Source organism: Winogradskyella undariae, assembly GCF_013285155.1.
Taxonomy (GTDB): domain Bacteria; phylum Bacteroidota; class Bacteroidia; order Flavobacteriales; family Flavobacteriaceae; genus Winogradskyella; species Winogradskyella undariae.
In genome coordinates, this window is sequence record NZ_JABTEL010000004.1 from 173,015 (window position 1) to 230,685 (window position 57,671).

The window sequence follows — 57,671 nt, forward strand, 5'->3', positions numbered from 1 at the left end:
TGTTATGTAGCACTTTAGCTATAGCACTTGCAAAACAAGGAAATAAAATTGCTGTTTTAGATTTAAGAAAAGAGGCTGCGGACAAAGTAGCAGATGAAATTAATTCTAACGGCGGAACAGCTATTGGAGTTACTGCAAATGTTTTGGAGAAAGACACTTTAATAGCAGCCAAGAAAACTGTAAATGATGCTTTTGGAAAAGTTGATATCTTATTAAATGGAGCAGGTGGAAATCACCCTTTAGGAACAACTTCTAATCCCTTTTTAGAATTAGAAGATTTAGCAAATAAAACAGAAGGTTTTAAAACTTTCTTCGATTTAGATCCAAAAGGAATAGAGTTTACATTCAACCTTAATTTCTTAGGAACTTTAATTCCTACACAAGTATTTGCAACAGATATGGTAGGTAGAGAAGGTTGTTCTGTATTGAATATTTCTTCTATGAATGCGTTTACACCCTTAACAAAAATACCTGCTTATAGTGGTGCAAAAGCTGCAGTCTCTAACTTTACACAATGGCTAGCTGTTCACTTTTCTAAAGTAGGAATCCGTGTTAATGCATTAGCTCCTGGCTTTTTCTTAACCGACCAAAACAGAACATTACTAACAAATACAGACGGAAGTTTAACACAAAGAGGGCAACAAATTATTGACCAAACACCAATGGGTCGTTATGGAGAACCTGAAGATTTAATAGGTACAACATTATGGTTATGTGGTGAAGGTGCAAAGTTTGTAACAGGAGTTGTAGTGCCAATTGACGGTGGATTTTCAGCCTATAGTGGCGTTTAAAAAATAAAAAAATGATACAAAATTTAGAACAAACATGGCGTTGGTACGGACCAAATGACCCTGTTTCTTTATCTGACATAAAACAAGCAGGAGCAACAGGAATTGTTTCTGCATTACATCATATTCCAAATGGAGAAGTTTGGACGGTTGAAGAAATCAACAAAAGAAAAGAAGTTATAGAAAATATTGGACTTACATGGTCTGTTGTAGAATCCGTACCTATCCACGAAAACATTAAAACAAAGTCTGGGGATTATCAGTTATATATTGACAATTACAGACAAACCTTATTAAATTTAGGCGAATGTGGCATTGATACCGTTTGTTATAATTTTATGCCTGTTTTAGATTGGACACGTACCAATTTAGATTATGAAGTTTCTGATGGATCAACCGCATTACGTTTTGAAGCAGCAGCTTTTGCAGCTTTTGAATTGTATTTATTAAAAAGACCAGGGGCAGAACACCACTATTCTGATGTTCAAAAAGAAAAAGCAGCAACGTTTTTAAAAAATTCAACAGCTGAAGAACAAAAGACTTTAGTTAGAAATATTATAGCGGGTTTACCTGGTGCTGAAGAAGGTTATACTTTAGAAGAATTTAATGCCATTTTAGCCACTTATAAAAATGTTGGTCCGGAGGAATTAAAAGCAAATTTATTTTCATTTTTATCCGAAATTATTCCCGCAGCAGAACAAGCTGGAGTCTTAATGTGTATTCACCCAGATGATCCACCTTTTCCAATTTTAGGTTTACCAAGAGTGGTTTCAACAGAACAAGATATTGTTGATTTATACAAAGCGGTTCCTTCTCACAATAACGGACTAACATTCTGTACAGGTTCTTTCGGTGTAAGAGCTGATAATGATTTAGCAGGAATGGTAGAACGTCTTGGTGATCGTATTCATTTTATTCATTTACGGGCTACAAAAAGAGATGCTGAAGGTAATTTTCATGAAGCAGATCATTTAAATGGCGATGTAGATATGTATGCCGTGATGAAAGCTTTAATTAAAGAGCAACAAAAACGTATTGAAGCCGGACGAACAGATCTTAGAATGCCATTTAGACCCGATCATGGACACAAAATGTTAGATGATTTAAAAAAGAAAACAAACCCTGGTTATTCTGGTATTGGACGCTTACGTGGCTTGGCAGAATTACGTGGTTTAGAATTAGGTATTAGACGTTCATTATAACATAGATTTTTTTTCAAAATGACTAGTAAATCACCTTTTATAAAGGCTAATTTTTTACTGCAATCTGAAGTCGCAGAAACACTATATCATCAGTACGCTAAAGATTTACCGATTATAGATTATCACAATCATTTGTCACCACAAATCATTGCAGAAGATCTACCTATAAAAAATATTACAGAAGCTTGGTTAAATGGTGATCATTACAAATGGCGTGGTATGCGTGCTAATGGCATTGAGGAAACTTTTATTACAGGAAATAAAACAACGCAAAAAGAAAAATTTTTAAAATGGGCAGAAACGGTTCCTTATACATTAAGGAACCCGCTGTTTCATTGGACGCATTTAGAACTCAAACGCTATTTTAATATTGATGATCTTTTGCAACCGGCAACAGCAGAAGTAATTTATAATAAAGCAAACACTGTTTTAGAAAGCAAAACGCCTGCGCAATTATTAGAGCAAATGAACGTTGAAGTCATTTGCACTACTGATGACCCATCAGATAATTTGGAACATCATAAAATAATTGCAAAAAAAGGATTCTTCACTAAAGTTCTACCCACATTTAGATCCGATAACTTAATTTTAATTGAAGCAAGTAATTATGTCAATTATATTAAAAAACTAGCTTCTGAAGTTGAATTTTCAATTTCAAACTTATCAGAATTATTAAAGGCTATTCAACATAGAGTTGACTTTTTTAACACGTTAGGTTGCCGACTTTCAGATTATGGATTAGAGCAAATTTATGCTTTTGATTTTACAAAAACCGAAGCCGATGCTATCTTTCAAAAACGTCTATCAAATACCGCTATTTCAAAAGACAAAGCCAATGTATTTGCCTCTTGTATCTTATTTGAATTGTGCAAAATGTATCACACAAAAGGTTGGGTACAACAGTTTCATTTAGGTACATTAAGAAACAATAACACCACATTATTAGACCAAATAGGTTTAGACGCTGGCGGAGATTCTATTAGCGATGTTAGTCAAGCAAAAGCCATGTCTAAATTGTTTGATCAATTAGATACTGAAAATTCATTATCAAAAACCATCACTTATAATTTAAATCCTTCTCAAAACGAAGTTTTTGCCACCATGATGGGGAATTATAGCGAAGCAGGTATTCCTGGAAAAATGCAATGGGGTTCTGGCTGGTGGTATTTAGACCAAAAAGATGGTATAGAAAAACAGTTAAACACACTTTCTAATATGGGCTTATTAAGTCGGTTTATTGGTATGGTAACAGACAGTCGTAGTTTTTTATCCTTCCCGAGACATGAGTATTTTAGACGAATTCTATGTAATTTAATTGCAGAAGATGTCAATAACGGGCTTGTACCAAATGATATTGAATTTCTTGGAAAAATGATTCAAGATATTTGCTATCATAATGCGGTTAATTATTTCGATTTTGAAAATTAGATATTAAAACATTTCCTGATAGCCAACTCGCTTCTGAAAGAGAAGTACTTGAGTTATTACAAAAGTAAGCGCCGCAATCCTATCTAATTTATACCAGAATATCATGTATTTGGCATTCCTTATGTATTTAAAACAAACAACAATTTAATGTTTTAGAAAGAAGCCTTGGTGTTTAAATTATAATGCTTTCAGATTTTTATAACCACTTTTCCCATAAAAACGACGTTACATCATTGAACCATATATAAGAATCCTAAGTCACAAAAAAAATCCGCGTTTCACCTAATGGAGAAACGCGGATTATATAAAATAATTTATATTCTTAATTTGCAGTAATTGTAATTTTTAAAACTGCATTCACACTTGGGTAATCAAAGCCATCATTAACATTAGATAATAATTGAACCTGTCCTGTTTCATCCATTCCAGTATCTGCTGCTAATTGATTCGTCACTGTATTTGGACCAATAGCAGGCTGTTCGTTAACCTCTGTTCCAGCATCCCATAAGTAAACCTCATTTGTAACATCACCACTTAAAGGCGTTCCGTCTGCACTAAATAATTCAATTCCTGTATCTTGAGTTGCAAACAACACATCGTTTGTAGCCGCTAACATACTTGCAAATGATAAGCTATTTCCAGCTTCAGCTGTAAAGCTAAACGTGTAAGTGTTTCCTGGTAATAAAGGCCCAGGACCACTACCTCCATCTACAGTATTAAAAACAGCACCTGAAATTTGGCCTTCTAATCCACTTAGGTTATCTGCTAAAACAGCCGTATTTCCATCTTCAGCAATATGCTCTAATCCTAAATCGTAATCTGTAACTCCTGATGTGAATAATGGCATCGTATTTCCTTCGTGAACTACAAAGATTCCTGGAGATGACGGGTAAGTAACACCAGTGTTATCAGCAGTGTATTCACCAAGAGGTGTAGCATTTCCATCTTCAGAAATACCTTCTACACCTTGACCATAATCAGCTTCACCTTCTGTAAATAAAGGATTTGTATCACCATGAATCACATAAACACCAGGAGATAAAGGAGCAGCAGACATTCCTGCGCTTGTATTTAAACTTGCTGTTGCTAAGTCTTCTATAGAAACTGTAAACATTGTACCCTCTACATGCGTAATGCTTACTGAAATTATTTCGCTTACCTCTGGAAAATCAAACATAAAACCATTGGTTACGTCTGCAATTTTTAATACGTTACCGTTTTCTACTTCTCCGGTATCTGGACCAGATTGCATGCCTACCGTATTAGGACCTACTGCTGGTTCTTCGTTAACTTCTGTTCCGGCATCCCATAAATAAACTTGATCTGTAACATCTCCAGAAATAGGATCTCCATTATCATCGTACAATGCAATTCCATTACCGTCAGGAGCAAAAAATAAATCGTTGGTTGCAGCTAACATAGTTGCAAAAGATAATTTTTGACTTCTCCCAGCATTAACAGTAAACTCATAACGTTTTCCTGGAGTTGCTGGTCCAGGAGCAGCATCACCAACAGGAGTATTAAATATTCCAGAATCTATAAAACTATAGGCGCTACCAATATTTTCAATACTGACTGTAAAATTAGTAGTTTCGCTTGGATCTACTGTAGTGTTGTCGTCGTCATTATCGCAACTTGCAAAAAGTGTAATAACGGATAAAAGTGTAATAAATTTAAAATTCTTCATTTGTAAATATGTTAATGATTATATATCCACAAATATCTTCCAAGAGTATCACCAAATTATAACAACGATATAACCATAGTATAAATTATTATATAAAATTTATAACGATGCCGTTCTTTTAAGCACTGGCAGATTGAAATAAAACTGGGTTCCTTGGTTTAGAATGCTCTCTACTTTTATAGTTGAATTGTGAAGGTCCATTATCTTTTTAACAATAGCCAACCCTAGTCCACTACCTTTGGTGGCATCAGAATAAAACTTGCCTTTTCGGTAGCGTTCAAATATATAAGGTAACTCTTGAGACTCTATACCTCTTCCCGTATCGGACACCTTTACCATCACCTGATCATTTGCTGTGTAAAGCTCTAAGGTAACGACATCACCTTGCTCGCAATGTTTAATGGCATTGTCTATGATGTTCTGTAATGCTCTATCAATTAAAGCAATATCCGCGTATACAAAAGGAAGATCTTTAGAATACACCGTATTTATGCTTACCCCTTTATTTTTAGCAATAATGCGGTATTTATCGGCGATATCTTGAATAATTTCTGCCATTTGTAAGGCTTCTGGCTGCACGGCTTTTTGATTGGCTTCCAAAACACTTAATTCAAACAAATCGTTAACCAATTTCTTAAGACGTTCCGAGTTTTTAAGCACTATTTCCATGTAACGATTCTTTTCCTTTTCATCTAAAGCATCACCTTTAATCATAATAGTTTCTATAAAACCCTGAATAGAAGCAATAGGTGTTCTTAAGTCGTGTGAAATATTTGCGATAAGTTCTTTTCGTAAGTTGTCGACACTTTGTAAATCTTGAATATTACTTTGAATGGTATCAGCCATGTCGTTATAGGTATTAGCCAACAACCCCATTTCGCCATGCTGTACACCTGCTACACGGGCATCGTGATTACCATTTTTAAAAGACGTAAACGCCGCAATAATTTTATTGAAATTTCTTGTGATAATATAAATGGAAAGCAACGCCACCAATAATGCTGCAAATAGCGCATATAAGATATTACGCATGCTTAGTTTACGAATATAACTGGCCTCATGTTTTTTAATCAGCGAATCATAATCGTTACCACCTACTATAGTATAGATGTAGCCTACTTTTTCGTTATTATAAAGGTAGGGTGCTGCAGAAAATATTTTTTTAGTGCCCGGTAATTTTGGGTCATCTCCTTTAATAAATACTTCACCATCTTGGGCGATAAATTCTGTTATAGGTTTTAAATCGATGCGCTTTGCTTTCACCTCTTTGTTCATAGCTACATGTTTAAGGATATTTCCTTCTAAGTCTAACAAGTAAACTTCCGTCGCCGGGTTTGTAGCCATAACATGATGCATTAGACTACTCATTTTAGAACCGACTACCGAATCACCATCGTAAAGTCCTTGAATTTCTTCAACAATATATCCTGCTACATTTCTATTTAAGCCTTGTGTAATTTCGTCGTGATAATCTTCTGAAAGTTGGGTGGATGTTCTGGTAATTAAAAAGGCAAGTACTACAAATAATAGGGTGAGTACACCTGCAATTTTGTAAAATAAAGTGTTTTTTGTTTTCATAATGTCTTAGTATTCGGAAAATCGGTACCCAACTCCCCAAGTGGTAAGTATATATTCTGGGTTTCCAGGATCTTGTTCTATTTTTGCTCGTAAACGGTTAATATGAGAATTTACGGTATGTTCATAACCTTCAAATTCATACCCCCAAATACGATGCAACAATTGTGCACGACTATAGGTTTTACCCACATTATTGGCTAATAAACACAGTAATTCAAATTCTTTAGGTGTAAGATTAAGGCGTTCACCTTGTAATTCTACTTTTCTCATTTCCTGATTGACCACAAGATCTTTACGCGTTAATAGAGGCAAATTTTCTTCTTCTGATGTAGCTGTTTTAGTATCTAAGGTTTGGCGCCTAATTATAGCTTTTACACGAGCTTGCAATTCGCGAACACTAAACGGTTTTGTCATATAATCGTCTGCACCTGTTTCAAGGCCTAAAATCTTATCGATTTCATCACTCTTACTGGTAAGCATGAGTATTGGAGTATTAATATTAGAGGCTCTTAACTCCCTGCAAATGTCTAAGCCTTTTTTACCAGGTAACATTACATCTAAAATAATTAGATCGTAAGCATTTGTAGAAGCTTCTATAAAACCTTCGCTACCATTATAACAACTTTTTAAACTTGTTTGATCGTCTTCAAGGTTTATAGTAACCAATTCAGCTATATGAACGTCGTCTTCGACAACTAAAATTTGAACCATTTCAATATATTTTGTGGGCAATCTAATCTTAAAGTATCAAGAAAGTATCCCGATATTATGTTATTAAAAAAATAACATGTGCTTCGATTACAGGTTAATACTTAAAATAGACGAAAGAAGTTGAAGATGCTTTCAAATTAAAAAAAGTAAATCTCTTGAAAACCTAAGTAAAGATTGCTAATAAATAAAAATGGATCTTTTTATATCTAGTATCGGAGTTACTAGATTTTAACTATGCTAAAAAATAAACCCTTGAAAACAACTAGTGCTTACAAGGGTTTTTCTTTTGTGGTCCCACATGTATTAATATTTATAGAGCAATAAAGAGTATTATATACTCATATAGCACCATTGAGTCAAAATTATTAATCAAGAAAAGTATTATTTAGGGTTGTTTCCGTACAAAGGTTTGAGCATCACAAGAAGATTACCCTAACACACTACTCAACTTAAACATAGGCAAATACATTGCTATTAAAATAACCCCAACCAAAACGCCAACAATTAAAATAATAAATGGCTCTAAAACTGTGGATAGTAATTTAGATTTCTGCTGTACTTGAGTGTTATATTGTGTATTTAAACGCTCAAAAATAAACTCATTTTGATTGGTCTCTTCTGCCACTTTAACCATTGCTATCATTTTATCTTCAAATAATTGATGTTGACTCAAACTTTCACTTAAAGAATGCCCCTCCAAAATGTTTTGCTCAACGGCATTCAAAGCATTTTGTAAAGGATAAAAATCAATCATTTGCTTTACCAATTGAATACTATAAACCACAGGAACCTTAGATGCTGTTAACAAAGCAATAGCCTGTGTAAATTGAGATAAGTAAACAATTTTTATAAAATCACCTATAAACGGAATTTTTACAATTATTTTGTCTTTCAATTTTTTAAACCATTTTTTCTTATTGAAAAATGTTCTAAAAAAAATAACACCAATTATCAAGGTGAATATAAATAACCCATAGGATTTTATAAAATCAGAACAACTAATAATAAATTTTGTAATTGCTGGCAGTTCTACTTTTTGCTGTTCAAAAATATCTTGAAACATCGGTACAACATAATACAGCATAAAAGCCACTACTAAAACGGCTGTAGTTAAAATAATACTTGGATAGGTTAATGCACTTATTAGATTTCGTTTTTGTTCATTCTTTCTAGAAAAGAAAGCCCCTAACTGCTCTGCAACTTGCTGAAGAGTACCTGTCTCTTCTCCTATTTTTAGAGAGTAATACTCATATTGTGTAAACTGATTGTTTTTAATTACAGATTCTGATAAGCTTAAACCTGAAATAATATCACTTGAAATTTCTTTAAATAATTGCTTATTTACTTTCTTTTTTTGGGAATTCTCGATGAGCTCTAAAGCATCTCTTAACGTAATACCAGCCTTAATTAATACACCAAGCTCTATATAAAAATCTTCTTTTATTTTATTAGAAAAGGTACTACCGAAAATAGTAATCTCTTTTTGCAAAAAGGATGTTGAAGACACCTTCTTCTCTTCCAACTTCTTTTCAGTCTTTGTAATGTTATCTAGTTGAAATGCCATTAGTTCATATAATTTGAAGCATCATTCTCTTTGTAAATGAATAAAACTTGAGTTTGAGCATTTTTTGAAGTTACCAATTTTATAGCATCCATCTTACCATCTATTGCTGTTTCTCCATCTAAGAAAAACATCTTATTTTGCAATCGGATATTAAATGTATCTGTTTCTTTAATTATATTTTCATCGTAAAATTTATAGCTAACAGAATCTATAGGTGACGAGAATCTTAATTCATTTTCAAAACCACTATAACGAACTTTAGTATATCTATTAAAATCTAACCATAGTGCTGTTTCTAATCTATTTAATTCAGTAGTCTTATTGTAGTTTTGCTGAATAGCGAGCATATGCCTTTGTACTAAAGACAATACAGAAAAAGCAAGCCCAACTACAATACTGGTTAGAATAAGTACTATAATCATTTCGCTTAATGTAAAAGCTTTTAATCTTTTATTTGGTTTCAATTATTTCTTTATTAACTGTTTTTGATGTTTTACTATTAATAGCTTCAAATTCAATGATAGTATTATTATTTTCTTTATAACTATCTACTAGTATTTGCCAATCTTTAAAATCATCAGTATATGGAATTGTGAGTTTATCATTTTTATATAAGTACTGTAATTCTGAAAGTTCCGCATCAATAGCTCTTGTATTATTTTTTATAGAGTTAGAAAATAGATTATTTAAAATCATACTCGAAATCACAAATACAATGACTATCAGTATTGTAGCCACTAAAGTCTCCATTAATGTAGACGCTCTTATTTTTTCTAATACAACCATTTAACCTCTCCTTTTTTAGAATTATTAAATGAAAATCCTATGTATTGCTGAGGAAGTTTATCAACATTAATTGTACCATTATAAATATGACTTTGATAGATTGAACCCGATTGTTTAACTATAAAATTATTAGCAAAGACAGTTCCTAAAACCTGACCTCTTAATTCTAAATTTTGATTACAATATACCTCTCCAATAACAACAGTGTTTTCTTTCAATTCTAATTGCACATTATAATTATTGGTTTTGGGCATACCTAGATACAATACTATTCCGCTAATATTAGAATTGGTATTAATAACCAAATTTTTATTATTAAAGCCTGAAGACATAAGCTTTTCTTGTTCATTCATTTTCTCATTTAACACTAATGCCGATGGATAACTTAAGTCAACATTTTCACCTATTACTAAGGATTCTGAAGCAATAGCCTGGAAATTACCCTTAACATAATTCTCAACTTCAATCTCCGGCGCAATAAGTACAATATCGTTTAAAACAGAAGAGCTTTCAACCACTATTTTTGTTTTAGATTGCACAATAATATTTCCAATGAGTCTAACTCTGTTAAGCCTTATTTCAGAATTAGAGTAAACCATCTGTTCTGGTCTTAAAAATGAGTTTTTATAAGTTTTACCATCACTTAAAATTAAAAAATCTTCTTGCTCTATTTTTAAAATTTCATTTTCTATAGTGTTTATTTGAGTAATAGTCTCATTAAATAAGTTTGGCAGCTTAGACGAAGGCTTTGTCTGTCCATAAATAAGTTGAGAGCCATCATATGATTGCCCTGAAATATTTCCCGATTTTACACCTCGTTCAGGTAAATATGCTACACCTTTAATTTTTGTATTCCCAACCAATACTAATGGTCTATTATTATCTTGGGCAAACAAGGCAACTCTGTTGTCTTCTGGCTGCCTCCCCCCAATTAATACCGTCTTTTTTAAATTATAATTTTTAATTTCCGAAACAACAGTTATCTTCTCAAAAATCCCCCAAAACTCACGGTGTACTTTTAAACGCTTATAATCTTCATCTTTTAAATCAATATAAGTGGTGTCATTTAACGGAATATGGTTTTTTAACGAATAACTAATTCCTTTATTGCTGTTCTTAGAGGTTTCTATAATAAAATCGGTTTGTATACCAAACTGTTTATGTGCTTGCACCAAAAGAACAAAAGCAGTTAGTAGTAAAGCAATAATCACTGCAATAAAAAGTGTTATTTGTAATGCTCCTGCTTTTAGTTTTTCCCAAAACATTATTGACGTTTTATGGTTTTCGATATGTTGTTATACCTAACAACGATCGCGTTTGTATTTCCTCTAATCAGTTTTACACTATCTACAATTTGTCCGCGCTTTAGTAAATATTGATTTTTATTAATATTCACAACAAATACTTGGTCTGATAAATCTTGCTTTTTTATAACCCCTCCATACGTAACGTTAGGAAAATTTGATGTAACTTTTTTTTGTGTGTTAGCAGACGTCGATTTTCCTTTGTTATTAAAATTCAATGTCCCAAGGAAAGGATCTCTTTCAATATTTTTGATAGAAAACGTGTCTACTTTTACACTTATTTTTGGTAGAAAAGAAACATTTAAATCTTGCGGTGCTATTTCAGCCACATCAGGACTTAATCCATTGACAAATTTATAAGCAACTGTTCCCCAAATTACCAAAACCGCAACCAATAATATGTATATTTTTGTTTTATTCTTCAACCGTAAAATTTTGTGCTGTATATGTTGTTTCGTAATCAGAATTTTGTGCTTTTACACGCCACTCATAATCTTGAGCCTCTAAATTGGAAACCGAAAATACAGTAGTGCTTATTATTTCATTTTCAATAATTTCTATGGCACTAGCAAAGTCTGGAGTTGCAATTTGAATTGTATATTCTTCGGCGTTTAAAACCATATCCCAAGAAAAGTTAATAGTATCTGTTGTTAAAAATATAAGATTATCTGCAGGTGCTAATAAAATTACTTCTTCATTAGAAATATCTACAGCGTCACTTTCAGTAATACTAAAACTTTGTGTTGTATATGGGGTTTGATAATTAGAATTTTCGGCTCTAACTCTCCATTGATAACTTCCTGAATTTAATGCCTTCGTAAAATTTATTGCGGTTACTAAGGTATCTTCTTCAATAGCTGTTGTGTTTTCAAAATCTGGCGTTGCTATTTGTAACCTATAACTATCAGCTTCCTCTACGGCATTCCATGAAAAATTTACGGTAGTATTGGTTAATACAGAAGCCTCCGTTGGCGCTAAAATAGAAACTTCTTTATTTGAAATATCTTCTACGCCAATAATATCTTCACAGTTAAAAACAAAAAGTGGTAGAATAAAAATCCAAAAAATCTTTTTCATGCGTTTAAATTTATTTATTATATCGTAGTATATAGTCTGCCATTAATCAACACCTCTATGTGATTAAATTTCCCATATGCTACTTTCATTTTATTACAATTTAAAATAATCTATTTGTTTTTTAGCTTTTTTGGCTGATTTATATGTACTACGAGTGCATTTATCCGAACTTTCAACGATATCTATGATTTCTAATTGGTATTTATCATTTTGTTTCCAACAAAAATTAGAGCTTACATAAGCAAAAACAACACCATGGCTAAACAATACTGTTTTTTGCTCTTCATTATTAATATAAGTTTTTAAGGCGTAACTCTTTTTACCTGCCCTTTCTAAAAAAACTTCATCTGCATTTTCTATTGCTGTTAAATCACTTTCATTTAAAGCCATAGATACACTGGTAACTATATCTGCCGTATTATTTGTTTTTAAAAACTGAAACAGAGCTATATTTTCTTTAGCATTTAATGCATTTAAAACACTTACTCTATCTGCTATTTCTAACTTTATATATCGTGGCTTATTTACCATTGAATCCATATAATTAATACGCACCTTTTTTGTTTGTGATAATTTAGCTTTATTAAAAGCTTTAATGGATGCCTTGTTAAAATACTCAAAGTTTATTTGAACCTTAATAGGATTTTTATACTTAGGTATGGCTGTATGGTTATAATCTTGTTCTAATAAAAAACCTTTGTACTCACCAACAGTTCCTAGTTGTAAATTTTGTTTAATTGTTTTTTGAGATTCCTCACCTATGTATATTGTATGGCAACTATAAAATAAAAACAGAAGTAAAATAGGCGATATAAAAAGTAATTTTCGCATTAATTAATATGATTTATGTAAATATATAAATTCTCATTTTAAGTTTGTCGTCATATTATTTTTTATGACACACAAAAAGCGAAACTACCATTCATTAATCCCAGTACTTTATGCCAAAGGGTTACTGGGTAAGCAACAGCTTAATAAAATACCTAAACGCACCCTACAACATTGGAACAAAAACAAAGATAAAACTTATGATTTTGAATCTTGGGTAATGCCTTTTGAAGAACACATAGAAGGTATTAAAAAAACATACGAACGTAAGCAACTAAAAAAAGTAATACAGTTTATCATAAAAGTAAGTGATGGCTATCACCGTGTATTAACCAATGTTAATAAGAATAAAACCGTTTTAAAAGAAAATGCAGAATATATTATTGGTTCTATTGACGAAATTGTGTTTCAATCTCATATTAAAGTAAAACGTGCCTGTAAATTTTATGGTGTTTCTAGTGATTGGTATTATCGTGAAAAACGAAAAGCTAATTGCGCTCTTAATATATTTAATAACTGTTTTAAACAACACCCTAATCAGTTAACATTTAAAGAGACAAATGCTATAGAACAACTTGTTAAAGCCCCAAAACACTTTGGTAAAACAAAAGTCACATTGTATTACCATGCCTTACGACATAATTTAGTCTCATGCGGAAAATCTACCTTTAGCAAATACGCAAAGGCATTGGGATACCAAAAGCCTAAGAAACCAAAGATTCCACCAAAAAAAGGTATACGTGCTACTCGTATTTTTGAATGGTTACATGTTGATATTACCTTAGTACCAACACTAGATAATGGTATGCAAAAAGTAGCCTTTGTAAAAGATAATTTTTCTAAAGCTATTTTACATTATGCCTCTGTTTATGAAAAAGCAGATAGTAAATTTATCACCAAATTATTTAAAGAAACTTTTGATAAACATAATTTATACAGTTTAACTAAGCCAATAAACATTTTAACTGATGGCGGCTCTGAAAACAAAGGTGATTTCACCACTTGGGTACATCATTTTAATGCACCTCCTGTAGTTTCTAAAATTACAGCCAGGACTAAAGACTTTCCATTATCTAATTCTATGGCAGAGAGCACTCATAGTATATATAAAACTGAATTTTTAAAAGGACAGGTTTCTAAAACTAGAGAAAATCATCTAGAAAGTCTTAATCGTTTTGTTAAATATTATAATTACGAGAGACATCCTGCTGATTTATGTGGCTTACATCCTATGGAAGTTATAAATGGTAAAATACCTGATAAAGATTATTATAAAAATCAAATAGCAGAAGCCAAAATTAACCGAGTAATTACCAATAAAGTATTTAATAAGTGTGTTTTTACAAGATAATTATGTTAATAACCAAAAAACACATGCTTTTTAGTTTTTTAAACTATTATTTTTAAATCATAGTCTTAGGTACTTTCTATCTTAAATACAATTCTGCACTAACTATAAAAAATATATCTTAATATCATTTTATCACAACACGCAAACATTGGCGTAGTTTTGTTGTAGATTTTAATAGATGTTGCTCTGATAAATCTACTGTTACCAAAATTATAGACGCTTTTATTAGAGATACTAAAACTAAAAAAGCGTACGCATAAAAAAACCACCCGAAGGTGGTTTTAATTATTTATTTCCATTCTGGAACATAATCGTGATTTCTTGGTGGACTTTCTTTATTTAGAATATAACTTTTAACCTCCTTTATAATATCATTATGATAAATATAAACAGCTAACAATTCTCCTTCTTTCGAATAAAATTTCACTTCGCCATTTAACCTACCGTTTTTAAAAATCATTCTCTTGTCTACATTTCCATTATCGAAAAATAAATAACTATATCCTTCTAAAAAACCATCTTTGTAGTTGAGTATTTTTTTTACTTTTTTTGAGGAATTATAAAAAACCCAACTTCCTGTTTTATTCCCTTTTTCATCTTCATTTCCAACAATTGCCTCATCACCATTTTTATTAACGATTAAATCATTTTCTTGTGCAGTACAAGAAAAAAATATTAATAATACTAAAATATTTATAAAATTTAATTTCATAATCAATGTTTTATTAATTTTTAACAAATTCGTTTTTTAAGACTTCATTGGTAACAGATATTTCCCCATCCTCACCTGTTATAACTTTTAAATTAAAATTCAATTTAACATCCCCGAAATCAAAGACATAGTTAACAGAACCAGTACCATCTTCGCCTACTTTCAAAGAAGAATTATCAAAACCTTCCCCTTTAAATTCTATATTTAAATCTTCTCCAAAAGTTTCTTTTATAAAATCAACTTCTGCATCAATCCCTGCTTGATGAGCATCATTAAAATCTTGACGTGATGCCGTATCTTTATTTTTGTCAAATCCACCTTCAATATCATTTCTCTCCATAACAAAATGAAGTACATTATCTTTAAATGTATTAGCATTACCAGATAACATATCTCCCATATCTACTTTACCACTATTAAAAGCATCTATCATTACACTTTCAGATGCATCAACTAATTTTAGGGTTTGAACATTTTCTGATTTAATAGCCTTATTTAAATTTTCAGCAAAAGTTCCTTCGACCTTTTTTGGATTTCTAACATACAATTCTCCTGTAGTCTCTCTTATTCCAAACTGTGTTGTAGAATCTTTATTGATTTTCTCTAAAAAGGCTTTCTTATTTTCTGCGGAACCTTCAATGATAACATCTTGAGGTGCCATTCCATCTGGGTCAGTATACTTTACAGGATTATTTATTGAATAATTATAAGGACTAACTAAAGAATAAAACTCCGCTAAAGCATCAATTGAAAACCAACGCCCTAAAGAAGCATCATAATTTCGAGCTCCAAAATCTAACCATTCTAATCCAAGTTCATTCTGCTCTTCTTTACCATTAAAACCGTAAGGATGTTCAGTACCATTTATCACATTATTATACCCTTTGTGCTGTAAGCCAAAGGGATAATAATTTTTCTCTTCAATAATTTCAGAACTGTCCACAGAACCATTATTATCTGCATCCGAGTAGGACAGTCTAATGTTCCCTAAGTGGTCCTTGTATTGATATACATAATCATATCCACCATTGTTATTAGATTCAACATAGCCTTCAGGTTGACTAAAAAATTTTAGTAGGTTGGGTACTTGCTCATTGTCTTGCTCATAGATGTAATTGCCAGCATATTGGGTGGTTTTAGTTTTTCCCGTATTGTAGTTTTCAACTACTTTTTCTAACTTTACCCCTGTTGCATCATATTTATAATAAATTCCACCTCGCTCATCATCACCTTCAATATTTAATTTTGTTGGTAAGTTTAAATGATTATAAGCTATATCTATAATTCCTTTGTTCAAATCTTGGGTCATGTTGCCATTAATATCATAAAGGTAATCAATTTCTTCAGAATCGTTATCTTTAAAACCATCTTTTGTAGCAGAATCATATACTCCTATTAATTGATTACTCATAGGTGCATAATTATAAATAAGTTTATCGATGAGACCAATTGTACCATTAACCTCATCAAGTCCTGTACGACTAAGTTTCAATATGTTTCCATTTTTATCATAACTAACACTATTTAAACTATAATCCTCAATCTCAACTGGATATGACACCAAAGCATAATCACCTATATAATTTGCTTTTTTAATTCTGTTTAAGGCATCATAATAATATTCATAACTTCTCGTATTATTGTCGTTGGCAGTTTGCCAATAGGTTTCACTAATGTTTCCATTAAATAACGCTGTACCAGTAATAGGGTTATTATATCTCAATTCAAAATCAAACAAATCGTTATCAGAAAGATTATCCTTATTTATCGTTTTAAGCCATCCTCTAATATTGTAACCATAATTTATAATTTGTAAACCATTAGAACTCTCTGGCTCAGAAGTCGCTACAATACCACCCACATTTTTACTTACTAATTGCCCCAACTCATCATAGTGATTGTTAACTATAAGTTCTTCATGGTCTCCTATAATCTGCACCTGTGTTAATAATCTACCGGCATGGTCGTAGGTAAAATTATCTTTTACAATAACAGCTGCATTATTATCTTTTTTATGTATTGCAGTAGTCTCTATAACCTTACCCACAAAATCTAATTGAGTGGCAACTTTATCTATACTATTGAGGTATGCATTATAACTCTCCATATATATAGGTCTTGCTTTATCATCATAATAACTAACACTAGTTATCCACAAATCTGTATCTAACACACGAACCTTACTCCCTGTAGCTAAAGATTTTGTGCTTTGTACGACATTCTGATTATAAGTGTTTTGAAAACCTTCTAATTCGGTTGGAATATCAAAGTTATAATCGTCGTAATAATTAATAGTTAATATTTCTATTTTCTTGTTTAAAGGAAAAGCATCAGCTGTGTAAAAAACAGCTGTACCATCATACATTATTGTTGCAAAAGTCGTTTTAGTTTCAAATTGTGTACTTTGATTATCAACCAAGTCCTGAAGAGCTGACCTGTCTTCATCATTTGAATATAGCCCTGTATAAGCAACGCGACCAAAAACATCATATTTTGTAAACAACCATTTTCCATCTATACTTTGCTTACCATCTTGAGTTAATATTGGCATATCTAATTTGTTATAAATAATATGCTCCCAATCTTTTCCTGGTATCTTTTTTTCTATAAGTCGGTTTCTTAAATCATAATGATAAATATAACAAAGCCCCTCTACTGTTTCTTCTTGAATTGTTGGATTTGCAATTACGGGGGAAGAGGAAAATATATTTCCATTAAAAGCCGTAACAAGTCCTTCTCCTCTGGCGTATAAAACGTTATCCTTTATATAGAAATCATAACTGAAATCTTGCCCAGAAACGGTACCTAAAGTTCTATCTGAAAGGCGTCGTTTTAAACCTAAAGCTATTGACAAATCTTTATTAAGCGATAAAGGCACATTACTATTTATATTAAAATTAAGCGTTACATTATCATCGTCATCAACTAAAATTTGTAAACCGCCTTGCGCCCCATAGTCATTGTCTATATAAATACTTAAAGGACTTAAATTATTTTGATTAGCGTAATCTCTAAGGCTATTATCAAACTCCTTTGCAAAGTCGGAATCTACATCAGTTAGCATAGGCCATGTATAATCTAACTCATAACTAAGTATCTGAGTTGAACTATAGCTCTCGTTTATAGCACTTACCTTTCCACTTCCTTCTACATATATTGCGTTATTTCTAATACTAAAATAATAATCGTAATTAGCACCTTTTAAAGCTCCTAACTCCGTGTCTTTATAAACTCCATAATCTTTTAAAGATAATAACTCTCCTTTTTTGAGCTCTAATGCTTCTAATGCGGAAAAACTAATATTGAGAGTTACCAAATCACTGTTTGAAAAAGTTGTAACAGTATAACCTCCTTGTCCTTCATATTCATTGGTTACGTCTGCATTTAATATCGCTTGATTATCATAGTCACTTAACGCTTTATTATACGCTTCTGCAAATTCTGCATCTACATTCACTAAATCTACCCAAGAGTAGTTAGTCTGGGAGGCTACCCTAAAGTTTTGCTCTCCTGCTATTAATATTTCATCAGAAGCCTCTGGAGGTAACACATATGTTAAATTTCCATAATCATCATATACATAATAAGTGTCATGAGCTTCATTAGATTCATAAGTACGCTTTAAAACAACCTGTCCTTGTTTATTTTTAAACTCTTCTGTGGTGTGGTTATTGCCTGATATCCAATTCTCATCTTTTGTAATCGTTTTGTATAACTCGTTTTCTAAATAATAACCATCATAAACTAAACTAGTTTGCACTGTATCATCTCCTGGATGATTAACCGAAAAAAGCTTTACTTCTTCAAACCCATTTGTATCATAAACAAATTTTATGGTGTGCCCACTATCTATAGCCCAATCTTTACCTGGTGCTGCTTGTTCTAAAACCCTTCCAAGTGGTGAAGCCTCTAGCTCTTTGTGACTGTAAGGATTAGGTGTAACTCCAATCCATTCATCTGGATACTTGCTGCTATAATAAGTGTTTAAGGCTGATATACCTCCTTCGCTATCAACTGTAAGACCCGTGTGATATCTTAATGGGTCAATACTCGAGTTATTAGAAAAATCTCTAGCAATTGGTAAATAATCTTTTATCTGCCTACCGAACTCATCATATGCTATTGGTGTTATGATATCTTGTTTTTCTCCACCTGCTTGAGCAGACACACTCTGTATTGGCCGACCTAATCCATCAAAATAAGTAACCGTTTCTTGTTTATCATCTGGTGTTAATTCTGTGGCTGTCCCTGATTCGTTTTCGCCATCTGTCGTCTCAACTTGATAAGTCGTACTCTTAACGTAATTCTCTGTATCTGTCTGTGCCAAAACTAGATTTGACACAAATATTGCTATTAAGGCGTATAGTAACTTCTTCATGTCTATTCTAGTTTTGTAGTTTATAGTTATAATCGTTCTTGCTCAAAATATTACCATCTTGGTCTTTAACCTGTTTTAAACGATTAAAACCATCGTAATCGTAGTAAATTGTCTGGCCACGAGCATCCGTTATGCTAGTAACACCTATTAATGGATCGTAGGTATAAGTAGTAACCATAGATCCTGAAAGGTCTGAATGAGACCTCAAGTTTTCTAAAGCATTACGTAAATTCTCCTCTTTACAGCCAACTTCTCTACAGTGGTCATCGTCATTATTTGATGCTGTTTTAGCTATATCTATTACACTGAGTAACTCTGGAGACATCCCATCGTAACTTGCGTTTTCTATCTTAGCAATGGGCTGGGTGTCATTATAGCCCCAAACATAGATAATCCTTGCACCATCTGTTTTACTAACTTCTAAAGGGTTGCCAAAGGCATCGTAATCATGAAAAGTGATGCGATCTTCTAAGGAGTTACCTCCTTTACTGGTTAAGATGTTTTTAGGCAAAACAAAATCGTTATCAAAATTATAAAACTCCGTTTCTGATTTAGATATGTCTCCAACAGAATTAGGACTATTAATAGATATCACTTTATTACTTGATATTTCAATAGGCTCTGCTAACATATGCAGCTCAACCATTTTCTGTACAGCTTCACTTGGATTTAAAATATCTTCTGGATACTTTGTTTTTGTTTGAAAATTTTCTCCTTTACTTGTCGTTGTTCCAGTTCTTACCAATTGTTTGTGAGATGCTCCATATGTATATGACTTTTCAGTAGTTATACTATTAATATCTAAAGAAACAGGATCGTGAAAAAAAGTTTCTGAAGTAATACTGTTTAATTTCGCCCAACCTGATGCCATTTCAACCGGTAAAACTCTTATTAAAGAATTAGAACTACCATAAACATTTATACCATAACATCCTTCATTATCAATAAAAGATTGATAACCTGGATAAACCAACGGATAACCACATCCTACATGCTGATTATTATAAACCTTATAACCTGTTTTAATCACCTGTTCATCGAAATTATAATTACGCTCTTCAACTTGTAGTTTTTTTAAATCACTAGAATATATCTCTGTTTTTAATAATAAACCTCGTTTATAACCTAAGTTTAATGACGACATAAAAGGGTAACTATTAATAGGCATACCATTACCAATAATTTCAGGATAATCTATGGGTGAGGTATAAGTAAAACGCTGGCTACCATTTTCTGATTCTGGAAGTAATATTTGTGGTGGTGATATAGGAGTAAGAATTAGTGACTCCTCACTTTCTTTAATCTCTATCACTTCTACATTTTTATACCCAATATCTCCTTGAGTTTTTTGTACATTTAGATTATTATAATCTGTTGTCACGTCATATGTAAAGTTGATATTATGATACCCTCCAGTAGCTGACCACTGATATATAGCTCCTTTTGTTATAGAATATCTAAAAAATGGAAAAGAAATTAAAGAACCACTTGACAAACTGTTATCATCAAAGAGTTGATAACGATACTCCTTTTCTTTTAGCACATTATTCTCTTCTTTAAATTTCACCTTTTGTATTCTTAACCCTCCTCCTGTGACATATTTTCTCACATAATTCATATTATAGTAAGATAAATCAAACTCCATTTCAACCGAACCAGCACCGAAACAATCTGTGCTTTCAAATTCCACTTTATACCATCCTTCATTTAAAACCATATGGTCTGAAATCTCTAAACTTGTAACATTATGCTCCCCTGGTAAATTAGAGTTTTCTGGAAGACATTCATCAATAAAAAAAGATTTTGGCCTGTCTCTAGTAGGGTCTTGAAATGTCTCAAAATGACTAATATTAGGAATAAGGTTCAAATTACTTGTGTTTTGCGATATATAATCTTCTCCTAATTGATTTAAAACTACTGGAGTTATTCTAGTCCTAAACATATTAATTGCATCTAAACTTGAGTAACTCAAAACCTTTAAATTAACATCTACTATTTGACTTTTCTCTATATAAATAAATTTCTGTACACTTCCAACACTACTATAATTCATACTTTCGGTTAGACTAGCACTTTTAGAAACTCTATTTTCTGGAATATCCAAGCTGTCTTGTAATTGATTTCCAATATAACTATAAGTATGAGGCTCAAAAACAAACTTCTTAACACCCCCTGTTGGGTATTCAATCTCTTCTAACACCCCCGTTGTTACTTTAGAACTATTTGTTGACCTATCAGCTCCAAATAATATACCCTCATCTACAGACGGAGGAAAAATTAAATTATTATTACTAACTCCATTATAATACCCCCAGTAATCTACATTACTTGAACCAATTTCAGGTAAATTCTCTATATTATTATACTTAAACTTATATGCAAAATAATCAGATTCACCTCTATTGTTTTGTCTTAATTCATTTAAAACAAGACGATTACCCACTCCCTCGAAACTATGCAATAAATCATAAGAAACAATATTCTGACTATGCTCGTTTTCAACCTCTATCTTACTTAAATAACTACCTGTCATAACGTTAACATCATCTATAAGATCTTCCCTACCGTTATTTTTTGAGAAAATGATACGTCCTTTATTTACAACATCTATACTTGTAAGTTTTTTTGTTAGTACTTGAGTATTCGATGATGAAAAAGATATCTCAGGCAACAATCCTTTAACTATATTAAGGGTACTATACATAGCCTCAGGTGTTCTGTTTTTATTCCTCACATAAACCCTCCTACCTGCATAAATCTCTTTAACCTGAGTATAATTAAAACTACAAATCAATTCATTATTTGGTGTTCTTATTTCAGAAAGATTCCAAGCCGATGAAAATACTGTTGAAGGAAGTAAATTAACTGAAGAAATTATAGGGAATATAGGGATTTTTGTCGTGGTCTCACTAGACATAAATATATACTTATATCCCTTATCATCTATAATTGTAAAACCTATAATTTCAGAATTCCCAGGACTAGTATCCATTATTGCTTTTATTTTATATTCTCGATTAGCAGAAACTACCACAACACTATTAGATGTCCCCTGAAAATAAAACCTCCCAGACATACCCATAAAATTAAACTGAAATAAATCTGCCTCTGTATCATACCTATTATTAGCATATATGTCATATATAAGTGCAGTATTATCTGTATGAAGAAAATTAAAACCAGTATTTAATAAACCATTATAAAACAAACCGTATTGCAATTGCTCATCTGGTTTATCATATACTGTTCGAGAAATTGCTCCACCAGCATTTAAAGACCAACCATTACCTACCCAACTTGCTATATTGTCTACAACTACACCCGATGGATGATAAGACAAAGACAAATTTATGGGATACCCACCAATACCGGTTGTACTATAAATTGGTATAGAAATATCAGGTATTCCTGTATAATTATTAACAGGGACTTCCTCAAATTTCATTAAATTAGCAACTGTAGGAGAGGGAGGAATAATCTCTGGCAATTCTTGAGCTAAAAGATTAATTGACAAAAAAAATATAAAAAAAACTGGAATAATGAGGCGGTTTTTCATGGATAATAATGTTTACATTTTAAAATACTTTTTTTACTTATAAAATTTTTAAGTGTTTTTAAAATATGTTAAAAATTTTGTTAAAAATAATTAATTACACTTACTTTAAACCTTACAATTAGTAAGGTATATTTAAGAATACCCAAAAAAAACCATTACATAGATATCTATTTCCTACAAAAAAACATGTAAATCCTTCTTAATCAGAAATTATTAGAAAAATAAAATCTATACTTTAACTCATTAAAATGTGTTACTTCAAAACACTAAAGTTACTCCTCTAAAACTATTCAAAGACCAACTGCAATATGAAAAAACTTATAAATGTGCTTTTAGTAGATGACCATAAGTCAACCATTGATGCATATTCTAATTTATTAAATCAATATGAAATTACAAACCCTAATTACACCATTAAAGTATTAACAGCAGCCTGTTGTGATTCTACAATTAAAATCATTAATAATATGCATCATAATAACAAAGAAGTTATAGATGTATCACTAATTGATATGCGACTTCCAAAATCTAAAAACGGAAACTACAGTTCTGGCGAGGATTTATGCCTTTTACTAAAAAAAATGTTTCCGAAAATAAAAATCATCATCATCACAGGTCACTATGAAACTCTTATACTAAGTAATGTTCTTCAAAATGTAAATCCTGACGCTATGCTTCTTAAAGGAGATATACAGAGGGAAATAATTTTTGATGCTTTAACAAAAGTTTTAAATAACGAACCTTATTATAGTATAAGTGTACTGAATTTATTACGAAAAAAAATATCGAGTAACATCAGTATAGAACCTATAGATAAACTAATGCTGTATGAATTATGGAAAGGGACAAAAACAAAAGATCTTGTTTATTATTTACCCTTATCAATAGGTGCAATTGAAAAAAGGAAGCGAAACCTAAGGTTAAAATTTAACACCAATCCCAAAGACGACAATATGCTTATTAAGCTAATATTAGAGAAAGGTTTTTTATAACCATATCCTAACCTTACTAAAAGTAAGGCTATATTTTAGCGATTATAATTCTCGAATGATATCTTTAACTCCAAATCAATTTAATATGAAAGTAGCTTCATACAACCTTCAAGAAGTATTAGTGGTATTAGTAATCATTGGTATCTTATTATTATTAGCCCTACCAAATTTAATGCCTCTTATTAGCAAAGCTAAAAGTACCGAAGCACAAATACAATTAAACCAGATTTACAGCTCGCAGACAACATATCGTTATATGTATTCAAAATACTCAGTCGACTTAAATGAAATAGATTTTGAAGCCCCAAAAACAGTGAATGAAAATGGAAGATCGTATTATCACTATGAAATTTTGAGCGCAACCAACAATAGTTTTAAAGCAAGAGCAACGGCAATAACTGATTTTGATGGAGATGGTGTTTTTAATGTTTGGGAGATTGATGAGAATGGGGCACCCAAACAAATTGTAAAAGACTAAAGTGATTATCTTAAAAATAATTTTAATAATTGCTTTAATTATGATATTGCTTCAAGATATAAAGGAACGTAAAGTATATTGGTTTTTATTTCCTACCGTGGGGTTGTGTGCTGGAATTTTATTTCATCAAAACACATGGGATCAACTATTTTATACCTCGGTATCTATAAATTTTTCTTTTGTTTCCATTTTATTATTAACGATTTTAATATATTCAAAATTAAAACTAAAAACTTCAATATCTAAAACGTTTGGGCTAGGTGATGGCATGCTATTTTTAGCTTTAATATTTAGTTTTCCAAGTGTTACATTTATTGTTTTTTTAGTTTTTGGTCTAATTTTCTCTTTACTATTACATCTCTTTTTAAAAAAGAAATCCGAACACCAAACAGTTCCTTTAGCTGGCTATTTAAGTCTGTTTTTTACAGTCGCTTACCTAGCCTATTGGTCTGGTTTTTTAAAATCTGTTTATACTATTTAATTTGAAAAACACCTACAACATAGCAACAAACTTAATACAGCTCATTTCTAGTGAGCAAGCGTACCATTACCGAATAATTCCTGTTGCTGTAAAAAATGGAATATTAACTTTTAAATCCGATTCAAAATCTGATACTCTAAGACAAGAGTTACAAATTGTGCTAAACAAAGATATTGAACTAATCTATGATACTACCGAAAACATACATCAATATCTAAGCCTAAATTTTAGGCAACGCAATAAAAACCAAATACAAGATTTAAACTATAGTACTGATTTTTTGGAAAAACTATTATTTACTGCTAAGGATATTGGCAGTAGTGATATTCATTTTGAACCTTACGAACATAAATGTAGAGTTCGGTTTCGTCTGGATGGGAAGTTAAAAGAACAATTTATAATTTCTATAAAGGAATATCCTGTCATTGTAAACAAACTAAAAATAAAAGCAGGATTAGACATTTCAGAAAAACGTTTACCTCAAGATGGTCGTATTACCATCAAAACAAACACTAGTGAATTTGACATCCGTGTTTCCACTTTACCTACACTTCATGGCGAAAAAGTAGTATTACGTATTCTTAGTAAGGATGCTAATCATATTCAATTAAAAGAATTAGGATTTACTGAAGATGAATTGAAAACCTATAAAGAAACAGTAAAAAAACCAAATGGTATTATTTTGATTTCAGGCCCAACAGGTTCAGGAAAAACGACAACTCTTTATGCTACACTAAAATTGCTAAATGATGACCAAACTAATATTTTAACCATTGAAGACCCTATAGAATACACACTTGAAGGCGTAAATCAAGTTCAACTCAAAGAAAACATAGGCCTGGACTTTGCAAGTACCTTAAGGACATTCTTACGTCAAGATCCTGATGTTATAATGGTTGGTGAGATTCGTGATGCAAAAACCGCCAATATGGCTATTCGTGCCGCTTTAACTGGTCACTTGGTACTATCAACGATTCACACCAATTCTGCTTGGGCAACAATCTCTAGATTAATTGATATGGGTATTCCTTCATTTTTAATAGCAAGTACTCTAAATGTGAGTGTGGCTCAGCGTTTAGTTAGAAAATTATGTACTGACTGCAAAGAGAAAGCTGAAGTTACTAAAGATTTATTTCCTTCAAGTTTTGAAATACCAAAAAACTTCTCGACCCATTTTATAGCCAAAGGCTGCAATAACTGTTATCATACAGGCTATACTGGAAGAAAAGCTATTTACGAAATTATTCCTATAACGAAAACATTAGTACAAAACATCAAGAACAACGATTTAGAAATCGATAACTATATAAAAAAACACAATATTTCAACCCTAAAAAGCAATGCTATTGACCTGATAAAAGAAGGAATTACTTCTATTGATGAAGTTTACGCTCTTCTTTCTGATTAGGTGATCATCTAATCTTTTTAACTAAAAAATTTCCGCCTTAGTGAGAAATAATATGAAAAAAATACTATCTATATTATTATTTGTAAACTTCACTTTTGTGTTTGCACAAAAAGAAGATGTACGAATACAAAAAATTAAAAACCAATTAACCACATTATCAGTTGAATCTGTTGGATTAACCGAAAATTTAAAAACAGAGGTGAGTGTTAGCAACATAAGTTTGTCTAATTTTTTATTGGCACTAGCAGAGGTACATAAACTTAATTTGAATGTCTCTCAAGAGCTCAATCAAATATCAATTTCACCAAAATTTCCAAATGTAATTGTAACAGACCTCTTAGTATATCTCTGTAAAGAATACAACTTAACTATCGATTTTACTGGAAATATTTTATCGTTCAAGTCTTATAAAGAAATACCGAAAACTTCTGAAAAACGAATTATACCTATTTCCTATAATCCAAACTCAAATATTATTTCTATAGATGCAAAAGCAGATAAGCTATATGACTTATTTAAAAGAATTATAGACGAAACTGGTAAAAACCTAGTGTTTTCTCCTGGGCTTGAAAACAGAACACTTACCGCTTATATACAAAATATCGATTTTGATGCTGCAATGGATAAACTTGCTTTTGCAAATGACCTATACTTTGAAAAATCTAAAGATGGTTTTTTTGTATTTGAAGACAATACAGAAATTATTAATACTAATGCCAATAACTCTAATCAACCAAGACAACGACCAGTAAGGCATCGAAATTCTAATTTTCTCTTTAAAATTCTGGATACTGACAAACAGTTGCTTGAGGTCGATCTTGTTAATACACCAATCTCTGATGTTATTAATGATATAGGTAATGAACTTAATATTGATGTGTTTACTGCAACCCCCTTAACAGAAGCAGGAACTATTACTTTTAAAACAAAACATATTAGTTTTAATAATTTACTTATTAAAATATTTGAATCTAATTCATCAACCAATCCAAAAGTCTCAAATCAACAGCAATTCGGAAACACTCAAAATACCCCTACAAATATTCCAAATAACTTCACATTTAAAAAAGAAGACAATACTTACTTTTTTGGAACAGAAAATCAGTTAAGTGTTCGTAATGTTGAAATTGTATATTTACAGTACCGCTCTGTAGAACTTCTATCAGACCCACAAGGAGGAAATTCCACAAACAACTTTAATAATAACCTTAAAACCACTACAAATATTATAGGTCAACCAAACTACAATAATAACTATTCGCAAAATCAGAATAGCACAAACACTAATTATCAAAATACAGGAAACAATAGTAATTCACCTTTTAATACTACAAGTACAAATAATTCAGATTTATTAAGCATAATTCCTGAGGAAATAAAAGAAGGGTTAGAATTTAAAACGGATATTGAACTAAACAGCTTCTATGTTAGTGGCCCAAGTACTAAAATAAATAGATTTAAACATTTTATTCATAAAATAGACAAGCCTGTTCCAGTAATCTTAATTGAAGTTATGATTATTGAAGTCAATAAAAATTCGACTACTGATACAGGTGTAGAATGGGGAATTGGAGAGAATGCATCAGAAACACAAGGTAGTATCTACCCCAGTACTGATTTAACTCTCGGAGCCACTACAGTTAACAAAATAATTGGTGGATTTAATAATTTTAGTGGTTTCAATTTAGGTAAAGTAATTCCTAATTTTTTCGCTACGATAAAAGCTATGGAAACTAATGGTGATTTTAAAGTTTTATCAACACCAAAATTAGCAACTTTAAATGGGCATCGCGCTAATTTCTCAAATGGACAAACCTCGTACTATTCTATTACAGATAGAAGTATCATTGGTGTAGAAAACCCTATTACTAATGAAATTGTAAATTATGTCCCAGTTGAAGCTGAACTAGGTCTTACAATAAAACCTTCTGTATCTGGAGATGGACATATTCTGCTAGATATAAATGTTATTCAATCAAGTTTTGGCTCTCGTATAGCTGAAGATGCTCCTCCAGACATAAACTCAAGGACTTTTACATCCATTATAAGAATGCAAGATCAAGATATCGCCATTCTTGGAGGACTAGAAGAGAACTCTAAAACAAATTCGGGTACAGGTGTACCTTTTTTAGCACGAATACCTATTATCAAATACCTTTTTAGTAGACATACGAGAACTGCTAGAAAATCTAAGCTATCAGTCTTAATTAAACCAACAGTTATCTATTAATGTTTAATAATATTCTTAAATATTTGACCTATGGCAACTGCTATTGTGGTATTGAACACTACTCTAATAATGGTAAGGATATTCTTCAGATTTGCCTTATTAAACAATCTAAAAATGAGCTAGATATAACATCAACGTTTACCGTTGCAACTATTGAAGAGGTTTCTAAAAAGCTTCCCAAAAACCAACATGTTACGCTGGTAATTAATAACGATAAAGTATTATCCAAAACCATTGAAAGCGAACAAAATGATGCTTTTAAAATTGTGTATAAGGCATTTCCAAATATTAATTTAGAGGACTTTTATTTTGAAATACTTTCAGAAAAAAATACACACTTTGTATCGCTTTGTAGAATAGATTATATTGAATCAATAATTAAAAATTATTCGAAACAAAGAGTTTCAATTATTGACTTATCTCTTGGAAACACCATTGCCTCTTCCATAAAATCTTTTATCAATAATCAGTCAATACTCACATCTAATTCAGTATTAACTATTAAGGATCAGCAAATTGTTCGAATTAAAAAACAGGAAACAGAACACAACTCGTATAATATCAACGGACTTACAGTTTCAAATGACCAATTATTATCATTTTCAGCTACATTAAAATCTGTTCTAAGAAATGGTATAACAAAAACGAATTTTGAAGAAAAAAAATATACTCTAACCAAGGACTTTAAGAACGTTCATTTTTTTAATCAGTTCTTAAAACTTGGTGGTTTCTTTATTTTAATTTTGCTTATAGCCAACTTCTTTTTCTTTAGTTATTTTTTTAATAAGGTTAATGAATTACAACAGGTTTCAGAAATCAATCAATCCATCAAAACCAAAATTCTCAAACTTGATGAAACGGTGACTAAAAAACAGAAAATGGTAGATGATCTATTAAAAAGTAATGGATCTAAAAGCTCGTTTTATTGCAACTCCATTATTCACAGTTTACCTAATTCCATACTGCTTTCTGAATTTAATTACCAACCACTATCAAAGCGAATAAAAACGGGGAAATTAATTGATTTGGATGAGAATACTATTAGTGTTTCCGGAAGTTCTAATGATAGCGAAATATTTTCAAATTGGTTAAGTAAACTAGAGAAAGAAGATTGGATAGAAAGAATTGACATTATTGATTATGGAAAAGCGGCTTCAAATCAGTCAGACTTTAAACTAAAATTAATTTTAACAGATGACTAGAAACCAAAAAAACATAGCACTCATATTAAGCTTTATTTTAGCTCTTGTTATCTGTTACCAATTAGCAATTATTAAAACTTTAGAGCAAAAAGAACAGTACAATGCTATGTCTAAAGAAGCTGTTCTGTTTAAAAATGCACCAAAGCAATTATCATTCTTGAAGCAAAAAGAAGTGTACTATGATTCTTTATTAACCAAATATCAGTTAGATGGTTCATCGATACAGAATAATCTACTAAAAGTGATTAATAGATTTACACGTGACAACAATATAAAAGTAATTAATTTTCTAGAACCACACGTCATTGAAAATGATGACTTAGTCATTAAAACCTATGAATTTGTTCTCGAAGGTGATTATAATTCTATTAATAAACTCATTTACCAATTGGAGCAGCAAACTAAATTTGGTGAGATTATTAATTTACATTTTGAGAAGAAGAAAAACTTTCGAACAGGCAAGTATTATTTGCAGACTAAGGTTTTACTACGAAGTTTTGGATAATATAGAATAAAGCTTGAGCATATATTTTAGCACTTGAGCAAAAATTGATTTAAAACCCTTTATTAAAGACTGTTTTAATAAAAATTAAGTAGTCCACAAAGTATTAACCTCGCTATTCCCATTCCTCAAATCCAAGTATTTTCGATCTTTTCAATACCCATTCCCCATTTAGATTTTGAATGTGAGTTATATCTAAAATCTTATTACCGTCTTTAAACTCACAAGTAATAATTACTTTTTGGCTCTTACGATACCCTATACGATGTTGGTATTTCTTTAGTAGTTGGTATTCCTGAAGTTGTTTTGTCCAATTTGTGATACTTTCTTCACAAGCATTTAGTCTCTTTGAAGTATAGCTTCTTTTTGCAAAATACTCTCTTCTCCCTTTGCTAAGCGAGTTGTATTCTCCCCACAACAGTTTCGCTCCTGTTGATAATTGTTTATGATTGTATATTTCAAAAGGCAAGAATATTTCTCTTTTATCCTTAGCCTGATGCTCTTTATGTTTATCCGTTAAAGTGTATTTAGATTTATCTTTTAACAAGTATCCTTTTTTAACAAGATTCTTTCTGCAGTACGAAATAATGTTAGGATGAAGATTAAATAGCTGACCTGTTTTTGAATTGGTAAGCTTGGTATATCCTTTTTTAGATTGATAGGTATAATCCAATCCGAGAATTAGTTTCTCATTAAACGATAATTCATTACTTGAAAGTATTGTTGCAGGAATTTTTAGAACTAGTTGCTTGTTCTCTTTAGAATGGAGATTGTTGTACATCTTAATACTAATTTTTAAAAGGAAGCTGTCGACCCAAAAAGACGCTTCCTTTTTTTATTTTATGATGTAACTATCACTAACTTTTGTTAATTCACCAATTTTGCATTTCATTTTTGATAATCATGCCATTGTTTTCACAAAACACACCAATTTTGCATTTCATTCTTACCAATTATCCATTTCATTTCACACCATTTGTGATTTTCAAATACACCAATCTTGCACTTATAATTAAATAGCTAGTTAAAAAAAGAATTAAAGAAAAGAAGTGGCGAATAACTTGTTGTAACGCCTTCGGCTAACAACGGCCAGTCATTCGCTTTTCATTTTTTTAAAAATTTTATCTCAATTTTATTCTACAATTATTAATCTCATCTTTTGTAAAGATACTTTCGTATTTAGGATTAACAATCAAACTTTCTATTGATAAATCTAAGCGTTGCTTTAAAGCTAGTTTAGTAAATCCATCAGACACTTCTCTATCTGATGCAATCTTTTTTGCCGCTTGATAATAACCATATTTGTCTACCATATTTATAAAATATTGAGGCCTGTAAATGCTCTCAACTACTTCATTAATGTTTTTTTCAAGCTGTTGTTCAAATTCTCGGATTAGATTATTTTGTGTCATACGATTTTTTTTATGACACTAATATATTAAATCGTAGAAATCAATCAATAATCGCTAGCTAACATTAATGTACAATAGTTATCTTGTTCTGTATATCGATTACTGTCAAGCATAGTCTTATTAAGCTGATCTATAAAGAATAGCTTACAATCTTGCTCAACACTATAAAAAACCTGTAAATAATCGATGCTTTTATGTTGTTTTACTAAGTCTTGAGTGAACACATAGATTTCTAATATCTCTTCTGGTGTTAAACAACTATTTACATTTTGAGTAACATAAAATGTTCCATGAAAGAAATAATCGCCTTCATTTTCTTGAAGTTTATATTCCAAGTTGTTTATAAATGTGTGTTGACTTATTAAACAACCTAACTCCTTTTTAGAGTAGCTTAAATGTTTCGCTATATTCTCATTTGTATAATTAAGTTCTTTCAACTGCAAGTAAACATTATAGTCTGCTACTTCTCTTTGTTTGTCATTTTCTTTGTGAATATTCATAGTGCAAAGTTTTGGTAACCTTCACCATTTTTATCCATAAAAGATAACTGTTGCATATCTTTTTTATTAGAGTGGCCTTTATAGCTTAAAGCTTTAACAACTTGCAAGTTCGCTTTATCGAGAGGTTATGTTGTATTTCTTTAGTACGTAAATAAAGAATAATAGACCTGCTTTATTTGCCGAAGTTTCTTTGAGTGCCTTCCTCTTTAATAAAAAGACACTGAAAGAAATTTTTACTTTTTAAATTGGTTACCTTTAAGTATGGAGGTCTTACGTTCAATTGTATTTGAATCTATAATGTCAAACACTAAAATACCTTCTGAATCTTCACCATAAATTTTACTGTATTTAATCTTATACTCTAAATTTTAACCACTAGGTTTTATACCATTTTCAATCAAATACTGTTTTCCATGGTTATATTTAGAGAACTTATCAATACATATTGATTTTACCTTATTGGATTTTAAATACTCAATACTTGTGGGAAATTCAATAATAACTGCCTCTAATGTTTTATGACATAAATTAACCTTAATCAGTTTTAGAAAACCAATTGATGATTCTTTGCTCGTTACATATTTTTCAAATAATTCGAGCTTTTCATTATCATCAGTCAACGAGTTCCATTTCGGTTTTAAACGTTTGGGATGATATACTCCCTTAGTTCCCATATTCTGAACACGCTCATCAATAATTCTAATCAATTGTTTTTTCGATATCGGATTCTTTGACTTAGTAGTTAATTCAATATCTTTCATTTTGGTATTTGTGTCAATCTTATTTCCTGATTTTGTTTCAAACACTCGTGGTCCAAGTCTGAAATGATCTGGTTTAATTTTGGTAACGCTAAGACCTAATACGGTTATGGTATCTAATTTCTTAAAAGGGACGTTCCTTTCTTCTAGGTAAGCAACAAAGTCATTCTGTCCCATGATTTTAAAATTGGTTCTTTTTCCGCTCATTATGTATAGCTTTTAAGGGTTTTTAAATTGAATTTGTTCCGTCTGCTTTTATATTTTCAACACCTTTGGAAAACAACCTATGCTGATTGTTCTAGGTACCTCAGCATCATTTCGGCATTCTCATCCTGTGACACCTTTATGTAAGTTGAAAATGCTCTTTCTGTTCGGTGACCTGTAATCTTCATAATTACTCGTGATGGAATACCTCGTTTGAACATATTAGTTGCAAATGAACGTCTTGCAGTGTGGGTTGTAATTAATTCATATTTACTCAATGTTTGCTCAACACGTTTTCTCCCTTTAGTTCTTATTTTTAAGAAACTCTCGTTAATTTTAGCACGTCTCCCTATTTCCTTTAGGTGCTTATTCATCGTCTGATTTACACAAGATTTAGGTAAACTATTTACATTGTCTTTATATTTTTCCATAATATCCTTGACAAAAGACATGAGAGGAATAGTTACCCATTCGTTCGTTTTAATTGTTTTAACTTTAAAAGTGTTCCCGACAATATGTTCTTTTTTTAGTTCGCTAAAGTCACTAAATCGCAATCCTGTATAACATCCAACGATGAATAAATCTCTAACACGCTCCAATGATTTATTATAACTTAAATCAATGTCTATCATTCGTTGTAATTCTTCTTCACTTAGGTAAATATTGTTAACCTCTTCTCTAACAGTTTTAAAATTCTTGTTCTTGTACATCAGTTGAGTGTTAAACCCTTTATCTGTAGCGTCATTCAATATCACTTTTATGTTTTTAATCACTCTTCCAAAACCATTATTCAAAAAGCCTTGAACACCTGTATAAAACTCTTGGAAGTCATAGTAAAAATCCATATCTATATTATGCCAATCTAGTTGTGTTGCAGAATACCTCTCATATTTTCTTAATTGATTGAGTACAGTACGATATGTTTTTAATGTACCAGGACTTTTACTTTTTTTACTGATTTCAACATAATGTTCTGCGTATTCAAAAAACGTGTATTGTGTTTTCTTTTGTTGCTCAACCTTTGTTTCATTATAAAGGGACTTAACATAAATTGTTCCTGGGTCTTCTCCCTTAATTAAAAGTCCGTTTACAATGTCATCCACCTTTTGTTTAATAGTTGTTAGATAAATATTGAAGCGATCTGAGCCAGAATAACTTCTTTTTATTTTTTGATTTTTAACGTCCCAGTAGTCATCTCTGACGTTTTTATGAGTAGTGAAATACGTAACTTTCTTTTTGTGCGAATACCGAAGCATTAGCATCGATTCTGGACTTTTAATTTTCTTTTGATGTTGGGATTTACTTAATACAAATTTTAATGTTGCCATAATTTTACAATTTTATGGAACCAACCATACGCCATATTTTAATGGAAGGTCCCTAATTTTGATATTACTTAGTTATCTTTTTTGGTGTTGTGCGTTATAGGTAGTGTCTAGCTCCAACAAGGATTTTTTGCGTTTACTTTTTTTGAGAAGGTGATAATTCCATTTTTTCTAATAAGTCCACTGTTTTAGCGTAAATAGGAACACCTAATTCTTGCTCAACATTTTTAAGTGTTGCGAACAGAATGTGATTTATTGAGGCATCTATAGGTAGATATCGGTCATCACTTCTAATAAGCAAATGATCTAAATGTGTATTTAGTTTTTTATTAAATGATATGAATGTCTTAGGTAGACACAAATCTTCTACTTTTAAATGCGTCGGTTTTAAATCTTTGATTTCGTATTTAATCAAACACTCATTAGGATATTGACTAAGCGAAAACGTCTTCTTGCGTTTAGCATTTATAATAGGGTCATATATTTTTAAATGAAGACCTTTAGTATTGCCAAACATTTTCATTGATGAAGTAGATTTCTCTAACCTATAATCCTGTAGCCCGATAAGTGAGTTAATATAATCCTTTGAAGAATTTTCAATCTTTTGATAAGCCCCAAACTCTAATTCTATCAGTTTTGCCTCTGTCAAATCAATACCTAATATATCTGACAACGATTTCATCGCTTTTAGTAAATCTAGTGCATCAAACGCCTTAAAATTATGCCCATAAATGAGATACGGTATACTTGAACGAATAGTGATGTTTTGTCCGCCATCAATAAATAGATCAAAATTCTTGTCGAAGAATCGACCATTAGAAACTAATGAATAATGATTATTTAAGGTTTTATGAGGTTTTAATACGTCCCAATTTATGAGACTTGAATTAACATTATATAGCTTAAACTTAATAAAGTCATAGTGATAGTTAAATAATTTCATATTGTATGAGTTTAATGAGCCATAGCCCAGTTATGTCCTTTATCTAAACCAACTTCTAATGGTATAGACAGTCTAACCACGTTTTCCATCGTATTTTTAACTAAGGTTTCCATAACCTCCATTTCGTCATCAGGTACTTCAAATAATAATTCATCGTGGACTTGAAGGACTAATTTTGATTTTAAGTTTTTGGTTTTTATCTGCTCATCACAGGCAACCATGGCCATCTTAATAATGTCAGCTGCTGTACCTTGAATTGGTGAGTTCATAGCCAGGCGTTTACCTGCATTACGTTCTGATAGTTTACTTGATGATAATTGTGGAATTGGTCGACGTCTTCCATAAATGGTTTCTGAATAACCGTTAGTGTCGGCGAAGTCTATCAAACTATCTAAACATGTTTTTACACCACTAAACCGCTGAAAATATTTGGACATGATAACTTCTGCTTGTTCTTTGGAATGGTGTTTTCCAGTGATTTCGGTCAGTGTTGCAGATAAACCAAATGCTGTTTTGCCATAGATTAGTCCGAAATTAATACTCTTGGCTATTGAACGCTGCTCATCAGTAACTTCTGAATATTTAATATTGAACACTTCCGAAGCAGTTAATCTGTGTACATCTAAATTCTTCCCATTGGTATCTTTGGTGGTGTATGCTTTTAGTAGATATTCATCTTGACTCATATCAGTAACTACTCGAATTTCAATCTGAGAATAATCGGCACAGATAAACTGGCAACCTTTCTTGGGAATGAACATCTCTCTAAATCTTGATTCTAATATTATTAGCTCATTGATTTCTCCGTCATTAAGCTTGACATTGGGTATGTTCTGTAAATTAGGCTTACTGCAACTGAACCGTCCTGTTGCTGTGCCTGATTGATTAAATTGACCGTGAAGCCTTTTAGTTATTGGATTAACATTCTGTAGTTGTTTACAAAAGTTTATTAAACTAATGGTTTTGCGATAATCCAACAATAATGGAACTATCTCATGCTTATCTATTAACTTTTTCAAGTGTGATTTATCCGTGGAATAGCAACCGTTCTTACCAACTTTATCAATTTCAGGCTGTAACTGAAGTGTCTCAAACAATAGTTTGTTTAATTGTGGAGGACTCTCTAGGTTAATTTCATCTTCAGTAAAAGCTTGTATTTGTCGTATTAATTTTTCATTAAATTTCTTGAGCTGTTTAAGAGTTTCTTTACATTTTTTAACGTCTATCTTTACACCATCAAGTTCCATCTTCATTACAACATGAAGGGTTTTATATTCTAAGTCTAGTATATCTTGGTTCATCATTTATTGATTTAATTTATTAGCTATAAAATGGTATAATTGATAGGTAAGATCCGTGTCCTCACAAGCGTATTTGGTTAACTCATCAGTAGGTATTTCAGTAATTAATTTACCACCTGTTATTTGCTTGAAGTTGATTTGTCTATACCCTAAATGCAATTCTGAAATTTCCTTTAAACCATGTTTTTTTCGATTAGGGTCTAAGAAATGGTCAAGTATCATGGTGTCTTCAATACGTCCTAAAACAGGTATTCCATAGCGATGTAAGAATTTAAGGTCGAATTTGGCATTGTGGAACACTTTAGTAATATGCTCTGCCGTTAAAAACGTAAGTAATGGTTCTATAAACAATAATGCTTTGGCTTTATGTTTTGGAAATACAATGTTATAGCCCGTGCGCTTTTTAAACGTCAATGACATACACACAATATCATCCTGAAAACAATCAAATCCTGTCGTCTCCAAATCAACAGCTAAAACCTCATCTGAATGATCTTTAAAATGTTTTATCATTTTGTTAACCAGACGAGTCATTTTGTTGGGTGTATCGACTGTTTTATAATCGGCATCAACATCTTCAATTGTCAGTAGTGTTTGCTCTGCTTTTTGTGTAATAATCTCAAAGAATGCCTTAGAGTTTGACGGCGTCTCTTTATAAGCTAGATTTTTATATTCACAGTATTTCTTTAGTTTTACTGTGAAAGTGCGTTGTGTTGGAGCATAGCGTCTATCAACATAGCCACCATTTTTAAATTCATTGAAAAGCTCTTTCTTATGATACTTGGGTTTTTCAGCAAACTTTTCATCCAAGAAGTCTAAAAGGTCAGCACCTAATTCACTAATAAGTCTTCGCTCAATAAGGTTTACAGGATCAGCCTCAACAAGTCCGTAGTTTAAATAATATCGAATACAAAAGATGATGAACAGTGTTACTTCATTCCATTCAAATTCATTCCAATCTTCAAAGAACTGTTGTTGAAATTCATCATATACAGTTAAATGAGATCCATAATGTTCTGAAAGTTCTATTTCATATTTACGACGCTCCGTACTATGCCCAGAAGGTGCCTTAATCATAAAATTAGATGATAAAACTATTTTTGGAGAACGCTCAAAAGGAATTTCTATCTCGTCTTTGTACTTTCTATTTATAGTAAAGTTATCTGTAACACGACCATACATACTCTCAAAATTGAAGTTAGCCTTGACATCATTAATTGAAATGATATTAGTATTTGGTGTTGCTCTTTGAAAAGAAAATTGATTGTTACTACTGAAGTCTTTTCCTGGCAGTTCACACAACTCCCTAAAATAACTCAACGACTTAATCAATAGACTTTTACCAGTTCCTCCATGGGCTGCATTAAGTTCATTAATAGACTGATCTAACAGAACAATAGCCTTGGTATTTGACGCCTTTTTAAATCGATGAAGTAGATAGCCGATTAAAGATAAAAACGCTTTAGATCGCTGTATTTTCTTATCCGATATGTTGTAGATGAATTTAGCAAAATTAGTATTACGAAATAGTTTCTTGACTTTTTTTGGATTGAAATGTCTACTAATAATCTGCTCATGGAAAACATAGCCATCTAAGTTTTTGTAATTGATCAGTTCAAATCCATTTCTGGTGATTTTAACTACGGTATTCTTGAAGTATAAGAAACAGTTATCTTCTGTATCAAAATGAGAGTTAATGATAACAGCAGGTAAAAACTTAAGGGTAAGCGGACTGAACAATTGTGGTGTCTTATTAATCCAAGCACTTTCAATTTGATCTATATAAAGACCATCAATCATATTGCTCTCAGAATTATTCTGTAACCATTGCTTGACTAAAGTGATAATTTCTGAATGGTCCTTTATAGTATAGACTATGTTGTCTACTATTCTTACCATTTTATAAACACCATTAACAAGAGCGTAACGAAATCCTAGCTCACCTAGAAATCTGATAAAATTTAATGTTGGTACTTTGACCTTTCCTGCGTCCTTACCTTCTTCAATGACAAACCACGGCTTAGAAATAATTTGAGATACTCGTGGAAATATATGTTCCATAACTCTACTGTTTTAAAGATTTAATGAAATGTTCTACTTCAGAAAGTTTGTAGCGTTTGGCACCATCAATGTCATAGACAGGGAAGTCCTTGTGTCTGCGTTTAACTTTATAAAAATGAGCTGTAGAAATTTGAAGAGCTTCGCACAACTCTACATCTTTTAAAAGTTTTTCACTCGTTATTGGCATTCCAACTAGAGCATTAGACTGCTTAGATAGTGCATCGACAACACGCTGTGCTATCCGACTTTCTAATTCCGAAAAAGCTTTGTAAAGATGATATTGTAGTGCGTCCTGCTCCATAACTTTCTGTGTTATGAAAACAAATTTATTGAGAAGTTAGGTATGTGAGTAATAAATGCGTAAAACCATTGTGAAATTACGTTATTTACGCAATTTTATGTTTCTGCATTCTGTTCTAAGATAATTAGGTAAATCCGAATAATCATTACATTCGGTATGATTCAAATATGAATCTCTTATTACTGGAAAAGAAAAAAAGAAAGCGCATAAAAAATCGTACTTTCTAACATTCGTACTATTATATTTGAATTTCTTTCTAAGACCAAGCTTCTTATAAAGCTCTCTTGTCTTTTTATCTAAATGATCTTTTAGTTCTTCTTTACCCAACTGATTTTTAACAGTCAAATTAACTTCATAAGCAGCTATAAGTCTATTAAACTTAGTAACATCCTTTTCATAATTAAGGAGCATTTCCTTCTGAGTATTTTCCCGATAGATTAGGTAGAGCCTATAAATTCTATCATACAAATCAGACTTGCTGATACAGTTCAGACTAAGAAAGTCTAAAGGAATTATACTATTATCATTTTTTGATTCCCTAAATAAATTATTTGATAACCTTTTAAGGTCGCTGCTAGAAAGAAAATCAGAGAAAAGTCTTTTATACTCATCCAAAACACCATTCATTTCAACATATTTTAAAATGCCCTGATTACTTTTTGTAGAAATATGAATACTGAGCGGTATTCTTATACTATTCATTGAAACAGAATCAAAGCCTTTATTGATTTTATTGTCTCTATTATTCAATATAACCCTCTTAACAGCTTCTAAGTTTGAATTGTCAAAAACAATCCAACTACTACCTACCTTTCTACCATTAATTAAATTTTTGTAATATTTACTTCTAGTGCTATCAATGTGCTTTGAGCAATAGTATTGTAATTCTTCAGCATTAGACTTAATTTCGAATTTGTACGATATAAAATCATCTATCATTTGCCTAGACTCGTCTATCTGTTCTATGTGAAGCCTTATATGTGATTTAGGATTACTAAAATCAAAATATCGTAATGAGTAATACATTAAAAAATATGTCTCTCCTATTGTGAATCTTTGATGATTTTGTTTGAAAAAATTTAAATCCAGTTTCTCTTCTTTTAATAGTTTCTCTAAAAAGCTGAAAACCTTTATAGCAGATTCTAACGGTATATCTGTTAATTTCAGCTTTAATCGAGAGTATTTTGGCATAAATGGAACTGTTGTGAGACTACTTAATTTTACTGTAGACTCAAAAGTAGTTAAAATGAGTGATTGCCAAAAACGGAAACATCGATAAGCTCTTTAGACAGAATGCCTTTAAACAAGAATGATCGATTCAGTTTTTATCAAATATTAATCACAAAATCACAATATTATTATTTTAGTGATTAAACCTAATCTCTCGGAAGTCAATAATAGCAAGGGTTTCAGGAAAGGTTTGAGCATATACTTGAGCTCAATAAAAAAAGCCTCGAATATCTTACTGATAATCAAGGCTTTATAAAGTTTAAAAAGTGGTCCCACATGGACTCGAACCATGGACCACCTGATTATGAGTCTGTAACTGTTATGTTTCAGATTGTTGCTTTTTGTTTCAGATGGCTGATTATCAATGATATAATTAAAAACCATTCTTTTCTTTGTTTCCTTTAGTTACCTATTATTATAAAAATGTTTGACCTATGTTTGACCCAGAATTTTAAACACTCTTAGCTTTATATCTTTCTCTATATCTAGCATCAGACTAAATTCTGGAAAACTGAAAACAGTAAATGTTTGACCTAAATCAAATTTATCTGTAATTAATAAATAATCACTTAACTTCTCTTGCAACTTACCTAAATCCTTTATATCAAAGCTATATACTATTCTAGAAAGTATATCTCCATTGTACTGTAAGATTGGATTACTGCAAAAAGAAACCCCGAATAGTGTTCTAAAATCTCCTTTTATATATTCGTAATTTTCATTCTCTAATCCATTACTAAAAGTTGATTCTAAAGCCTTAAGATTAAACTCATTTAATTCATACTGTTCTCCAATACTAAAGCGAAATTCTTTTAATAAGGAATTACACATACCTTAATTAAAAGTATATTGATATTGAAAACTCTGTTGGTTTATGCTTTCTTGATGAACATTAACGTTATCTACAGAACCATAAAAACGCATTTCAGCTTGAGAAGAATCTTCTATATAAAATTCTAACTCAAAGCTTACTGTATTCTCTGGAATCTCTACACTAACTATATTTTGGGTATAGTCAAAATCTGAACTAATTGTTGACTCTGTTCCATCATCTGAAGTTAATGTCGTTGTTAAGCCTACAGATACCCAATCCTCAAGAGCACCTGTTGTAAACTCTACTATATGAGATTGACTAATTTGTTGTTCTTCTTCCTGATTGTCATCATCACTTGAACAGGCTGTAAATGCAAAAATGGCTATTAATAATAAAAATGTATTCTTCATTGTATTTGGTTTTAGTTTTTAAAAATTATGGATATAAGTATAATTTACTTCTGAAATAGTCTGTTCATCTATGATGTTACCTTCAGAACTAATTAACTTAATATTTACTTCTGAACCTCCTTCAATATAGAAATTCGATTCTATTTTAACTGGATTTAAATCTGTTTCTACTGTAACAGTTCTAGTATCTTCATCATAACCAACTTCTTTAAACTCAAAAGAATCTTCATATGTAATTGTATTTCCCGCTCTTACTACATAATAACTAGGTAATACACCTGTAGTATATACTAACTTATAACTGAGGTTAGCATTTGTCATTTCTGCAACCTCACCATCATCATCACTAGAACAAGCTACTAATGACAAAATCGCTATTAATGTTAAAAAGATATTCTTCATAATTTATTATTTATTGGTTAATTGATTCTTATTAAAATGGCAAGTCGTTATCTGCTTCATCCAAAAAGCTAACTGGTTCTTGCTGTGTTTGTGTTTGAGGTGTAGGCTGTTCACTATTGACAAGCTCTATTCTCCAACCTAGAATAGCATTAAAGTATTTAGCTACACCTTCAGGATTAATCCACTCTCTACCTCTTAAATTAAGAGCTATTTTCACTTCTTGACCTACATTAAAACTATCTAGCAAATCACATTTATCTTGAATGAATTCTACTAAAATATGTTGTGGATATTGTTCTTCTGTAGTGATAACAACTTCTCTTTTTCTAAAGCCATTACTCCCTATATTTTGAACATCATTTAAGACCTTTATTTTCCCTGTTAATTCCATAGTTTTTTATTTAAAAAGGTAATGGTAAAATGTATTTATAATACAAATCCATTTCCTTTGTGTTTTTCTTTACTTTTGGTTTAGCATCTAATATCTCTACACGCCAACCATATAAATGATGTTTATACCCTTTAGTGCCTTCTGAATTTTGCAGCTCTCCACCTGTGAGTCTTGCAAATACTTTTACAAACTGACCTACACTTAAATTATCTAAGTGTTTTACCCTTCCATCTGTAAAAACCACTTGAAATTCACTACAACAGAAATCATCAATTGACAGTACTATTTTACGTCTTGTGTATGCTCTTGTATTTTCAGTTTTTTTATAAACTTCTAAATCATCTATTGATTTGATTTTTCCTTCAAAGTGGATAGCTTTAGCTTCCTCTATAATACTCATGTATTTAAGTGTGTACTTAAAATCTTCAGGGTTTAATGTTAGTTCATCTAATTCTAAACGATAATGAGTAAGCTCTCTACTATCATAAAATACAGAAGAAAATAATTGATATTCATTTTTGTTTTCTGCTTGATATGAAAACCAATTTTCAAGTTTCAATACACTGTCTTTAACTCCGTTATAGTTATCTAATTGTTGCCTAAAGTAAGCTTCCTTCTTATACAGCCTTGATAAAATATCTAACTTACCATATAAGACCTCAAAATCCTTTTTCACTAATACCTCTATCGAATTCAGTTTAGAAACATATCTCTTATCTTCTAGTATTGTAACCACATCATCATAGAAACCTCTGTACTTTTCTAGCCATAACACTATAGTCTTCATTTTACAAACACTTTTAGAGCTGAATGTATTGTATTCACAAATCGGATTGGAATCATTTAGATGTTTCCTGTATTCTGAAGTGCTTTCTGGCTTTATAGAAAAGTAATGGAATTTACCTAACTGGTGTTTATTATCATACAGGATTTCACTGCAAGACGTAGAAAAATTATAATAATTATTTTCATCTTCTTGATAGGTTATTGCAAAGTAATCTTGAGTGTAATTACCTACAAAACAAAATATTTTTTTGTCTTTATTACAGCCACAAACACCAATGGTTTTGTAAAGTTCTAAAGATGTATTACCACTTGCTTTTAACTCTGTAAATAGCTTGTTCAGCTTCTCTAAAAAAGAAACATTTGCATATCTTTTAAAAGCGTTTTTTACTAAAACAGTTTCTAGTGATTTTGTATTCATTGAAGAAATACAGTTTATAAACTCTTCTTTTTGGCTCATAATCTTAATAGATATTATATTTTCCTGTGTTTATAATTAATTAAAAAGCATTAATACCCAATTAAAAATAGGCTTTATTAAAAGCACCCATATACTACTAATAATAATAGCGCCAAATGCTACTCCTCCAAAAATTATAATAACACTAGATATTTTACTACTTTCTCCTAATTTAATCTTTAGAAACCCCAGAAAAACAACCAATACTACAGCTGAATAAGGAATTGACTCTGGATAAAAGTGATATATTATGTAAGGTAATATTAGTAATGTTATAATTTTCAGAACACCCTTTTCTTCAAAAAACTTAGCTATCTCTTCATTTATCTCTTTGAATAAATCTTGAATAAATCTTGAAATTTTATTAAGTTTTTCTCTATCCCACTGAAATAAAAGTTTAAGTAGCTTCAAGTTCATAAAGTTAGTTTTTATTTATCCCCTCTATTAGAGTTTTACCTTTTTTAGTGCTCTCCATTATAAACTTATTAATAATAAAACTATCATTAAAATAGATAGGGTTATGTAAGTTATAATAGTTTTTGGATAAGGGCTGACTATATATTTAAGTATACTACTAGGAACAATAAGAGATAAAATTTTTATAGTAATCGCTGGCACTATTAATAACCCTACAAAAAATATCAACACACTATAACCCCAGTAGAATGAGTAATACAAATTAATAGCTAAAACAATATAGCCAATCCAAGGTGTTGCTCTTAACAACAAATTAGGCAGGAAAGAGCCAGTAGCTAGAATCTCACCTTCTTTAATTCTTGATGAAATTGAGTTATGTATCCCAAATATTATAAATGATATTGCCAATAAAATGTAATAGTAATTCATAAGTCCTTTTTAAAAGTTATTTAACAAACATACTTTTTTTATCATTTATGATAACCATAACAGCTTACTTAATTATCATTTTTGACAACTAGATAATGTATGTTTTAAAATGGACGATAAAGACCAACTTCAAATAGCAATTGGAAAGCGAGTTAAAATGTTAAGAGAAGAGCAAGGTATTGCTCAACAAGACCTTGCTGCCAAATGTAATATTGAAAAATCTAACTTTAGTCGTTTAGAAGCTGGTGGAACCAACCCTACTTTATACACCTTAAAAAGGATTGCTGATAATTTAGGTATCACTTTATGTGATATTGTAAACCTTGAAGATAAAAAGTAAGATTTAGCTATTAATATTAATCTATAGGGCTTACAAACAGTAATTTTTTACTTAAAAAGCCTACTCACACACTCTTTCATACATAAACAAAAGACAAAAAGTCCCACTTTTTCCAATTCACTATATATAGAAATGGAAAAAAGAGGACTATTTTATCAATCCATTATCACTAAAACTATAAAAATCATCTTTAGTTACTATTAAGTGGTCTAACAGCACTATATCTAGATACTGCCCTGCTTGTTTTAGCTTTTGTGTTAAATTCTTATCTGCTTCACTTGGCTGAAGGTTTCCTGAAGGATGATTATGTGCTATTATAATGTTTGAAGCATTGCATTTAAGAGCAACACTAAACACTAATTTCGCATCTACCACAGTAGCAGAAACACCTCCTTTAGAAAGCGGATAAACACCTAAAATCTGGTTACTCCTATTCATCATTAATATCTTAAACTCCTCTTGTAATTCTATAGTAGAATCACTCCAACAAGCTCTTATAATATCATAAGACTGCTTACTATTACTTATTTTTAGCCTATCACTCCTGTTATTTGAGTATGAGACACTTATTTCTGAAATTTTCATGATAATTATTTTTTTTATATACCTTAGAAAAAGAAGCTTCTTTCTCAAATACTTCTTAGAAAGTCTTCTACAAAGTTTCATAATATGATTTACCATCTGTGTCAAACAATAGTATAGTACTTTGACACAAGTGGTATTTTTTATTTTTAACTCTACTATTCTTAAAGAAATTTACACTTGAACTTTAACATTTCAATCAATTAGGCGTATTTCAACTGACCTTCAAGATTAATAATATATCCTTATAGTAATAAAGTAAACTCGCTACAGTTATACTATCTTTTATTTATGAAGGTATGAGCAATCAAGCACAATATTGTAAGGGTATTTTAAAACTCAAAAAACAAAGCCCAATCTATTTACATAGACTAGGCTTATATTTTTACTCTGCATGCTCAAGAATACCATTCTGTGAAAACACATCAGAATTAGCTATAATATTATGTTTAGGCACAAAAGTTTCTTGCTTTGGTTTTACAGCATTTTCTGTAACATAAACCCACCTGTGGGATAATGTAATTTCCTCTCCTGTTTCCTTTACAACATATTCAAAAGGCTCACAGTCTTCTTTAATGATGCTTCCTGGCATTTCTGTACCAATAAGCCCAGTACACACCTGCTCATCAAATGTTGAAGGTATATAAGCTTTCTTAGCAGTAGCATAAAAGTTTCCTGTAACTTTGCTTAATACCATTTCAATTCCTCCTTGCAGTTCCAGAACGAAGAATGAAGTACCATCCTCTTTCTGTCTCTCTTTGTAATTTACGATTCTAACCATTTTTCTAAAAGTTTTTGAGTTGTAGTATACCACACACAGAAAATCAATTACCAACAGCATATAAATCTCAACTATCACCTTGAATTTATTAACTCTGCTAGAAAATCTTCTTTACTGTATAAAGTGGTAGGGGCATCTTTATCCCCAGAACTTAGTGGGGGTTTTGCACAAGGTATCTGGCTCTCTCACAAAGCATTCAAAAAATATATTTTTCAAAAATTTTTTATAACAGAATTTCTAATTAGATTTAGACAATCTTTGACAAGAACTAATTTGACTACCAAATGATACTCTCAGAATTACTAAAATCTAAAAGGGAAACTAAAAACCTATTACTGCGTGAAGTAGCCTCTATGATAGATGCAGATACGGCTTTAATAAGTAAAATTGAAAAAGGAGATAGAAAACCTACTAGAGAGCAAATAGATAAATTGGCTATTGCACTAGATATTGAACATAGTAAACTTTTAAAGTTATGGCTTAGCGAAAAAGTATATGAAGATGTAAAAGGAGAAGATTTAGCTATAGACGCCATTAAAATAGCCTTAAAAAGAATTAAAACAGAAGAAAAGAACTAACTGTATGCCAACATTAAACTGGATAGGAAAAGAAAAAGTAATTAACCATCATCAAGATGTACCCTATAAAACATTAGAACCTCAATACACCTTTACTAATGGTAAAGAAAGTAACGATGCTACTTCACAGAATAAAATTATACATGGAGATAATCTAGAAGCCTTAAAAAGTTTATTACCAGCATATGAAGGAAAAATTGATTGCGTATATATTGACCCTCCTTATAATACTGGTAATGAAGAATGGAAGTATAATGATAATGTAAGCCACCCTAGATTTAAAAAATGGTTAGGTGAGATTGTAGGTAAGGAAGGAGAAGATTTATCGAGACACGACAAATGGTTATGCATGATGTACCCTAGACTTAGATTGATAAGTAAATTATTATCTAAGGATGGTGGACTAGTAATAAGCATTGGCTACCATGAAATAGCTAATTTGACAATTCTGTGTAAAGAAATTTTTGCCACTAGACAAATTATTACTATTACAATACAAACTTCTGGAGGAAAACCATCTAAAGGCTTTAATTATCAACATGAATATTTGATTTATATAGTTCCAAAAGATTTTAATCCGAACAATCTAAAACATTCTGGAGGGAAGTCTAGAAGCCCTTTTGAAGGACTAACTTTAGCTACATTTGATAAAATCCAAAGACCTAATCAAACTTACCCAATTTTTGTTAACCTTAAGGATGGCAAATTACATTCTACCGGAAAATCTCTACAGGAAAGAATAGATACAGGAGAGTATACAAAAGATAAGAAGTCTTTTATATATAATTATAATGAAGCACCTGAAGGTACTTGTGCTATATGGCCAGTAACAAGTAAAGGAAAAAATTGTGTATGGAGATTAATATCATCAAGACTTCAATCAGATTGGAAAAAAGGGTATATAAAAATAAGTCCGAATCGTTCTAATACGGCTAAAAATAAATTTAGTATTCAATATTTGCCAAGTGGAGTTATAAAAAAAATTAATTCAAAAATATTAGAAGTCACAGGAACTGAAAACAATTCTCCGACATTAGCATTTGGTGATAATAAAACTGAAGGAAGTCAAATCCCAACACTATGGTTAGAAAAGGATTTCTATACTGTTAAAGGAACCAATTTACTTAAAGATATTTTTAAAGAAAAAATGTTTGATTATCCAAAATCACATGAATTGATTGAGGAAATAATAAGGTCAATCTCACATCCCAATTCCATTGTTCTAGATTCCTTTGCAGGTTCAGGTACAACTGCTCACGCAGTTCTAAATCTTAATAAAGAAAATGGTGGTAACAGAAAATTCATTTTAGTAGAAATGGAAGACTATGCTAATACTATTACTGGAGAAAGGGTAAAACGAGTTATAAATGGTTACGGAGAAGGTTCTAAAGCTATTGAAGGTACAGGAGGGGATTTCACATATTATGAGTTAGGAGAACCTTTGTTTTTAGATAATGGTTTTTTAAACGAAGATATTGAGTTAGATAAAATACTAGAGTATGTTTGGTATAGTGAAGCTAAAGCCCCTTTTATAAAACCTAAAGAAGGTTACCTGCTAGGAGCTAAAAATGATACTGCTTATTATTTCTATTACCAAAAAGATAGTATCACTACTTTAGATGAAAGCTTTTTAAGGTCTATTAAAAGCAAGGCTAGTCAGTACATTATATATGCAGATAATTGTTTGCTAGACCAAAGCATCATGGATAAGTATAACATTGTATTTAAAAAGATACCTAGAGATATAACTAGATTTTAGAACAATTATGATAGAAGATATTTATTTTCAAGATGAAGGAAAAGTAAAAATACTAGCTGCTTCAGTAGGTATCAGTAAAAAAAGATGGATTGCTATAACTGAAGATGAAGATGATGGAGGCAAGCATAGGGAGAAAATGTCTGAATACAGGATAGACCATTTACCTATTATTCCAAATAATGGTGTTATCACTGAATTCTACAAAACTAAAACTCCAGATAATTTTACAGAAATAGAAAAAGAGCTAATTTCTCATGAAGATGTATTGCCCATAGATACCACAATTGAAACTGTAATTGATAAGTTTTGTAAAGAAAAAAAATCATTTTATTTCTTGAGTTTTAATAAGGAGATTTCTGGCTTAATAACTATTGGAAACTTGAATTGTAAACAGGTTCAAGTTTATGTATTTAGTTTAGTATGTGAATTAGAAAGAGAGTTAGCTATATTCCTCAACTTTCATCTTAACAACGATGAAATTTTGAAATGGCTTAATGAAAAATCTGAAGGTTCAAAAGAGAAGAGGAATAAATACTCACAGATACTTAATACCTACAATACCCTAGCAGAACAAGGTTTAGAAAACATGCTTACAGAGCATCTTTTTTTTGTTGATTTTTTTAATATTATTAAAAGTTATGGATTGCACAATGAATTGTTATTGTCAAAACAAGTTTGGAAATCTTTCAGTAGTATTAATGAATTAAGAAATAAAATAGCACATCCTACAAGAAGTTTATTAGACAATTCTAATACTATTAACGACCTTGGAAAAAGACTATTAAAAATAAATGATTTACTGTTTAGATTAAATACATATAAAAAAACTAATAATTTGTAATACAAATAAATGGAATTAAAACCATATCAACATAAAGTCATTAAAGATTTAGAGCATTTTTTGTCTTACACACAAAAAGAGTCTACACCTGCAAAAGCATTTAATCAATATTGGGAAGACAAGTTAGGCATACCCTATACCCCACAATTAGATGGTTCTTTTACAGGCATGAAACCTTATAAAGATAATGTGCCAAATGCATTACATATAGCTATAAAAGTACCTACTGCTGGTGGTAAAACATTTATTGCTTGCAATGCTATACACACTCTAAACAAGCATTTTTATCAAGGTAATGCAAAAGCAGTTGTTTGGTTAGTCCCTTGGTCTAATTTATTACAACAAACAGTAAAAAACCTTTCAGACTCTAATCACCCATATAGAGAAAAGTTAAATAGCCTATTTGGTAACAGAGTTGAAGTGTATGAAAAAGACCAACTCTTACAAGGTGCTAATTTCAATCCTACTTCTGTAACAGAACAGCTCAATATTTTTGTGTTCAATTTTAGTAGTTTACGCATAAATTCTAGAAAAAAAGAGGATAGAAAAGTGTTTCAAGAAAATGGCGCTTTAGAGTCTTTTAGAAACACTATTGTAGATAAAGAACGTGTATTACCAGATACAGATGAAACTGCCTTAATTAATGTTATAAGAAGCCTCAACCCTATTGTAATTGTAGATGAAAGCCATAATGCCGAAAGTGATTTAAGTGTTGAAATGCTGAACAATCTAAACCCTTCTTTAGTTTTAGATTTAACCGCTACACCAAAAGAAAACAGTAATATTATTTCTTTTGTAAATGCATTGGCTCTTAAAAAGGAAAGCATGGTCAAACTTCCTGTTGTAGTCTATAATCATCATAAAAAAGAAGAGGTTATAACTAGTGCTCTACACCTACAAAGGCAATTAGAACTTTTAGCTATTGAAGAAGAAAAACTAACAGGGAAATACATTAGACCTATTGTATTATTTCAAGCTCAATCTAACATAAAAGGAAAGAACAACACTACTTTTCAGAAGATTAAAGAGCAGTTAATAAAGATTAAGATTCCAGAAGAACAAATAAAAATAAAAACTAGTGGCATTGATGAGCTAAAAGGTATTGACCTAATGGCTAAAGACTGCCCTGTTAAATATATCATTACAGTAAATGCTTTAAAGGAAGGTTGGGATTGCCCAAATGCATACATATTAGCATCATTGGCAGACAAATCGTCCCCTGTGGAAGTAGAGCAAATTTTAGGTAGAGTTTTAAGACAACCATATGTCGTTAAACATAAAGAAGCATTATTAAATATGTCTTTTGTTTTAACAGCTTCCGCAAAGTTCAATGAAACTTTAGATAGTATTGTTAAAGGTTTACAAGAATCTGGTTTTAGTAAAGATGATTATTATGCAGAAGAAGCACCTGAAGAAGAATTAACTCCAAATGAAATACTTACAGATAACTTATTTTCAGAAGAACCTAAACCTGATGACTATGTTAAATCTGATGAAGATTTTGATGTGGAAGCTGTTGAGTTTAATCCAGAGGAAGAAGTTACATTAAACACGATTAGTAAGCAAAATACTTTAGTATCTTATATTACAGAAAAGGCAAAAGTTGAAGGACAAACTTTTGAACAGAAAGTAAATGATATTGAAATTGATGATACCACTTCTATTTTTACAGATATTATGAAAACTGCACCTAAAGTTTATAAACTGGACTCCCAATTTAAAGAAGTTGCAACTACTATTAAATTACCTCAATTCTTTAAAAAAGTGGAAGAAGGAGAGCTTGGTGAGGTTAGCCTGTTTGAAGAATTAAATTCTGAAGACCAATACTTAAATAAGGTAAGTTTACTTGATGGTTTTAAGCTATCTAATTACAGTACACAAGTTACTTTTGATGATATTTCTAAAGAGATATACGCAGTAGATTTTAATGAGCAGAAAAAGACTGCTACTGCTCAAAAAGTAAGTAAAAGAGCTAAGGATATTCTTGTAGATACTATTCTTTCTAAACCTAAAGAATCACAAGTAAATCAGATTAGTAGCATTCTAGTATCCAAGCTTGGAGATATGACACCTATATCTCAGCAAGAACTTCAAAAGTATGTTAATAGAGTTTTTGACAACCTATCTAAAGAACAAATTAGAGATATAGTAGATAATGATTTCATCTATGTTAAGAGGATTAAAGACAAGATTAGCGAATTAACTGATACTTATGCTAAAGAACGATTTAGAAAGCTTATTGATAGCAACAAGATAATTGTAAAGGAGAATTTTGTATTCCCAAAAAGCTTATCATTTTTAAATCCTAGCACCACAATTAGCAAGTCATTGTATGACAGGGAAGCTAGTATGAACAATTATGAACAGAAAATGATTATGGAGGTTGCTTCACTTGAAAACATAGTCTTTTGGCATAGAAACCTCGAAAGAGGTAAAGGATTTGCTCTAAATGGGTTTAGTTCTAACCACTATCCAGACTTTATCCTTTATACAAAAAAAGGAAACATCATACTATTAGAAACCAAAGGAGATGTGTATGATAATGATGATAGTAGAAATAAAAATATTTTAGGTAAGACTTGGGCTGAAAAAGCAGGAGATAACTTTAAATACTTTATGGTATTTGAATCTAAACAGGTTGAAAATACTTATACAGCTAGAAGTGTAATTGAAGTATTAAAAGGATTATAAAATGAATGCAGATTTAAAAACACAAATACCAGATTTTCAAACAATAATGCTTCCTATGCTTAAATTATTAGCAGATGGTCAACCTAAATCGCTTAATGATGTAATGACATTACTTTCTAGTCATTTTAATTTGACTCAAAACCACTTAAAGATTAAAGTTCCTAGTGGTCAAATGGGGCTATTTAGAAATCGTGTAGGTTGGACAAGAAGCTATTTAAAAAATGCGGGGTTAATTCATTATCCAAGTAGAGGAATATATCAAGTTACAGACTTTGGTAAGGATTACTTGAAAACTAATCCAACAGATTTAAGAATAAAGCATTTAAAAAAAATGCCTAAATATAAAGAATGGACTGACACATTTAATCAAGACCAGCCTGACTTGGTAGATAGCACTTTAACTAAAGATATTGTTAGTAAAACTCCCGAAGAGATTTTAGCGAACACAGTTACTCAACTAAATAAACAGTTAGCCACAGAAGTATTAGATAAGCTGAAAGAAAATACGTTTGGATATTTTGAAAGCTTTGTAATATCCTTATTACAAAAAATGGGGTATGGTGAGTTTAGAGAAGATTCAGGTACAGTTACAGGAGGAACAGGAGATAATGGTATAGATGGTATTATCTACCAAGACAGGTTGGGTCTAGAAAGTGTATATATACAAGCAAAACGATTCACTACAGGAACTGTAGGCTCTCCTGACATAAGAAACTTCATCGGTTCATTGGCTCTTCAAGGAGTAAATAAAGGTGTGTTCTTAACTACATCCAAATTTTCAGATAGTGCTATGAAAACTGCCCAAGACAGTAAACAACAAAAAATCATTTTAATAAATGGTCAAGAGTTATCGAAACTTGCCATAGAATACAATTTAGGCGTTCAAGAAGATAATACTATCGTTATCAAAAAAATTGATTTAGATTATTTTGAAGAGTAATTTATGTTTGACAATGAATGGTATTCTATTTATATTCCAAATGCTAAAAGACAAAATAGATAGGGTTTTAATGGCTCTATAGCAAAGGACAATGTTAGAAACCTTTACACTAATAAGTCAATAGCCCACACGAAGAAAAAGGGAGCTGCAAACCCAATTAAATATTTTTTATAGATAATGCAACTCACTAAAACAGATTTCATACAATACTTAAATTGCCCAGAATTATTAAGATTACTTAAAAACAAGCTTGAAATTTACCCTAAAGGAAAGATGTAAACGATTAACTTTAATTATTGAAATTGAGTTATCAACAAAATTTAAATTTTAATTAACACCTTCTGTTAACAAAAAAATCTATATTTGCATGAAGATTACGTTTGATAATAACAAATTAAAAAAGTATGCTAACAATGATAGCTTAGCAGAAAGAAAATTAGGAAAGCGAGAAGCCGAACTGTTTAAGCAAAGACTTGATGACTTAACAGCAGCCAAAAACTTAGAAGATGTTAGATATTTACCAGGAAAGTATCATGAATTAATTGGAAATAGAAAAGGACAATGGGCTTGTAATTTAGTTCATCCTTATAGATTAATTTTTGAACCCCATGAAGACCCAATCCCTGAAAACGAGAATGGTCAATATCTTTGGATTGAGATAAAGGGGGTTGAAGTAATTGAAATTGAAGATTATCACTAACAAAAAAAAAAATGGCAACAATTAACGAATATTATCCGCAGTCTGTTTCACACCCAGGAACTACTTTGTCAGAAATATTATCTGAAAAAAAAATGGGAGCAAAGGAGTTTGCAGTAAGAACAGGTAAGCCTGAGAAAACAATATCAGATGTACTAAATGGTAAGAGTAGTATAACTCCTGAAATGGCTATTCTATTTGAACAAGTTTTGAAAATTCCTGCACACTTTTGGATTAACAGACAAAAAAATTATGATGAATACTTTGCTAGAATAGAGTATCAAAAGACTATTGAAGAGGGAATAGAATGGTCTAGACAATTTCCCTATGCAAAGATGGCTTCATTAGGCTGGATTGAACCGACATTAAAAAAAGAAGCAAAAGTTATTAATTTATATGATTACTTCGAGGTTTCTAATACCAAAGGGTACCATGACTTTTATTACAATCAGAAACTTTTAGTTAATTTCAGAATTTCATTAAAAAACAATGAAAATGCAGGAGCAATAGCAGCTTGGTTAAGGCAAGGTGAAATACAAGCAAAAAAAATGGTAGTTACTGAGTTTAGTAAAAACGGCTTAAGTAAGGTTTTACCAGAACTAAAGAAAATAATGGCTATACAGCCAATTGATTTCTTTGCCCAAATACAAGAACTTTGTAAAAGTATTGGTCTTAAGGTTGTTCATACACCTTGCTTACCTAAAGCTCCTATACATGGTTCTACTAGATGGCTCGGCAATACACCTTTAGTACAATTAAGTGGTAGGTACAAAAGAAATGATATTTTTTGGTTCACTTTTTTCCATGAAATTGGTCATATTTTACTACATGGTAAAAAATACATATCAATAGAGAATATTGAATATGATGGTGAAAACCAAGTTTATGAAAATGAAGCAAATGAATTCTCTGCAAATATTCTTTTAACCAAAGCTGAAGAACAAGAAATAATAAAAAATCAAAGATTAACTGAAAAAGACGTAGTTGCTTACGCAAATAAATTTAAAACTCATCCTGCTGTCATCATAGGGAGGCTACAGTACTTAAAACTAGTCCCTTTTGGTTTGGGTAATCATTTATGTAAACCTATTGATTTCACAGTCAAATAAGATAAAAAAAACACCCTGTAATTAAACAGGGTGCATCACTCAACTCAAAAACCAACGATGTTTAGAATCACCATTGATAGCATTTGCCAGACCTTGAGTAAAATCAAAGGCATTGACATTTCTTGATAGAAAAGAATCTATGTAAGAGCCCTTATTAGCTCCTGTGAAGAGATTATATACATTCCAAAGGTTAATATCTCCATTTCCGTTTCTACAAAAGCTATCATCTAAATAATAGTCTTTAGCTACTGTAGAAATCTGTCCATCATTAAGCATTAATTCTGGAATTAGAGCCTTTTCCGCTTTTGGTAAAAAGTTATATAACCTTGCTCTACCTATAAGCTGAGCAAATTGCTGTTCAGTTAAATTATGCTGTGATAGCTGCTTCATATCCTGTAAATGGGATTGTGCACTATACCCCTCTATTAAGTCCATAATTTTAGACTGTAATTCAGAATAGTTTCCTACTCGCATTTCATCTTGATACCCATCTGTAGAAATACATAGGTTACAACAGACCATATTTTGAAAACCTACAAAAAACTTAAATTTCTCATACGTTTTTCTGTTATACAAGTTTTCTTGATTGTAAGCTCTAACACCTCCAACAGTTAATGATACATCATGACCATTTATGTTTTCTGTAATAGATGGTATTCTAATGATAAATGCCATTCTTTCAAAGTACTGTGTTTTCTCATGTTCTAAAAGCTCTTTTACTGGCTTGTAAATAGCATCAGCAGTTCTGCCTTTAATTTGATGAGAAACTCTAACCTCTGGCACTTCAATTGTATGATGTGAAAACACCTTACCAATACAGTCTTGAGCTATTTCTATAAACTCTTGATGCGCTAATGTCTTCTCATTATCTTTACTGAATACAGGAATGATACATTCATGTTTTAAAGTAGAAAGGCTAACCTCTTTTGTGTTAGCCTCTATAAATGGGTTATGCTGATATACTTTATTTTTTGAAGGTATTTGCAAAGGATGCACAATTTCAGGAATACCTTCAAGATTATTAAATACTCCTTGACGTTGCTTGTTAAGCTCTGTTACTGATACTATTTCCATTTTGACTAAAATTTTGTGGGTTAACTAATTTTTCTAATAAATCTTTTTTAGCTTGATACAAAGCTTTTAAAGGCAACTGAAAACTCGGGTGTTCTTTGTATAATTCCATTAGTTTACTAACAGATAAACACTCTTCTATTCTCTGTTTTATATCTTCTTCTTTTACAGGTGAAGTACACCATTCTAAAATGCGTTTTCCTGTAGAAGTATTAATCATAAATTCTGGTCTACCTGAAAACAGATTAGTTCTATCTTTACTTGCTACTGCAAAGTGCTTAATATCTATATCAAATACTATAGTAAATTCATAAGACACATCATCTCTTTGTACAGCTTTAAGACCAACTTTTTCAGGAACATACTTTCCATCTTTTTGTTGTAGCACATAATCCTGTTTTGTTCTCATTGTCGCTATAACATGTGCATCACATTGTAAAATCTTATTTATAAATGCTTTTTGTCTAGGTGTAACTTTACTCCAATTAGCAAAAGAATTCCCTGGTAGTTTTGAATGGTAATCTAAAAGCTCATCCCATACTTGAGAGATGGAATCCAGCACTATCACTTCCATTCCTGCCTCTTCACAAACAGTTATAGCTTCTATAAATTTCTCTGGTGTATAAGGTGGTTGTAATGGCAATACATTGTAGTTACCTAAATGAGCATAAAGGTCAGCTGAGCCATTTTCTGTATCAATTACAGCCACTTTATCCAGTTGGTCATTAGTTAGCCCTTTAGCCAATAAAAGTGAGCTTAAGCTCTTGCCTGAACCTGATGAACCTTGTAGAGCCATTTTAATTTTTGCTTGTTGTCTTTCTGATTTTCTTAATTGCATAATCTTATGTTTTTGAAGGTTAATATTAATTTGAATTATTTTTAAGTTGAACCTGAATAGATTCAGTACATAATGAAAAAGACTCTCAGTGTTGAGAGTCTTTTCATATAGTTTTAAGATGCATATTGTAATATGGGTTCTTCTAAAAGTTTTGACATTGCGTCATCAATAATGTCATCTTTAAACTCTTTAAGGTAAGCTTGTGTTATACTAACATCAGCATGCCCCATAGACTTTCCAATAACATCAGTTGAAATACCTGCAAACTTTAAGTTAGTAGCAAAGCTATGTCTAATAACATAAGATGTTACATTTTGTTCCAAACCTTGAATTTCAGCTATCTCTTTGAGTTGCTTATTAAATCGTCTTAATGTTTTATGCTTCCTGTTGTCTATTTGTATTGGTGTTAAGTCTTCTTTTAGTAAAATTGGAAACACATATTTTGTTGGTCTATTCTGAGCTTTGTAATAAGCTATAATTTGCTTTACAGGCTCTAACATTTTAACTGTAAACTTACCTTTGGTTTTAGAACGTATATATTGAACCCTATCTCCTTGAATATTATCCCATTTCAATTTCATCATATCAACAAAATTCATTCCTCCCATGTAATAGCTAAAAACCAAGTAGTTCTTAGTGTTAATCAAATGCGGATATTTCTGGGTATCAATAGCTTCCATCAACTTCATTTCATCTCTAATCAATGCTTTTTTAACCCCTTTAGCTTTAAACTTTGAAATTTTATAAATCTTAAACGGATAGTATTTTTCATCTACAATTCCACTTTTAATAGCATAGTTATATAAAGCTCTAATAGTTCTCATTTTTATACCAATACCTCCATTGGAATTATTATTACCCCTTAAAAAGGTTTCATACTTATCTAGAAAAGCTGGTGTGACTTCTCTAAACACAATGTTTTTGTTCTTATGAAATTTAAAAAACGAGTTATAAGTGTCTTTATATGGTTTTGAATTACCTATCCTTCCTGCTTTTATAAAATCTTTTATTTTTTCTTTCCAGAATTCTGAGACAGTTACACTGGAAGATTTACGCCCCC

54 protein-coding genes (2 of these 54 running past the window's edge) are annotated in these 57,671 nt (G+C 31.1%); 19 read left to right on the plus strand and 35 right to left on the minus strand.

The features are described from left to right. The 3 genes in view from HSX10_RS07270 to uxaC are tightly spaced (at most 18 nt apart) and all read left to right on the plus strand, a layout consistent with a single transcriptional unit that may run on beyond the window. Window positions 1-791: the 3' portion of an SDR family oxidoreductase gene (locus HSX10_RS07270; protein ID WP_173587548.1), read on the plus strand. It extends 37 nt beyond the left edge of the window; the window shows 791 of its 828 coding nt (coding positions 38-828); its start codon lies beyond the left edge, outside the window; the stop codon is at window positions 789-791. A gap of 11 nt (window positions 792-802) precedes the next feature. After that, on the plus strand, window positions 803-1,990 hold the full coding sequence (gene uxuA, locus HSX10_RS07275; protein WP_173587549.1) for a mannonate dehydratase: 1,188 nt from the start codon (window positions 803-805) through the stop codon (window positions 1,988-1,990). Window positions 1,991-2,008: 18 nt separating this feature from the next. Beyond that, window positions 2,009-3,418, plus strand: coding sequence for a glucuronate isomerase (gene uxaC, locus HSX10_RS07280; protein WP_173587550.1), 1,410 nt, complete (start codon window positions 2,009-2,011; stop codon window positions 3,416-3,418). 322 nt (window positions 3,419-3,740) lie between these two features. Here the strand turns inward: uxaC and HSX10_RS07285 are convergent, their stop codons facing one another. The 10 genes from HSX10_RS07285 to HSX10_RS07330 all read right to left on the minus strand — a co-directional run bounded on the left by HSX10_RS07285 (window position 3,741) and on the right by HSX10_RS07330 (window position 12,956). After that, window positions 3,741-5,105 (minus strand): spondin domain-containing protein, encoded by a 1,365-nt coding sequence (locus HSX10_RS07285; protein WP_173587551.1) that lies wholly within the window; start codon window positions 5,103-5,105, stop codon window positions 3,741-3,743. A gap of 99 nt (window positions 5,106-5,204) precedes the next feature. Beyond that, on the minus strand, window positions 5,205-6,683 hold the full coding sequence (locus HSX10_RS07290; protein WP_173587552.1) for a HAMP domain-containing sensor histidine kinase: 1,479 nt from the start codon (window positions 6,681-6,683) through the stop codon (window positions 5,205-5,207). 6 nt (window positions 6,684-6,689) lie between these two features. Continuing rightward, complete coding sequence (locus HSX10_RS07295; protein WP_173587553.1) at window positions 6,690-7,394, minus strand: winged helix-turn-helix domain-containing protein; 705 nt, start codon at window positions 7,392-7,394, stop codon at window positions 6,690-6,692. Window positions 7,395-7,821: 427 nt separating this feature from the next. After that, the gene (locus tag HSX10_RS07300; RefSeq protein ID WP_173587554.1) at window positions 7,822-8,958 is read right to left on the minus strand and encodes a type II secretion system F family protein; all 1,137 of its coding nucleotides are present in this window, start codon (window positions 8,956-8,958) and stop codon (window positions 7,822-7,824) included. Then, window positions 8,958-9,422 (minus strand): PulJ/GspJ family protein, encoded by a 465-nt coding sequence (locus tag HSX10_RS07305; protein WP_254453209.1) that lies wholly within the window; start codon window positions 9,420-9,422, stop codon window positions 8,958-8,960. The genes HSX10_RS07300 and HSX10_RS07305 overlap by 1 nt, the downstream gene beginning before the upstream one ends. Then, entirely contained in the window at window positions 9,409-9,744 is a 336-nt protein-coding gene (locus tag HSX10_RS07310) for a hypothetical protein (RefSeq protein WP_173587555.1), read from the minus strand. The genes HSX10_RS07305 and HSX10_RS07310 overlap by 14 nt, the downstream gene beginning before the upstream one ends. After that, window positions 9,732-11,009: a hypothetical protein gene (locus HSX10_RS07315; protein WP_173587556.1), complete on the minus strand. Its 1,278-nt coding sequence runs from the start codon at window positions 11,007-11,009 to the stop codon at window positions 9,732-9,734. Before HSX10_RS07315 ends, HSX10_RS07310 begins: the two co-directional genes overlap by 13 nt. Further along, window positions 11,009-11,473 carry a hypothetical protein gene (locus HSX10_RS07320; RefSeq protein ID WP_173587557.1) on the minus strand — a complete coding sequence of 155 codons (465 nt, stop codon included), beginning with the start codon at window positions 11,471-11,473 and terminating at the stop codon, window positions 11,009-11,011. Before HSX10_RS07320 ends, HSX10_RS07315 begins: the two co-directional genes overlap by 1 nt. Next, a complete protein-coding gene (locus tag HSX10_RS07325) occupies window positions 11,463-12,125 on the minus strand; it encodes a hypothetical protein (RefSeq protein ID WP_173587558.1) in 663 nt (220 codons plus the stop codon). Before HSX10_RS07325 ends, HSX10_RS07320 begins: the two co-directional genes overlap by 11 nt. Window positions 12,126-12,218: 93 nt before the next feature. After that, window positions 12,219-12,956, minus strand: a complete 738-nt coding sequence (locus HSX10_RS07330; protein WP_173587559.1) for a hypothetical protein — start codon at window positions 12,954-12,956, stop codon at window positions 12,219-12,221. A 64-nt stretch (window positions 12,957-13,020) separates the two neighbouring features. On the opposite strand from HSX10_RS07330, the gene HSX10_RS07335 reads away from it, so the two are divergent. Then, entirely contained in the window at window positions 13,021-14,304 is a 1,284-nt protein-coding gene (locus HSX10_RS07335; protein WP_173587560.1) for an IS3 family transposase, read from the plus strand. Between the two features lie 289 nt (window positions 14,305-14,593). Here the strand turns inward: HSX10_RS07335 and HSX10_RS07340 are convergent, their stop codons facing one another. The 3 genes from HSX10_RS07340 to HSX10_RS07350 are packed head-to-tail and all read right to left on the minus strand — an operon-like array spanning window position 14,594 to window position 22,908. Beyond that, entirely contained in the window at window positions 14,594-15,016 is a 423-nt protein-coding gene (locus tag HSX10_RS07340) for a toxin-antitoxin system YwqK family antitoxin (protein ID WP_173587561.1), read from the minus strand. Window positions 15,017-15,029: 13 nt separating this feature from the next. Then, window positions 15,030-19,394, minus strand: coding sequence for a DUF6443 domain-containing protein (locus HSX10_RS07345; protein WP_173587562.1), 4,365 nt, complete (start codon window positions 19,392-19,394; stop codon window positions 15,030-15,032). 7 nt (window positions 19,395-19,401) lie between these two features. After that, a complete protein-coding gene (locus HSX10_RS07350; RefSeq protein WP_173587563.1) occupies window positions 19,402-22,908 on the minus strand; it encodes an RHS repeat domain-containing protein in 3,507 nt (1,168 codons plus the stop codon). Window positions 22,909-23,258: 350 nt separating this feature from the next. Between HSX10_RS07350 and HSX10_RS07355 the strand changes: the two genes are divergently transcribed. From HSX10_RS07355 to HSX10_RS07385, 7 genes are all read left to right on the plus strand, one after another. After that, entirely contained in the window at window positions 23,259-23,942 is a 684-nt protein-coding gene (locus HSX10_RS07355) for a response regulator (protein WP_173587564.1), read from the plus strand. Between the two features lie 85 nt (window positions 23,943-24,027). Continuing rightward, window positions 24,028-24,420, plus strand: coding sequence for a prepilin-type N-terminal cleavage/methylation domain-containing protein (locus HSX10_RS07360; protein ID WP_254453210.1), 393 nt, complete (start codon window positions 24,028-24,030; stop codon window positions 24,418-24,420). Between the two features lie 40 nt (window positions 24,421-24,460). After that, a complete protein-coding gene (locus HSX10_RS07365; protein ID WP_217363249.1) occupies window positions 24,461-24,901 on the plus strand; it encodes a hypothetical protein in 441 nt (146 codons plus the stop codon). Between the two features lies 1 nt (window position 24,902). Then, the gene (locus HSX10_RS07370) at window positions 24,903-26,309 is read left to right on the plus strand and encodes a GspE/PulE family protein (protein ID WP_173587566.1); all 1,407 of its coding nucleotides are present in this window, start codon (window positions 24,903-24,905) and stop codon (window positions 26,307-26,309) included. A 52-nt stretch (window positions 26,310-26,361) separates the two neighbouring features. Then, complete coding sequence (locus HSX10_RS07375) at window positions 26,362-28,539, plus strand: type II secretion system protein GspD (protein ID WP_173587567.1); 2,178 nt, start codon at window positions 26,362-26,364, stop codon at window positions 28,537-28,539. Beyond that, a complete protein-coding gene (locus HSX10_RS07380; protein ID WP_173587568.1) occupies window positions 28,539-29,741 on the plus strand; it encodes a hypothetical protein in 1,203 nt (400 codons plus the stop codon). Before HSX10_RS07375 ends, HSX10_RS07380 begins: the two co-directional genes overlap by 1 nt. Beyond that, window positions 29,734-30,246: a hypothetical protein gene (locus HSX10_RS07385; RefSeq protein WP_173587569.1), complete on the plus strand. Its 513-nt coding sequence runs from the start codon at window positions 29,734-29,736 to the stop codon at window positions 30,244-30,246. Before HSX10_RS07380 ends, HSX10_RS07385 begins: the two co-directional genes overlap by 8 nt. A 112-nt stretch (window positions 30,247-30,358) precedes the next feature. On the opposite strand, the gene HSX10_RS07390 is transcribed toward HSX10_RS07385, so the two are convergent. The 17 genes from HSX10_RS07390 to HSX10_RS07470 all read right to left on the minus strand — a co-directional run bounded on the left by HSX10_RS07390 (window position 30,359) and on the right by HSX10_RS07470 (window position 44,384). Beyond that, window positions 30,359-31,024, minus strand: coding sequence for a hypothetical protein (locus HSX10_RS07390; protein ID WP_173587570.1), 666 nt, complete (start codon window positions 31,022-31,024; stop codon window positions 30,359-30,361). Between the two features lie 340 nt (window positions 31,025-31,364). Continuing rightward, window positions 31,365-31,655, minus strand: coding sequence for a hypothetical protein (locus HSX10_RS07395; RefSeq protein ID WP_173587571.1), 291 nt, complete (start codon window positions 31,653-31,655; stop codon window positions 31,365-31,367). Between the two features lie 44 nt (window positions 31,656-31,699). Beyond that, on the minus strand, window positions 31,700-32,155 hold the full coding sequence (locus HSX10_RS07400; protein WP_173587572.1) for a hypothetical protein: 456 nt from the start codon (window positions 32,153-32,155) through the stop codon (window positions 31,700-31,702). Between the two features lie 368 nt (window positions 32,156-32,523). Continuing rightward, entirely contained in the window at window positions 32,524-33,120 is a 597-nt protein-coding gene (locus HSX10_RS07405) for a hypothetical protein (protein ID WP_173587573.1), read from the minus strand. A 77-nt stretch (window positions 33,121-33,197) separates the two neighbouring features. After that, window positions 33,198-34,445, minus strand: coding sequence for a site-specific integrase (locus HSX10_RS07410; RefSeq protein WP_173587574.1), 1,248 nt, complete (start codon window positions 34,443-34,445; stop codon window positions 33,198-33,200). A 133-nt stretch (window positions 34,446-34,578) separates the two neighbouring features. Beyond that, window positions 34,579-35,385 carry a hypothetical protein gene (locus HSX10_RS07415; protein WP_173587575.1) on the minus strand — a complete coding sequence of 269 codons (807 nt, stop codon included), beginning with the start codon at window positions 35,383-35,385 and terminating at the stop codon, window positions 34,579-34,581. A gap of 11 nt (window positions 35,386-35,396) precedes the next feature. Next, window positions 35,397-36,689: a DNA polymerase gene (locus tag HSX10_RS07420; protein ID WP_367651259.1), complete on the minus strand. Its 1,293-nt coding sequence runs from the start codon at window positions 36,687-36,689 to the stop codon at window positions 35,397-35,399. Next, a complete protein-coding gene (locus tag HSX10_RS07425; RefSeq protein WP_173587577.1) occupies window positions 36,690-38,747 on the minus strand; it encodes a hypothetical protein in 2,058 nt (685 codons plus the stop codon). Between the two features lie 4 nt (window positions 38,748-38,751). Continuing rightward, on the minus strand, window positions 38,752-39,048 hold the full coding sequence (locus HSX10_RS07430; protein ID WP_173587578.1) for a helix-turn-helix transcriptional regulator: 297 nt from the start codon (window positions 39,046-39,048) through the stop codon (window positions 38,752-38,754). Between the two features lie 81 nt (window positions 39,049-39,129). After that, window positions 39,130-40,239: a hypothetical protein gene (locus HSX10_RS07435; RefSeq protein ID WP_173587579.1), complete on the minus strand. Its 1,110-nt coding sequence runs from the start codon at window positions 40,237-40,239 to the stop codon at window positions 39,130-39,132. 471 nt (window positions 40,240-40,710) lie between these two features. Continuing rightward, window positions 40,711-41,109 carry a hypothetical protein gene (locus tag HSX10_RS07440; RefSeq protein WP_114677291.1) on the minus strand — a complete coding sequence of 133 codons (399 nt, stop codon included), beginning with the start codon at window positions 41,107-41,109 and terminating at the stop codon, window positions 40,711-40,713. A 3-nt stretch (window positions 41,110-41,112) separates the two neighbouring features. Further along, on the minus strand, window positions 41,113-41,502 hold the full coding sequence (locus HSX10_RS07445; RefSeq protein WP_173587580.1) for a putative periplasmic lipoprotein: 390 nt from the start codon (window positions 41,500-41,502) through the stop codon (window positions 41,113-41,115). A gap of 18 nt (window positions 41,503-41,520) precedes the next feature. Next, on the minus strand, window positions 41,521-41,904 hold the full coding sequence (locus tag HSX10_RS07450; RefSeq protein ID WP_173587581.1) for a hypothetical protein: 384 nt from the start codon (window positions 41,902-41,904) through the stop codon (window positions 41,521-41,523). Between the two features lie 31 nt (window positions 41,905-41,935). Continuing rightward, on the minus strand, window positions 41,936-42,295 hold the full coding sequence (locus HSX10_RS07455; RefSeq protein ID WP_173587582.1) for a DUF3127 domain-containing protein: 360 nt from the start codon (window positions 42,293-42,295) through the stop codon (window positions 41,936-41,938). A 10-nt stretch (window positions 42,296-42,305) separates the two neighbouring features. Further along, on the minus strand, window positions 42,306-43,538 hold the full coding sequence (locus HSX10_RS07460) for a DUF3127 domain-containing protein (RefSeq protein ID WP_173587583.1): 1,233 nt from the start codon (window positions 43,536-43,538) through the stop codon (window positions 42,306-42,308). 36 nt (window positions 43,539-43,574) lie between these two features. Continuing rightward, window positions 43,575-43,955 (minus strand): hypothetical protein, encoded by a 381-nt coding sequence (locus HSX10_RS07465; RefSeq protein ID WP_173587584.1) that lies wholly within the window; start codon window positions 43,953-43,955, stop codon window positions 43,575-43,577. 57 nt (window positions 43,956-44,012) lie between these two features. Then, a complete protein-coding gene (locus HSX10_RS07470) occupies window positions 44,013-44,384 on the minus strand; it encodes a hypothetical protein (RefSeq protein WP_173587585.1) in 372 nt (123 codons plus the stop codon). 109 nt (window positions 44,385-44,493) lie between these two features. Here HSX10_RS07470 and HSX10_RS07475 point away from each other — a divergent pair, with 109 nt between their 5' ends. Beyond that, entirely contained in the window at window positions 44,494-44,724 is a 231-nt protein-coding gene (locus tag HSX10_RS07475; protein ID WP_114677285.1) for a helix-turn-helix domain-containing protein, read from the plus strand. A gap of 147 nt (window positions 44,725-44,871) precedes the next feature. On the opposite strand, the gene HSX10_RS07480 is transcribed toward HSX10_RS07475, so the two are convergent. Together HSX10_RS07480 and HSX10_RS07485 are read right to left on the minus strand one after the other, a co-directional pair. After that, entirely contained in the window at window positions 44,872-45,309 is a 438-nt protein-coding gene (locus tag HSX10_RS07480; protein ID WP_173587586.1) for a JAB domain-containing protein, read from the minus strand. Between the two features lie 382 nt (window positions 45,310-45,691). Then, window positions 45,692-46,087, minus strand: a complete 396-nt coding sequence (locus HSX10_RS07485; protein WP_173587587.1) for a hypothetical protein — start codon at window positions 46,085-46,087, stop codon at window positions 45,692-45,694. 284 nt (window positions 46,088-46,371) lie between these two features. Here HSX10_RS07485 and HSX10_RS07490 point away from each other — a divergent pair, with 284 nt between their 5' ends. The 7 genes from HSX10_RS07490 to HSX10_RS07520 all read left to right on the plus strand — a co-directional run bounded on the left by HSX10_RS07490 (window position 46,372) and on the right by HSX10_RS07520 (window position 54,702). Further along, entirely contained in the window at window positions 46,372-46,665 is a 294-nt protein-coding gene (locus HSX10_RS07490; RefSeq protein ID WP_173587588.1) for a helix-turn-helix domain-containing protein, read from the plus strand. 4 nt (window positions 46,666-46,669) lie between these two features. After that, complete coding sequence (locus HSX10_RS07495; protein WP_173587589.1) at window positions 46,670-48,424, plus strand: site-specific DNA-methyltransferase; 1,755 nt, start codon at window positions 46,670-46,672, stop codon at window positions 48,422-48,424. 7 nt (window positions 48,425-48,431) lie between these two features. Beyond that, on the plus strand, window positions 48,432-49,265 hold the full coding sequence (locus HSX10_RS07500; protein WP_173587590.1) for a hypothetical protein: 834 nt from the start codon (window positions 48,432-48,434) through the stop codon (window positions 49,263-49,265). A 9-nt stretch (window positions 49,266-49,274) separates the two neighbouring features. Further along, on the plus strand, window positions 49,275-51,956 hold the full coding sequence (locus HSX10_RS07505) for a DEAD/DEAH box helicase (protein ID WP_173587591.1): 2,682 nt from the start codon (window positions 49,275-49,277) through the stop codon (window positions 51,954-51,956). 1 nt (window position 51,957) lies between these two features. Beyond that, window positions 51,958-52,896, plus strand: a complete 939-nt coding sequence (locus tag HSX10_RS07510) for a restriction endonuclease (RefSeq protein ID WP_173587592.1) — start codon at window positions 51,958-51,960, stop codon at window positions 52,894-52,896. 367 nt (window positions 52,897-53,263) lie between these two features. Then, entirely contained in the window at window positions 53,264-53,596 is a 333-nt protein-coding gene (locus HSX10_RS07515) for a type II toxin-antitoxin system RelE/ParE family toxin (RefSeq protein ID WP_173587593.1), read from the plus strand. Window positions 53,597-53,607: 11 nt separating this feature from the next. After that, entirely contained in the window at window positions 53,608-54,702 is a 1,095-nt protein-coding gene (locus HSX10_RS07520; protein ID WP_173587594.1) for an ImmA/IrrE family metallo-endopeptidase, read from the plus strand. Window positions 54,703-54,741: 39 nt separating this feature from the next. Here HSX10_RS07520 and HSX10_RS07525 read toward each other — a convergent pair whose 3' ends face one another. The 3 genes from HSX10_RS07525 to HSX10_RS07535 all read right to left on the minus strand — a co-directional run. Further along, the gene (locus HSX10_RS07525; RefSeq protein ID WP_173587595.1) at window positions 54,742-55,776 is read right to left on the minus strand and encodes a DUF3871 family protein; all 1,035 of its coding nucleotides are present in this window, start codon (window positions 55,774-55,776) and stop codon (window positions 54,742-54,744) included. Further along, a complete protein-coding gene (locus HSX10_RS07530) occupies window positions 55,748-56,611 on the minus strand; it encodes an AAA family ATPase (RefSeq protein ID WP_173587596.1) in 864 nt (287 codons plus the stop codon). Before HSX10_RS07530 ends, HSX10_RS07525 begins: the two co-directional genes overlap by 29 nt. Window positions 56,612-56,724: 113 nt before the next feature. After that, a protein-coding gene (locus HSX10_RS07535; RefSeq protein ID WP_173587597.1) for a site-specific integrase crosses the window boundary here: on the minus strand, window positions 56,725-57,671 show its 3' portion. Its footprint extends 286 nt past the window's final position; 947 of the gene's 1,233 nt are visible here — the last part of the coding sequence; the start codon falls outside the window, past its right edge — the gene reads right to left on this strand; its stop codon occupies window positions 56,725-56,727.

Bases quoted from the DNA above. Each gene is read 5' to 3' on its own strand.
- HSX10_RS07500 (WP_173587590.1), top strand. From the start codon at position 48,432: ATGATAGAAGATATTTATTTTCAAGATGAAGGAAAAGTAAAAATACTA.
- HSX10_RS07365 (WP_217363249.1), top strand. From the start codon at position 24,461: ATGATATTGCTTCAAGATATAAAGGAACGTAAAGTATATTGGTTTTTA.
- HSX10_RS07445 (WP_173587580.1), bottom strand. From the start codon at position 41,502: ATGAAGAATACATTTTTATTATTAATAGCCATTTTTGCATTTACAGCC.
- HSX10_RS07440 (WP_114677291.1), bottom strand. From the start codon at position 41,109: ATGTGTAATTCCTTATTAAAAGAATTTCGCTTTAGTATTGGAGAACAG.
- HSX10_RS07450 (WP_173587581.1), bottom strand. From the start codon at position 41,904: ATGAAGAATATCTTTTTAACATTAATAGCGATTTTGTCATTAGTAGCT.
- HSX10_RS07480 (WP_173587586.1), bottom strand. From the start codon at position 45,309: ATGAAAATTTCAGAAATAAGTGTCTCATACTCAAATAACAGGAGTGAT.
- HSX10_RS07495 (WP_173587589.1), top strand. From the start codon at position 46,670: ATGCCAACATTAAACTGGATAGGAAAAGAAAAAGTAATTAACCATCAT.
- HSX10_RS07325 (WP_173587558.1), bottom strand. From the start codon at position 12,125: ATGAAAAAGATTTTTTGGATTTTTATTCTACCACTTTTTGTTTTTAAC.
- HSX10_RS07360 (WP_254453210.1), top strand. From the start codon at position 24,028: ATGAAAGTAGCTTCATACAACCTTCAAGAAGTATTAGTGGTATTAGTA.
- HSX10_RS07490 (WP_173587588.1), top strand. From the start codon at position 46,372: ATGATACTCTCAGAATTACTAAAATCTAAAAGGGAAACTAAAAACCTA.
- HSX10_RS07455 (WP_173587582.1), bottom strand. From the start codon at position 42,295: ATGGAATTAACAGGGAAAATAAAGGTCTTAAATGATGTTCAAAATATA.
- HSX10_RS07295 (WP_173587553.1), bottom strand. From the start codon at position 7,394: ATGGTTCAAATTTTAGTTGTCGAAGACGACGTTCATATAGCTGAATTG.
- HSX10_RS07300 (WP_173587554.1), bottom strand. From the start codon at position 8,958: ATGGCATTTCAACTAGATAACATTACAAAGACTGAAAAGAAGTTGGAA.
- HSX10_RS07475 (WP_114677285.1), top strand. From the start codon at position 44,494: ATGGACGATAAAGACCAACTTCAAATAGCAATTGGAAAGCGAGTTAAA.
- HSX10_RS07330 (WP_173587559.1), bottom strand. From the start codon at position 12,956: ATGCGAAAATTACTTTTTATATCGCCTATTTTACTTCTGTTTTTATTT.
- HSX10_RS07375 (WP_173587567.1), top strand. From the start codon at position 26,362: ATGAAAAAAATACTATCTATATTATTATTTGTAAACTTCACTTTTGTG.
- HSX10_RS07410 (WP_173587574.1), bottom strand. From the start codon at position 34,445: ATGGCAACATTAAAATTTGTATTAAGTAAATCCCAACATCAAAAGAAA.
- HSX10_RS07515 (WP_173587593.1), top strand. From the start codon at position 53,264: ATGAAGATTACGTTTGATAATAACAAATTAAAAAAGTATGCTAACAAT.
- HSX10_RS07310 (WP_173587555.1), bottom strand. From the start codon at position 9,744: ATGGTTGTATTAGAAAAAATAAGAGCGTCTACATTAATGGAGACTTTA.
- HSX10_RS07400 (WP_173587572.1), bottom strand. From the start codon at position 32,155: ATGAATATTCACAAAGAAAATGACAAACAAAGAGAAGTAGCAGACTAT.
- HSX10_RS07335 (WP_173587560.1), top strand. From the start codon at position 13,021: ATGACACACAAAAAGCGAAACTACCATTCATTAATCCCAGTACTTTAT.
- HSX10_RS07465 (WP_173587584.1), bottom strand. From the start codon at position 43,955: ATGAACTTGAAGCTACTTAAACTTTTATTTCAGTGGGATAGAGAAAAA.
- HSX10_RS07430 (WP_173587578.1), bottom strand. From the start codon at position 39,048: ATGGAGCAGGACGCACTACAATATCATCTTTACAAAGCTTTTTCGGAA.
- HSX10_RS07340 (WP_173587561.1), bottom strand. From the start codon at position 15,016: ATGAAATTAAATTTTATAAATATTTTAGTATTATTAATATTTTTTTCT.
- HSX10_RS07380 (WP_173587568.1), top strand. From the start codon at position 28,539: ATGTTTAATAATATTCTTAAATATTTGACCTATGGCAACTGCTATTGT.
- HSX10_RS07355 (WP_173587564.1), top strand. From the start codon at position 23,259: ATGAAAAAACTTATAAATGTGCTTTTAGTAGATGACCATAAGTCAACC.
- uxaC (WP_173587550.1), top strand. From the start codon at position 2,009: ATGACTAGTAAATCACCTTTTATAAAGGCTAATTTTTTACTGCAATCT.
- HSX10_RS07520 (WP_173587594.1), top strand. From the start codon at position 53,608: ATGGCAACAATTAACGAATATTATCCGCAGTCTGTTTCACACCCAGGA.
- HSX10_RS07420 (WP_367651259.1), bottom strand. From the start codon at position 36,689: ATGATGAACCAAGATATACTAGACTTAGAATATAAAACCCTTCATGTT.
- HSX10_RS07385 (WP_173587569.1), top strand. From the start codon at position 29,734: ATGACTAGAAACCAAAAAAACATAGCACTCATATTAAGCTTTATTTTA.
- HSX10_RS07315 (WP_173587556.1), bottom strand. From the start codon at position 11,009: ATGTTTTGGGAAAAACTAAAAGCAGGAGCATTACAAATAACACTTTTT.
- HSX10_RS07395 (WP_173587571.1), bottom strand. From the start codon at position 31,655: ATGACACAAAATAATCTAATCCGAGAATTTGAACAACAGCTTGAAAAA.
- HSX10_RS07505 (WP_173587591.1), top strand. From the start codon at position 49,275: ATGGAATTAAAACCATATCAACATAAAGTCATTAAAGATTTAGAGCAT.
- HSX10_RS07415 (WP_173587575.1), bottom strand. From the start codon at position 35,385: ATGAAATTATTTAACTATCACTATGACTTTATTAAGTTTAAGCTATAT.
- HSX10_RS07345 (WP_173587562.1), bottom strand. From the start codon at position 19,394: ATGAAGAAGTTACTATACGCCTTAATAGCAATATTTGTGTCAAATCTA.
- HSX10_RS07435 (WP_173587579.1), bottom strand. From the start codon at position 40,239: ATGCCAAAATACTCTCGATTAAAGCTGAAATTAACAGATATACCGTTA.
- HSX10_RS07390 (WP_173587570.1), bottom strand. From the start codon at position 31,024: ATGTACAACAATCTCCATTCTAAAGAGAACAAGCAACTAGTTCTAAAA.
- HSX10_RS07485 (WP_173587587.1), bottom strand. From the start codon at position 46,087: ATGGTTAGAATCGTAAATTACAAAGAGAGACAGAAAGAGGATGGTACT.
- uxuA (WP_173587549.1), top strand. From the start codon at position 803: ATGATACAAAATTTAGAACAAACATGGCGTTGGTACGGACCAAATGAC.
- HSX10_RS07510 (WP_173587592.1), top strand. From the start codon at position 51,958: ATGAATGCAGATTTAAAAACACAAATACCAGATTTTCAAACAATAATG.
- HSX10_RS07470 (WP_173587585.1), bottom strand. From the start codon at position 44,384: ATGAATTACTATTACATTTTATTGGCAATATCATTTATAATATTTGGG.
- HSX10_RS07290 (WP_173587552.1), bottom strand. From the start codon at position 6,683: ATGAAAACAAAAAACACTTTATTTTACAAAATTGCAGGTGTACTCACC.
- HSX10_RS07530 (WP_173587596.1), bottom strand. From the start codon at position 56,611: ATGCAATTAAGAAAATCAGAAAGACAACAAGCAAAAATTAAAATGGCT.
- HSX10_RS07460 (WP_173587583.1), bottom strand. From the start codon at position 43,538: ATGAGCCAAAAAGAAGAGTTTATAAACTGTATTTCTTCAATGAATACA.
- HSX10_RS07405 (WP_173587573.1), bottom strand. From the start codon at position 33,120: ATGAGCGGAAAAAGAACCAATTTTAAAATCATGGGACAGAATGACTTT.
- HSX10_RS07525 (WP_173587595.1), bottom strand. From the start codon at position 55,776: ATGGAAATAGTATCAGTAACAGAGCTTAACAAGCAACGTCAAGGAGTA.
- HSX10_RS07425 (WP_173587577.1), bottom strand. From the start codon at position 38,747: ATGGAACATATATTTCCACGAGTATCTCAAATTATTTCTAAGCCGTGG.
- HSX10_RS07285 (WP_173587551.1), bottom strand. From the start codon at position 5,105: ATGAAGAATTTTAAATTTATTACACTTTTATCCGTTATTACACTTTTT.